This window comes from Rhizorhapis suberifaciens, assembly GCF_014200045.1.
GTDB classification, from domain to species: Bacteria; Pseudomonadota; Alphaproteobacteria; order Sphingomonadales; family Sphingomonadaceae; genus Rhizorhapis; species Rhizorhapis suberifaciens.
The window spans coordinates 1-52,680 of the sequence record NZ_JACHOV010000014.1; the positions used below are offsets into that span (position 1 = coordinate 1).

The 52,680-nt window shown below is 60.1% G+C and carries 59 protein-coding genes; 26 read left to right on the top strand and 33 right to left on the bottom strand.

Annotated features, from left to right (window positions below; translation table 11 throughout):
- The 6 genes from HNQ99_RS14895 to HNQ99_RS14920 form a co-directional block, all read right to left on the bottom strand.
- Nucleotides 1–216 (bottom strand): hypothetical protein (locus HNQ99_RS14895; protein WP_184477075.1); only part of this gene is annotated, 216 nt, incomplete at its 3' end.
- Nucleotides 213–887 carry a ParA family protein gene (locus HNQ99_RS14900; protein ID WP_184477077.1) on the bottom strand — a complete coding sequence of 225 codons (675 nt, stop codon included), beginning with the start codon at nt 885–887 and terminating at the stop codon, nt 213–215. The genes HNQ99_RS14900 and HNQ99_RS14895, both read right to left, overlap by 4 nt.
- Nucleotides 888–1,078: 191 nt before the next feature.
- The gene (locus tag HNQ99_RS14905) at nt 1,079–1,270 is read right to left on the bottom strand and encodes a hypothetical protein (protein WP_184477079.1); all 192 of its coding nucleotides are present in this window, start codon (nt 1,268–1,270) and stop codon (nt 1,079–1,081) included.
- A gap of 68 nt (nt 1,271–1,338) precedes the next feature.
- The gene (locus tag HNQ99_RS14910; protein WP_184477081.1) at nt 1,339–1,677 is read right to left on the bottom strand and encodes a single-stranded DNA-binding protein; all 339 of its coding nucleotides are present in this window, start codon (nt 1,675–1,677) and stop codon (nt 1,339–1,341) included.
- A 302-nt stretch (nt 1,678–1,979) separates the two neighbouring features.
- Nucleotides 1,980–2,561: a recombinase family protein gene (locus tag HNQ99_RS14915; RefSeq protein ID WP_184477083.1), complete on the bottom strand. Its 582-nt coding sequence runs from the start codon at nt 2,559–2,561 to the stop codon at nt 1,980–1,982.
- A 111-nt stretch (nt 2,562–2,672) separates the two neighbouring features.
- Nucleotides 2,673–3,338: a recombinase family protein gene (locus tag HNQ99_RS14920; RefSeq protein ID WP_184477085.1), complete on the bottom strand. Its 666-nt coding sequence runs from the start codon at nt 3,336–3,338 to the stop codon at nt 2,673–2,675.
- Nucleotides 3,339–3,604: 266 nt separating this feature from the next.
- Between HNQ99_RS14920 and HNQ99_RS14925 the strand changes: the two genes are divergently transcribed.
- From HNQ99_RS14925 to HNQ99_RS14940, 4 genes are all read left to right on the top strand, one after another.
- Nucleotides 3,605–4,042: a hypothetical protein gene (locus tag HNQ99_RS14925; RefSeq protein WP_246415032.1), complete on the top strand. Its 438-nt coding sequence runs from the start codon at nt 3,605–3,607 to the stop codon at nt 4,040–4,042.
- Nucleotides 4,043–4,222: 180 nt separating this feature from the next.
- Complete coding sequence (locus HNQ99_RS14930) at nt 4,223–4,411, top strand: hypothetical protein (protein WP_184477087.1); 189 nt, start codon at nt 4,223–4,225, stop codon at nt 4,409–4,411.
- Nucleotides 4,412–4,553: 142 nt separating this feature from the next.
- Nucleotides 4,554–7,334 carry an N-6 DNA methylase gene (locus HNQ99_RS14935; protein ID WP_221232718.1) on the top strand — a complete coding sequence of 927 codons (2,781 nt, stop codon included), beginning with the start codon at nt 4,554–4,556 and terminating at the stop codon, nt 7,332–7,334.
- Between the two features lie 2 nt (nt 7,335–7,336).
- A complete protein-coding gene (locus HNQ99_RS14940) occupies nt 7,337–8,053 on the top strand; it encodes a hypothetical protein (protein ID WP_184477091.1) in 717 nt (238 codons plus the stop codon).
- A gap of 56 nt (nt 8,054–8,109) precedes the next feature.
- Here HNQ99_RS14940 and HNQ99_RS14945 read toward each other — a convergent pair whose 3' ends face one another.
- The 14 genes from HNQ99_RS14945 to HNQ99_RS15010 form a co-directional block, all read right to left on the bottom strand.
- Nucleotides 8,110–9,009, bottom strand: coding sequence for a zeta toxin family protein (locus tag HNQ99_RS14945; RefSeq protein ID WP_184477093.1), 900 nt, complete (start codon nt 9,007–9,009; stop codon nt 8,110–8,112).
- A gap of 8 nt (nt 9,010–9,017) precedes the next feature.
- Nucleotides 9,018–9,314, bottom strand: a complete 297-nt coding sequence (locus HNQ99_RS14950) for a hypothetical protein (protein WP_246415033.1) — start codon at nt 9,312–9,314, stop codon at nt 9,018–9,020.
- Between the two features lie 151 nt (nt 9,315–9,465).
- Complete coding sequence (locus HNQ99_RS14955) at nt 9,466–10,089, bottom strand: DUF6884 domain-containing protein (protein ID WP_184477095.1); 624 nt, start codon at nt 10,087–10,089, stop codon at nt 9,466–9,468.
- Between the two features lie 56 nt (nt 10,090–10,145).
- Nucleotides 10,146–12,296 (bottom strand): ParB/RepB/Spo0J family partition protein, encoded by a 2,151-nt coding sequence (locus HNQ99_RS14960; RefSeq protein WP_184477097.1) that lies wholly within the window; start codon nt 12,294–12,296, stop codon nt 10,146–10,148.
- A 413-nt stretch (nt 12,297–12,709) separates the two neighbouring features.
- Nucleotides 12,710–16,006, bottom strand: coding sequence for a DUF499 domain-containing protein (locus tag HNQ99_RS14965; protein ID WP_184477099.1), 3,297 nt, complete (start codon nt 16,004–16,006; stop codon nt 12,710–12,712).
- Between the two features lie 14 nt (nt 16,007–16,020).
- Nucleotides 16,021–18,804: a DUF1156 domain-containing protein gene (locus HNQ99_RS14970; RefSeq protein WP_322790384.1), complete on the bottom strand. Its 2,784-nt coding sequence runs from the start codon at nt 18,802–18,804 to the stop codon at nt 16,021–16,023.
- Nucleotides 18,805–18,806: 2 nt separating this feature from the next.
- Entirely contained in the window at nt 18,807–19,253 is a 447-nt protein-coding gene (locus HNQ99_RS14975) for a hypothetical protein (protein WP_184477101.1), read from the bottom strand.
- Nucleotides 19,250–22,768, bottom strand: coding sequence for a protein NO VEIN domain-containing protein (locus HNQ99_RS14980; RefSeq protein WP_184477103.1), 3,519 nt, complete (start codon nt 22,766–22,768; stop codon nt 19,250–19,252). The genes HNQ99_RS14975 and HNQ99_RS14980 overlap by 4 nt, the downstream gene beginning before the upstream one ends.
- A 30-nt stretch (nt 22,769–22,798) precedes the next feature.
- Nucleotides 22,799–23,683 carry a helix-turn-helix transcriptional regulator gene (locus HNQ99_RS14985; protein WP_184477105.1) on the bottom strand — a complete coding sequence of 295 codons (885 nt, stop codon included), beginning with the start codon at nt 23,681–23,683 and terminating at the stop codon, nt 22,799–22,801.
- Nucleotides 23,684–23,795: 112 nt separating this feature from the next.
- Nucleotides 23,796–25,058, bottom strand: coding sequence for a Y-family DNA polymerase (locus HNQ99_RS14990; RefSeq protein ID WP_184477107.1), 1,263 nt, complete (start codon nt 25,056–25,058; stop codon nt 23,796–23,798).
- 1 nt (nt 25,059) lies between these two features.
- Nucleotides 25,060–25,494 (bottom strand): LexA family protein, encoded by a 435-nt coding sequence (locus HNQ99_RS14995; protein WP_184477109.1) that lies wholly within the window; start codon nt 25,492–25,494, stop codon nt 25,060–25,062.
- A gap of 56 nt (nt 25,495–25,550) precedes the next feature.
- Nucleotides 25,551–25,997 carry a hypothetical protein gene (locus HNQ99_RS15000; protein ID WP_184477111.1) on the bottom strand — a complete coding sequence of 149 codons (447 nt, stop codon included), beginning with the start codon at nt 25,995–25,997 and terminating at the stop codon, nt 25,551–25,553.
- Nucleotides 25,998–26,059: 62 nt separating this feature from the next.
- Nucleotides 26,060–26,254, bottom strand: a complete 195-nt coding sequence (locus HNQ99_RS15005; RefSeq protein WP_246415034.1) for a hypothetical protein — start codon at nt 26,252–26,254, stop codon at nt 26,060–26,062.
- Nucleotides 26,241–26,606 carry a hypothetical protein gene (locus tag HNQ99_RS15010; RefSeq protein WP_184477114.1) on the bottom strand — a complete coding sequence of 122 codons (366 nt, stop codon included), beginning with the start codon at nt 26,604–26,606 and terminating at the stop codon, nt 26,241–26,243. The genes HNQ99_RS15005 and HNQ99_RS15010 overlap by 14 nt, the downstream gene beginning before the upstream one ends.
- Here HNQ99_RS15010 and HNQ99_RS15015 point away from each other — a divergent pair.
- Nucleotides 26,606–26,998: a hypothetical protein gene (locus HNQ99_RS15015; protein WP_184477116.1), complete on the top strand. Its 393-nt coding sequence runs from the start codon at nt 26,606–26,608 to the stop codon at nt 26,996–26,998. The genes HNQ99_RS15010 and HNQ99_RS15015 overlap by 1 nt on opposite strands.
- Here the strand turns inward: HNQ99_RS15015 and HNQ99_RS15020 are convergent.
- From HNQ99_RS15020 to HNQ99_RS15045, 6 genes are all read right to left on the bottom strand, one after another.
- On the bottom strand, nt 26,951–27,895 hold the full coding sequence (locus tag HNQ99_RS15020; RefSeq protein WP_184477117.1) for an ArdC family protein: 945 nt from the start codon (nt 27,893–27,895) through the stop codon (nt 26,951–26,953). The two genes, HNQ99_RS15015 and HNQ99_RS15020, sit on opposite strands and share 48 nt — an antisense overlap.
- A gap of 486 nt (nt 27,896–28,381) precedes the next feature.
- Nucleotides 28,382–28,702, bottom strand: a complete 321-nt coding sequence (locus HNQ99_RS15025; protein ID WP_184477119.1) for a single-stranded DNA-binding protein — start codon at nt 28,700–28,702, stop codon at nt 28,382–28,384.
- A 5-nt stretch (nt 28,703–28,707) separates the two neighbouring features.
- A complete protein-coding gene (locus HNQ99_RS15030) occupies nt 28,708–29,502 on the bottom strand; it encodes a hypothetical protein (protein ID WP_184477121.1) in 795 nt (264 codons plus the stop codon).
- The gene (locus HNQ99_RS15035) at nt 29,499–30,350 is read right to left on the bottom strand and encodes a DUF7146 domain-containing protein (RefSeq protein ID WP_184477123.1); all 852 of its coding nucleotides are present in this window, start codon (nt 30,348–30,350) and stop codon (nt 29,499–29,501) included. Before HNQ99_RS15035 ends, HNQ99_RS15030 begins: the two co-directional genes overlap by 4 nt.
- An 891-nt stretch (nt 30,351–31,241) precedes the next feature.
- A complete protein-coding gene (locus HNQ99_RS15040; RefSeq protein ID WP_221232719.1) occupies nt 31,242–32,207 on the bottom strand; it encodes a replication protein RepA in 966 nt (321 codons plus the stop codon).
- Nucleotides 32,208–32,286: 79 nt separating this feature from the next.
- Entirely contained in the window at nt 32,287–32,682 is a 396-nt protein-coding gene (locus HNQ99_RS15045) for a hypothetical protein (RefSeq protein ID WP_246415035.1), read from the bottom strand.
- Between the two features lie 191 nt (nt 32,683–32,873).
- Between HNQ99_RS15045 and HNQ99_RS15050 the strand changes: the two genes are divergently transcribed.
- Nucleotides 32,874–33,125, top strand: a complete 252-nt coding sequence (locus HNQ99_RS15050; RefSeq protein ID WP_184477127.1) for a helix-turn-helix domain-containing protein — start codon at nt 32,874–32,876, stop codon at nt 33,123–33,125.
- A 91-nt stretch (nt 33,126–33,216) separates the two neighbouring features.
- A complete protein-coding gene (locus tag HNQ99_RS15055; RefSeq protein WP_184477129.1) occupies nt 33,217–33,453 on the top strand; it encodes a helix-turn-helix domain-containing protein in 237 nt (78 codons plus the stop codon).
- Here HNQ99_RS15055 and HNQ99_RS15060 read toward each other — a convergent pair.
- On the bottom strand, nt 33,448–34,005 hold the full coding sequence (locus HNQ99_RS15060) for a helix-turn-helix domain-containing protein (protein ID WP_246415036.1): 558 nt from the start codon (nt 34,003–34,005) through the stop codon (nt 33,448–33,450). The two genes, HNQ99_RS15055 and HNQ99_RS15060, sit on opposite strands and share 6 nt — an antisense overlap.
- 227 nt (nt 34,006–34,232) lie before the next feature.
- Between HNQ99_RS15060 and HNQ99_RS15065 the strand changes: the two genes are divergently transcribed.
- The 17 genes from HNQ99_RS15065 to HNQ99_RS15145 are packed head-to-tail and all read left to right on the top strand — an operon-like array spanning nt 34,233 to nt 47,981.
- Nucleotides 34,233–35,252, top strand: a complete 1,020-nt coding sequence (locus HNQ99_RS15065; RefSeq protein WP_184477131.1) for a transglycosylase SLT domain-containing protein — start codon at nt 34,233–34,235, stop codon at nt 35,250–35,252.
- Entirely contained in the window at nt 35,252–35,503 is a 252-nt protein-coding gene (locus HNQ99_RS15070; protein WP_184477133.1) for a TrbC/VirB2 family protein, read from the top strand. The genes HNQ99_RS15065 and HNQ99_RS15070 overlap by 1 nt, the downstream gene beginning before the upstream one ends.
- Complete coding sequence (locus tag HNQ99_RS15075; RefSeq protein ID WP_184477135.1) at nt 35,503–35,814, top strand: TrbC/VirB2 family protein; 312 nt, start codon at nt 35,503–35,505, stop codon at nt 35,812–35,814. Before HNQ99_RS15070 ends, HNQ99_RS15075 begins: the two co-directional genes overlap by 1 nt.
- Nucleotides 35,815–36,081, top strand: a complete 267-nt coding sequence (locus HNQ99_RS15080; RefSeq protein ID WP_184477137.1) for a hypothetical protein — start codon at nt 35,815–35,817, stop codon at nt 36,079–36,081.
- A gap of 31 nt (nt 36,082–36,112) precedes the next feature.
- The gene (locus HNQ99_RS15085) at nt 36,113–36,451 is read left to right on the top strand and encodes a type IV secretion system protein VirB3 (RefSeq protein ID WP_184477139.1); all 339 of its coding nucleotides are present in this window, start codon (nt 36,113–36,115) and stop codon (nt 36,449–36,451) included.
- A complete protein-coding gene (locus HNQ99_RS15090) occupies nt 36,444–38,828 on the top strand; it encodes a VirB4 family type IV secretion/conjugal transfer ATPase (RefSeq protein WP_322790386.1) in 2,385 nt (794 codons plus the stop codon). The genes HNQ99_RS15085 and HNQ99_RS15090 overlap by 8 nt, the downstream gene beginning before the upstream one ends.
- Before the next feature lies 1 nt (nt 38,829).
- Nucleotides 38,830–39,543: a type IV secretion system protein gene (locus HNQ99_RS15095; RefSeq protein ID WP_184477141.1), complete on the top strand. Its 714-nt coding sequence runs from the start codon at nt 38,830–38,832 to the stop codon at nt 39,541–39,543.
- Between the two features lie 13 nt (nt 39,544–39,556).
- The gene (locus HNQ99_RS15100) at nt 39,557–39,829 is read left to right on the top strand and encodes an EexN family lipoprotein (RefSeq protein ID WP_184477143.1); all 273 of its coding nucleotides are present in this window, start codon (nt 39,557–39,559) and stop codon (nt 39,827–39,829) included.
- Nucleotides 39,830–39,836: 7 nt separating this feature from the next.
- Nucleotides 39,837–40,880, top strand: a complete 1,044-nt coding sequence (locus HNQ99_RS15105; RefSeq protein WP_184477144.1) for a type IV secretion system protein — start codon at nt 39,837–39,839, stop codon at nt 40,878–40,880.
- An 11-nt stretch (nt 40,881–40,891) separates the two neighbouring features.
- Nucleotides 40,892–41,287: a hypothetical protein gene (locus HNQ99_RS15110; protein WP_184477146.1), complete on the top strand. Its 396-nt coding sequence runs from the start codon at nt 40,892–40,894 to the stop codon at nt 41,285–41,287.
- A 2-nt stretch (nt 41,288–41,289) separates the two neighbouring features.
- Entirely contained in the window at nt 41,290–41,979 is a 690-nt protein-coding gene (locus tag HNQ99_RS15115) for a virB8 family protein (protein ID WP_184477148.1), read from the top strand.
- Complete coding sequence (virB9, locus tag HNQ99_RS15120; protein WP_184477150.1) at nt 41,976–42,845, top strand: P-type conjugative transfer protein VirB9; 870 nt, start codon at nt 41,976–41,978, stop codon at nt 42,843–42,845. Before HNQ99_RS15115 ends, virB9 begins: the two co-directional genes overlap by 4 nt.
- A complete protein-coding gene (gene virB10, locus HNQ99_RS15125) occupies nt 42,842–44,164 on the top strand; it encodes a type IV secretion system protein VirB10 (RefSeq protein WP_184477152.1) in 1,323 nt (440 codons plus the stop codon). Before virB9 ends, virB10 begins: the two co-directional genes overlap by 4 nt.
- Nucleotides 44,164–45,159: a P-type DNA transfer ATPase VirB11 gene (gene virB11, locus HNQ99_RS15130; protein WP_184477154.1), complete on the top strand. Its 996-nt coding sequence runs from the start codon at nt 44,164–44,166 to the stop codon at nt 45,157–45,159. Before virB10 ends, virB11 begins: the two co-directional genes overlap by 1 nt.
- Before the next feature lie 9 nt (nt 45,160–45,168).
- A complete protein-coding gene (locus HNQ99_RS15135; protein WP_184477156.1) occupies nt 45,169–47,217 on the top strand; it encodes a type IV secretory system conjugative DNA transfer family protein in 2,049 nt (682 codons plus the stop codon).
- Complete coding sequence (locus HNQ99_RS15140) at nt 47,217–47,606, top strand: hypothetical protein (RefSeq protein ID WP_184477158.1); 390 nt, start codon at nt 47,217–47,219, stop codon at nt 47,604–47,606. Before HNQ99_RS15135 ends, HNQ99_RS15140 begins: the two co-directional genes overlap by 1 nt.
- Before the next feature lie 54 nt (nt 47,607–47,660).
- On the top strand, nt 47,661–47,981 hold the full coding sequence (locus tag HNQ99_RS15145) for a hypothetical protein (RefSeq protein WP_184477160.1): 321 nt from the start codon (nt 47,661–47,663) through the stop codon (nt 47,979–47,981).
- Nucleotides 47,982–47,985: 4 nt separating this feature from the next.
- Here HNQ99_RS15145 and HNQ99_RS15150 read toward each other — a convergent pair whose 3' ends face one another.
- The 3 genes from HNQ99_RS15150 to HNQ99_RS15160 are packed head-to-tail and all read right to left on the bottom strand — an operon-like array spanning nt 47,986 to nt 50,548.
- Nucleotides 47,986–48,492 carry a hypothetical protein gene (locus HNQ99_RS15150; RefSeq protein ID WP_184477162.1) on the bottom strand — a complete coding sequence of 169 codons (507 nt, stop codon included), beginning with the start codon at nt 48,490–48,492 and terminating at the stop codon, nt 47,986–47,988.
- Nucleotides 48,489–49,964 carry a relaxase/mobilization nuclease domain-containing protein gene (locus HNQ99_RS15155; protein WP_184477164.1) on the bottom strand — a complete coding sequence of 492 codons (1,476 nt, stop codon included), beginning with the start codon at nt 49,962–49,964 and terminating at the stop codon, nt 48,489–48,491. The genes HNQ99_RS15150 and HNQ99_RS15155 overlap by 4 nt, the downstream gene beginning before the upstream one ends.
- On the bottom strand, nt 49,961–50,548 hold the full coding sequence (locus tag HNQ99_RS15160) for a ribbon-helix-helix domain-containing protein (RefSeq protein WP_184477166.1): 588 nt from the start codon (nt 50,546–50,548) through the stop codon (nt 49,961–49,963). The genes HNQ99_RS15155 and HNQ99_RS15160 overlap by 4 nt, the downstream gene beginning before the upstream one ends.
- A 293-nt stretch (nt 50,549–50,841) precedes the next feature.
- On the opposite strand from HNQ99_RS15160, the gene HNQ99_RS15165 reads away from it, so the two are divergent.
- Both HNQ99_RS15165 and HNQ99_RS15170 read left to right on the top strand, forming a co-directional pair.
- A complete protein-coding gene (locus HNQ99_RS15165; RefSeq protein WP_184477168.1) occupies nt 50,842–51,093 on the top strand; it encodes a hypothetical protein in 252 nt (83 codons plus the stop codon).
- Between the two features lie 87 nt (nt 51,094–51,180).
- Nucleotides 51,181–51,438, top strand: a complete 258-nt coding sequence (locus tag HNQ99_RS15170) for a hypothetical protein (RefSeq protein WP_184477170.1) — start codon at nt 51,181–51,183, stop codon at nt 51,436–51,438.
- Here the strand turns inward: HNQ99_RS15170 and HNQ99_RS15175 are convergent.
- The 3 genes from HNQ99_RS15175 to HNQ99_RS15185 all read right to left on the bottom strand — a co-directional run.
- On the bottom strand, nt 51,435–51,770 hold the full coding sequence (locus tag HNQ99_RS15175; RefSeq protein WP_184477172.1) for a hypothetical protein: 336 nt from the start codon (nt 51,768–51,770) through the stop codon (nt 51,435–51,437). The genes HNQ99_RS15170 and HNQ99_RS15175 overlap by 4 nt on opposite strands.
- Before the next feature lie 198 nt (nt 51,771–51,968).
- Nucleotides 51,969–52,325: a hypothetical protein gene (locus HNQ99_RS15180; RefSeq protein WP_184477174.1), complete on the bottom strand. Its 357-nt coding sequence runs from the start codon at nt 52,323–52,325 to the stop codon at nt 51,969–51,971.
- Between the two features lie 128 nt (nt 52,326–52,453).
- Nucleotides 52,454–52,680 (bottom strand): hypothetical protein (locus tag HNQ99_RS15185; protein ID WP_184477176.1); only part of this gene is annotated, 227 nt, incomplete at its 5' end.

The following is a 52,680-nucleotide window of genomic DNA, read 5'->3' on the forward strand; positions in this document are numbered from 1 at the left end:
CCGCCCTGCCCCACGCTTCCGGCGCGGTGGCTCGCTTGCCTGATTGGCCCTCAAACGGTCCACCTCGCTTGCCGGGATGGGCACGTTGTCGAACCCGTGCCGCTGCGCCGTCTCCTTGGCGCTGTCGTGGCCTGTGGAAGCGTCAGGCTCCACGCTCCGCACCGATGCTAGGGGAAGGCTGAGATTGCGCCTCTGTGGCTTCTGTGGCTCGCTCATGCGGCTTTCTCCTGATCGGCCAGGATTGCGTCGGCTACCGCATTCGCCAGCGCCGTCCCTTCCGCCCTCGCCTTCTCGGTGCCTGGCACTTCGTCACGGGGGAGCTGGTCAAGCGTGGTGCAGTAGGAAAACAAACTCTTGTAAGCCGTGCGCTCCACAAGCTGGCCGATGACCGGCACGCCAGCCTCGGCCAGTTGTCCTGCCAATGCTGCAAACTCGCGCGACTGGAACCCAGTCGAAACGCGGGTCCAAAGCAACCCGTGTGGAACGCTGCGCCCGTGCCTGCTCGGCGTGTCCAGAACGACGCGCACGGTCGCTATGGCGTCCTCTACGTCCGCCGCCGATGGGTTGGCCGGAATGATGACAAAATTGGCGTGGGCGATGGCGAGTGGGACGACCATGTTCGCGCTTCCCTCCACGTCTACGATCACGATCTGCGCTTCGCTCTCGGCTGCGCGGATTGTCGAGACGATCGTATCGGCCTTCGCGCTGACAACGCCGATCCGCGGGCCGGTCTGCCCTGCCTCGCCCCATCGCATGACGCGCTGGCGAGGATCCGCGTCTATGATCCGGACGGTATAACCCTGCTCGGCATACGCGCCGGCTAGGGCGATCGCCGTCGTGGACTTGCCGCAACCTCCTTTCGGGGATGCTAGGGCGATAACTGCCATTTGCTTTCCTTTGCATGTCTCAACATCCCTTTAGCTGCATTTAGGCGGCACAGGGCATACATTGAACATACTTGAACAGGAAAGCCATGGGAAGCCATTTCATACACATCAAAGCTATTTGCAGGCCTGTAAATGCAATGCTATGTTTTTACATGTATTTTGAAGGCATATAAATTACATGTAATCTAAAGCTAGGGCTGGGCCTTGGTGTGGCTCTTACCCTTGATTCCCGCGCGAACCGAACGAATGGCTTTCTCCAAGTCGCCGGCGAACGCGGCCCCTAGAAGACCCTCACTTTCGGCCAGACACATCGCCCGATTGACTAGGGCAACCGCGGCCTCGATCCGCTCCTGTCGTCCAGTTCCGTTCACATGATCCGGCACAAGCGCCTCCTAAGTTCCCGTTTGCCCGTGGAAGGTAAGGGCGGCGCGCAGCGCCGCCCCCCTTGGCTTCAATCCTCGTCGCGATCGTCGTCAGCAGGGCGGTCGTTCTTTGCGATCACTGCCATGCGATCAACGATCAGGTCGACGCTGTAAACGGTTTGGCCGTCGCGATCATAGCGGGACTGCCGAACGCGGCCAGTGATGTGCACCAGGTCGCCCTTAGCCATCTTGGCGGCGCGCTCGATATTCTTGCCGAAACAGGTGACGCGGTTCCAGTGGGTGTCATCCTCCCAATCGTTGCCAACCTTGCGGCCGTAGTTCGCTGCAACGTCCAGCGTTGCCACCTTCTCCTTGATCTCCGTGCTGCCGATGCGGCCGATGATGCGAAATTCAGCGATGTTCTGCATGTCCGTTCCTTCGTGCTGTCGTTGCTGACGCACTTTGGAGGGGCGGCCCTCCTGACGCGGGCAAGCTGAAAAACGGAGGGTCCGCTTGCGGAAGCCGTAGACGCGCAGCGGCGGTTTTCTGCTTGGGGTCGAAGGCCCAAACCCGCATGAGGCAGGGGGAGCCGCCCAGGTGCGTCAATCAGCAGCGACGGCACGAAGGGGACATGCTCGCTCGCATTACCATAAACGCCCAGGCCAACAGGTAGGAAGCTGGCGTCCTGGGTGTAGCACTTTGAGGTCGGGGGCAGGGGAGGGGGCCCCCATCAAACATTCACAGGTTCGGCCACCTTCTCCGCGCTCAACCGCTTGTAGATGGCTTGGCGAGTGACGTTCAGGAGCTCCGCAATCGCCACCACGCTCATCTTGTGCGGCTCGGCCAGCAGCGACTTGGCCTGCTTCCATTGATCGTCGGTGATCGACACAGGGCGGCCCAGCTTCTTGCCGGCGCGCCGCGCAGATTGAAGCCCGGCGTTGGTGCGCTCGCGGATCACGTCTCGCTCAAATTGCGCGAACGCCCCAACCATGTGGAAGAACAATCGGCCTGCCGGTGTCACCGTCTCGATCTGCTCGGTGAGGGAGCTGAAACCTAAGCCTAGGCTTCCCAACATTTCCAGTTCGATGATTAAGCTAGGGAGGGAGCGGCCAAGACGATCAAGGCGCCAAACCATGATCTCATCTCCGGCTCGAGCATGGCGGAGCATGTCTCCATATGCTGGCTTGAACACGATCGAGCCGCTGACGCCCTGGTCCTCGAAAATCCGTTCTGCGCCAGCGGCGCGAAGGGCTTCGATCTGCAGGGCCAAGTTTTGCTCACCGGTGCTGACACGGGCATATCCGAGCTTCATGTGCCGTTCTCCATTTGTACCGGATGAACGCTAGAGTGAGGCGGGCGAGTGTCAACTTAATGCGAAGATAAATTAAATTAGTTGTCAGATCGGAGGTTGGTCCGCTTTCTGCTACGTCTCCCGCTTTCCAACGAGGGGCAGGGGGCCTTGATCCTTGCCTTTCTCGCCATTTCGTAACTCGCGAGCGATCTTGGCTAACAGCGTCCGGCTACATCCAGTTGCATCCATCACCTCTCGCCAAGTGCGTCCATCACCAAGCATGGACGCTATAGCGACGTTACGCGCTTTGTTCTCAGGCCGCCCCTTATATAGTCCCGCAGCCTTGGCACGTGCCGTCCCTTCGGACTGGCGGCGGCGGCGATCCTCATAGTCCTTTCGTGCAACCGCCGCGAGCACGTCGAGCATCATGTTGTTGATCGCAGAGAACATGCGTGCGGTAAAATCGTCGCCAGGAGTTGCGAGGCTCCATGAAGTCGGCAAATCCAAGGCGACGATCCGCACCTGTTTAGCGTCGATCTCCGATCGCAGCTTTATCCAATCTGGAGAGGTGAGGCGCGAAAGCCTATCAACCTGTTCGACCAAAAGAATGTCGCCAGGTTCGCAATCTGCCAACAAGCGGAACAACTCGGGCCGATCAAGCTTCGCGCCACTCTCGTTCTCCATATAACGGGCAGCTATTCGCAAACCTCGCCCGGCCGCGAAGGCGTCAAGGGCACCTCGCGCGCGCGAAGCATCCTGTTGAGCGGTTGAAGCACGTAGATAGGCACGGACAAACATGAATGGTCTCTTTTGGTCAGTCCTTTTTAGCGCGGTCCTTTTTACGTTGTCAAACGGCTATAATCAGACCGGCCTATGGTCAGTCCTATAAAGGTATACCCAAAACACACCATCAACAAAGGGATAAGGAGGGAAGAGCTCAAACACCAATGACGCACCCCGTAGCATTGGTGGACAGAGTTTTGCGCCGCTTTATGGAGAGGCGGATCGCGCCTCCGGGCCGCAGTTTGAAAACCCTACCAAGAAAGCGGGGATCGTTGCCCGGCATGACAGCGACCTTTGGAGAAATGACCATGTTCGGATCACCCTCAAAAATGACTCCTCAGGCGGAAGCGGCCTATCTGATCAAGGAGATCCAGGATACCCGCACCGCCTACGACAATGCGACCGTCGACAAATGGCGTGCGCAACATCTCAGTACAATCGGTCTGCGTCTTAGCGCCCTGATCCGCGCCGCTCGTAAGGCAATCGACACCGGTCTTGCTTCGAGCCGAACCACACAGGACTCCGACCTGTGTGACAACCTCGAAGCCCGGGCTGGCCAATATCTCAACACAGCCGCCCGTGTCTCTGCAATGCTCGAGCACGAATGGCCCCGCGACATCCAACAAGAGATTGATACACAAACTGACGAGCTCATCGCAGCCGCTGACGTGATGCTCTCTGAGCTAGGTGCAGTCGTTGCGCGATACCCGGCGCTCTAATCCGATTTGGCGATTTGCCAGACAACGCCAAGCTCCAATGGATCTGTCGAGTTGAGCAGTTTAATCCAGAATTCGTTCTTTCTGGCTTTCCCGATTTCCGGCTTGCCAGAAAAGCGGAAATTGGTATCCATCATACCCGTCACGCGAATGGTTTGATGGCGCGTTGCTAGGGAATGTCAGATGGCAAATAGTGAGAGCGAGGGTCTTGCCCCAGATGGCGCCGTAGACAGCGAAAACAAATCACTAAATTTCAAGGTAAGCCTCGAATTCAAAAAAGAGTTCAAAGGGTTCGCTGGTTCGGAGGGGATCACGATGACCGATCTCCTAAAAGAAGGATTCCTGCTGTCGAAAAAGAAACGGCAGAAATAATGGGTTTCTCACATCAGTTAACAGCCATCAGCAATGTCAGGTGGCAACGATGACGGTTCACGCATCGCCCCATTCTTTCGAGGGCGCTGAGTGGCTTTTTGCCATTGGCACAAGTACCGCTCTGCCTTCGGTGGACGGTCTTGTGGCGGTGAAGGATTTCGATCCGAACGGCCAATCGCCCGATGTTGTCTCCGTAATTGAGCGGGCGGATAGCTACGGTGCTCGCGCCGTGTTTTTCGAAGCACCGCGTCAGGGACGCGCGCCGGTTGCTCAGGCCTTCATCTTTGATGCGAAAGATCACGCCGACGACGCAAGCTTCGCTGCGCTCCACAAGCGCTTGTGGAGCTGGGGCGGCGTACCGTTGCTCTACCGCGTCGGGCCTGGCTTTATTCAACTGTTCCGATGCGTTCATGAGCCGGACTTTGTCGGGTCTGACGAAGTTCCGATATGCAATCCCATTCGGACCTTGAAGCTTGGCGCAGAGATCTCCGAGGCCGACATCTGGTGGGATGCACAGCGGATCCGCAACGGCGCGATTTGGGATGATCCTGAGGCCTGCGACCTCATGCTCTCGGCTACGAAGTCGGCGCACCGCAAGCTGGTCGCAGGCGTCAGAGCGCTTGCCCATCAATTAACTGAAAGTCACCTACTCAACGCGCGCTTGCGCCGCAGACTCCTAATATTGTCCTTACTGATCGCCTATCTAGAAGAGCGCTCGGTACTGTTGCCCGATGATTTCGATCGAGCTTTGCCTGGTGCCACCCGTTTCTTCGAGGTGTTGGGGAATGGCCCAGCGTTGGTTTCTCTCCTTGAAGCGCTCGAAGAGCGTTTTAACGGTCATGTATTCACACTAGAGAATGGCGAACGCGATGCTCTGTCGTTGAGTACCGAGCTTGATCGATACGCACGTCTCGTTCAGGGTTATGAAGATGAAGGGGGGCAGATTAGTTTCTGGCGCCTCTACTCCTTCCGCGATTTGCCAGTGGAGCTGATCAGCAACATCTACCAGCTCTTCGTCAAGGATGCAGCCAGCTCGATTTACACGCCTCCGGCCCTTGTTCGCCTGATGCTAGAGGAGACGCTTAGCTGGGATCGCATCGCGAGCCTCATGGCAAGCGATGGCGTCATCCTCGATCCGGCCTGTGGGTCGGGCGTCTTCCTAGTCGAAGCCTATAAAAGGCTCGTTTTACATTGGCGTGCGAACAACAAGTGGGAACGTCCGGGAGTTGAGGTACTTCGCGAACTCCTCCTACGTGTACACGGCGTCGATCTTGAGGATGGAGCCGTAGAACTAGCGGCTTTTAGTCTCTGCCTTAGCCTTTGTGACGCGTTGGAGCCTGAAGATATCCGTGCGAGCGTCAAGCTCTTCCCTCGGCTTGCCGGCGAGACGCTGCACGGGAGCTGTTTCTTTGCGGCTAAAGCCGCAGGTCTAATCAGCGCGAATGTAGCGATTATCGTGGGAAATCCTCCATTTGAATCCAAGCTTACAACGGATGGGGCGCGAAAGGGCGCCGCAGCGTTCTCTAAAGTCCATGGCAAGCTGCCCGACAACCAGCTTGCCTATCTCTTTCTGCACGATGCAATGGACTTGCTGGTGCCTGGCGGCCTCTTGGCGATGGTCGAGCCGGCAGGCTTCCTTTACAATCAGAACGTCTCTGCATTCCGGCGCGGCTTTTTTAAGCGCTGGCGAGCGCGCGAAATCCTCGACTTTGTTTCTGTCCGCGGCCTTTTCAAAAAGGGTGAAGCAGACCCAAAGGTTGTGGTTGTTCTTATCGAAGCGTCTGAGCCTGCGGAGCAGAATACTATACTCCATGCTGTTTTCCGCCGGAATGGTCGCGCGATTGCCGAGCAAGGCTTTGATATAGACTATTACGATCTTTATTGGTTGCACCAACCCGACATTATGGCGTCTCAGGATATTTGGCGGGCCAATCTGTTGGGCGGAGCGCGGCCGCGCGCGCTAATTGAACGGCTGAGAAGCTATCCAACGCTGCGTGACCTCGCCAAAGCTCGAGGATGGGACGCCGGCGAAGGTTACATCGCGGGAAAAAAGAAAATTTCTCGGCCTGCCAGCCATCTCATTGGCAAACACGTGCTCCCAACGGAAGCGCTGTCAGAGACTGGAATTGACGCGAACGCCATCAAGACAATTCCCGATCAGCCAATCAAAGATGTTAAGAGCGCGAAGCGCTTCACGCCACCGTTCCTCCTCATCAAGGAAAATGATGAGCTTCATCACGGCCTCTGGGAAGGCCATTACTTAGCTTACAAACACCGCATCGTTGGCTTAGCAGCGGATCGAAAGGATCTCCCGCTTCTGAAGGCGGTGGAAGCTTGGCTCACTACAGAGCGGATTGTTCTGCAAGCCTATGTCGCTGGGGTCAGTCCCAGCATGTTCGTGCAACGAGCAACGGCAATCCTGAGCGCAGACATTCTGGCGTTGCCATATCCCGAAGGTGAAAATCTCGATCTCAGCGCCAATGAACGTATCGTTGCACAGGACATTGTCGACTATCAGCGCGACTTTATTCGTCGCGGTGCTGACTCAAATGTCATGAAGCGCGTACCAGAGGAGGCCCTCGGCACCTTTGACGAGGTGCTGATCGATCAAATCAACCTTGTATATGGCCGCAACCCCCTACGTGTGCTCCAGGCACATGAATGGGCGGGAGCAATCTGCAAAGCCTACGCTTTTGGTGAGGGCAACGTCGACTGGTCAGGCGCTGGGGAGCTTCGCCAAAAACTCGATGCCTTGCTGCATGAGCGCCGCCAGTCAGGTCTTATGATCACGCGTATCACGCGGCTTTACGATCAGAATTTCATCTTTCTACTTAAGCCGGACCGACACCGGTTTTGGACCCGCTCGATCGCGCTTCGAGATGCTGATGACGTCTTGGCTGATCTGCGCGCGCAGGGCTTCTAAAGATGATTGCTGAAGAAAGTGGGGGCGCGGGATACTCTGGTTCACTAAGCCCTGGCGTTCATCAAGCGGGCGAATGGCTATCTTCATTAATCGGCTTCATCGGGAGCACTTTGCCTGAGTGGCGAGATGATCCAGCGCGCCCTTTCGAAACAGGGGAAGATATCCTTACTACCCAGCTTTGTGGGCGCCTAAATAGCCTGACGCGCCACTCCAAAGGCTGGGACATCCTTCAGTTTCGCCGTGAAGAGCCTGATGACGGCAATCGCTCACGCACACTTGATCTAGTAGCAGCGCCCAACGGTACGGTCATTTGGATCTCAGGGCGAGAATATACTGAATACCAGTTCCTCTTGCCGATAGAATGCAAGCGCCTCCCAACGCCATCAGGCGCCAAGCGCGACGAACGAGAATATCTGTTTAGCCAATTTAGTTCTACAGGCGGAATCCAGCGTTTCAAAGTCGGCCACCATGGATCGAAGCACCTTCGAGCCGCCATGATCGCCTACGTGCAGGACAAAGACGTTATTCACTGGCAGAACCAAATCGATAGTTGGGTGGACGGCATTGTCGGCGAACCCGTTGCGGGATGGTCACCCTTGGATAAGTTCAAACTCGTCACTCATGATAAAGCAAAAAGAGTCGCGGCGTTTGAATCGAACCATGTTCGGCAGGCAGGTCTCGAACCGATCCGCATCGATCACCTATGGATTGAGATGTAGGAGGTGTTTCGGTTCTGAAGTAGCTCGAGTCCGAAGGCTTGGGCGGCCCGCAGACTCTATCGCTCGCGATCGTCGTCGCGACGGGGAGGGGAAGGGGTCCTATCCTTGCCCTGCGACAGCTCGGCATTGCGCTGCGGATCTCGGGCCGGGATGACGCCATGCTTCTGCAGGACCGGGGTCAGCCGCTCGATCTCACGCTGCTTATATTGGGCCTCCTGCGGCGACAGGGGCCGGCTGCGCTCGCGCTCCACCAGCTCGCGAGCGCGAGGCTCGCCCCCGCGCGCTGGGCCGGTGAGGTCAAAGCTATGAATTACCTCGGCCCCGCGCCGGTAGATCGTGAGCTTGTCGGCAAGTCGCCCATCCTGAATCCGGTCCAGAGTATCGAGCATCCCGCGCAGCGCGTTATTGTGGGCTTCGGTCGTGGTCATCCGCCCGATGCCTCGGCTCTCCTTTTGGGCCGCATATCGCTGCAATACACCAAGGCTCGACATTTCGGGACTGACGGCCAGAGCGCGCGCATCGGTGCGAAACCCGGCGTCCCTGAATTGCTGCAAGGTCGCTGCGACCGTCTCGGGGTTGCGCATCGTGCCTTCCACGAGAACATTGACGCGCCGCTGCGCGGCCTCGGCAATGGCCTTCTCGACCAATCGGCCAGAATCGCGGTCGGTATAGAAGGCCGCGGTTTTGTCGTCCGCGCGCTGTAAGCTCTTATAGTGAGGCAAAAAGGCGCGAAGATCGTCACCGATGATCTTCACCATTCCGCCGCTGCCCGCAAATTCGCGGGTAGCGTGGTTCTGCATCGGGGTTTTGCCGGAGCCGGGTTGCCCTCCTAGAACTATGGCGGTGGGCTGCTCGACGCTCTCCGCGCCTCGGAAGAGACGGGGAGAGACGCGGGTTTCATAGATTTTCTGTAGGGCGTCGGGTGACAGGCTATGCCGTTCGGGGTCGCGGTCCATGCTGCCTCTTAGGCAGCGATGGGGACGGCCTCGGCGGCGTCACGCGCGCGAACGATGGCGCTATACTCGGAAAGCACTTGCCGGACATTTTCGGTGTCCGTCACATTGAGCGAGTGCATGATTGCGGTCGCCTGATCGGTCCGCATTTCAAGCCACTCGATCCGGGCCGCGCTGGGAGCTGCCCGCTCCTGCTCAAGCGCGATCTGTTCGCTATAACCAGCGATTACATCATTGATGGCCTCAAGCGCCGCCTCATAGGCAACCGCCTGATCTTGGGTCCACATCGGGCCTGTGTCGCCGCTCATCGTCATGCCCTTCCTATACCATCAAGTCTTGAACGAATAAAGAACGGCATCGATCCTGCGAAGGGGGCCGGTGGAGCGGGAAGCTCCACCGGCCAGCACGACGAACAACAGAGGAGATTTCGCCTTCGTCCTCGGTCGCTCGGAAACTCATCTAGTTGCCGGAGGGGTGCGACAGCCAAGCCAACTGCTCACCGATTGCCAAGCCCTCCATGGGTGCGATCGCGCGAGGCGCGATGCTAGACCAGATAGGATCACGATAGCGGCGGCCTGCAAGAACGATCAGCGGCGCGGCGACGTCCACAGCCCGGGCCAGCTTATCCAGCACGCGAGCGCCCCATACGCGACGTGCAGGGGCGCCCATCGCGCTAAGGGTCGCATCATAGGGTTCGATAATAGCACCGGGGGCTAGCAAGCCATGCTTCGCCGAAAGGATCAGCCAGGGCGAGCCGGTGCGCTCGACATAGGCGCGCGCCTTGCGAAACCATGGGGAAATATAGAGGTCGCGCGCCTCGGCCGCGTGATCCAGCTTCGCCGCAACGCAAGCAACGAGATAGACGGGGAGGGGGGCCGGCGGTTCCTCGAGAACGGTTTCGCCGTCTACATCGCCAAGCCAAGGCGCGACGGCCCATTTCGTGATCGCGCGCAGCCCCTTCGCCCCTACGGGCTTCCGCTCCGCCGCATGGCTGATCGTAGGGCCTCCGAACAAGTCGGGCTGCTCGCCAATGACGTGGACGGGAGGGATATAGCGCGGTTCGCGGATGCACTGACGGGCCATGACCGTGCCTCTCTTTGCGTAGGAAGGTGCGGGGGGCCAGAACCCCCCGCCATGGATCAAGCGGCCTCGTCCATCTGGTCGTGATCGTCGTCCTGATCCTCGTCCAGCTCGTCGTCCTCGTCGATTTCCGGTTCCTCCTTCGCTGGGAGCGGTTCAACGGTGCCGCTCTCCATGAAGTCGGGAAGCCAGTTCACCGCCTCGGCCACATCGTCGGGGTGAAGGCCAAGCAACTTGGCGTCCTCTTCATCGCAATTGGCGATGCGGGCGCAGAAAGCGGCAGTTTCGTTGCCCTTCATGCCCTTAGCGCGATCCGCCAGACCCCATGTTTCGAGAAGGCCAAGCCGGGCCTTGTTAGAGAAGGTGCCGAAAAACGCCTCGTTCAGTTCGACCGTATCGCGCCAGCGTCCGAAACCGGGCTCGGCCTCGATGCAGTTGGCAAGCTCCCGAACCATGCGCGGGGTGCGACCGTCGGAATAGACCGCAGTCGTCGCCATGAGCATGTGACCGGCGATCATCGCCGCGATCTTGTTCTTTTCGGTATCGGGGAGATTGCGAAACAGCGCGAAACCCTCAATCGGATCGCGGGTCGTCATCCACTCACCCGACGCCAAGCCCTCCTTGGTTGCGAGCCATGCGGCGCGCTCGGGGCGGCTCCCGACAAGATCGTGAATCTTTGTGGTGCCATCCTCGTCGTGCGGAAGGTCGTTGATGCCCTGATGCTCGCCATGGAAATAAACGGTGTTTCCGTAGCCCTGCGTCGGGGTCAGGATCGTGCGGGCCTGCGTGAACAGCATGAAGTCGAGCGCGAGCGACGAACCGGCACAAGCGGACTGCATTAGCTCGGCCCGGATCATATCGCGGCGGATCAGCATCATGACCTGCATGTTGTCCTTGGACAGCCCGAAACGGGCGCGCTCGGCCTCCGCTGGTGTCGGCGCTGGCTTGGAACCACGCTGCTCGGTCGCCCCCTTGGGCAGTTCCGCGCCCTTCGCCGCCCGATCTGCATACCAAAGCTCAACGTCAAAGGTGCCATCATTCTCGATCGATGCGACCGCGACGACTGCGCCCTTCTTGGGCAGGATGATAGTGCGCTGCGCGTCCAGCTCGGCAATCTCGGCCGCCAGCTTTTCGTAAGCCTCTTCCTGATCGGGAAACGGTTCGTCATCCTCTCCGATCATCGCAGCAAGGCGCGTTTCCATCGACGCATAGACTTTCGCTAGGTCTTTGGAGAGGTCGCCACGCTTCAAGTTGCGAATGCGAAGCTCATGGTCGGTCGAAAGATAGCCGTACTGTTTGATCTGCGGAGGGGTCGCCACCCACGAAAATTCAAGGTCAGCAAGGCTCCACTTCTCGCCAAGAACACGGCCATTCCGCGAGATATTATGCTCGAACCGATCCTTATCCTCGGCCAGTCGCTGCTCGACTAGCTGGTGCAGCACGTCGGGATTCTGGACAATGCCAGCGCCATCCTGCGCGAACAAATCGGCCTCAAATTCGCCTCCTGCTGCGCGGTAGGCTTCAACGCCGACATAGCACATTAGCTTGGTCAGTTCGTGATTGCCCGAGTTCATCGCCTTGCGAATGGCGCTCGCATTCTTCTCGTGCGGGCGGGTCGCCTCCTTCTCCAACTGGCGATAGACCGCGATCTGTAGCGAACGATCTTCCGTCGCCGCGTAAGCCTGTGCCTGGGCGTCATCAATCTCGCCCGCGCTGTAGAGGTCCATGATCTCGGGATGAAGGTTCGCAATCCGCATGATGCGAGCGGTGCGGGCCACATCGTAGCCGAACATCGCGCCCAACTCTTCTAGGGTCGCCTCGGGGCGTTCGGCCCGAATTGCTGCGAAACCCATGTACACATCGGGCAGGGCCATCGCTTCGCGCGCGCGGTTTTCGGCCATGCTGATTTCCGTGACCTTGCTCAAGTCATCGACCTTCATGCACGGGAAGGTCATTGCCTTCCGGCTTGGCTCGGCCTCGGACAGCGCCGTCAGGAGGCGGCGGCGGCGATCACCGGCGATTACCTCATATCCCCCTGCCTCGCGCGGAATGACGACCATGGGCTGAATGAGACCCACAGACAGTAGCGAAGCGGAGATTTCGGCATCACTGGCGGCACTCGACGGCTTCTTGCGCACGTTCTGGTCGCTGCGGTGAAGCTGATCAACGGTCAGATGCAGGATGGTGGGCTTGGTGGTGGTCTTAGCCATGTGCTGTTTCCCTTCTGAAAATGGAGCCGAAGGCGATGGCCCCATCGACTTCTGCCAAGTGGCGAACTGGGTCGGGGAATGGCGCAAATATGGGCTGATCGGGGGGGAGGGGGATCACCCGGCCTGCACGGAGCGAAGCGGAGGAAGGACGGGGAAACCGCCGCGATCACCAAGCGGAGCCGCGCAGCGGCGCAGACGGCCTGGCCCTTGCGCCAGGGGGCCGGAACAGGCCCCTAACTCGCACGTAAAAGTGGCGGTTAACCGCCTCAAACTTCAGGGATGTGTGGATTTTAGTTAGCGGCGTCAGGCAATTCGCCAGCTGAATATGAAGCGAACAGAGGGACATGGACGCTGACAAGTCACCGGCGTCCATGTCCTCTTGCATTCATTCTCCCAGCAGAGGGAGGGTCGTCCTATCGAATATCTTTATCGATAAATCCCAGGGTATTGGCGTTCTCGATCAGCGTGCGAACCTTCCCCTTGTCCAATCCCGATGGCACCTCTGCATCGATTTCCAGCTTCAGTGAAACTTCGCTGCCCGGAATGGTTGTCAGCTGTTCGACGATGGCCTCGACAATTTGATGAATCTCACGAGCTGGCCGCTCAGCCGAAATCATCACCGTCCCGAGGAAACGGGTCGGGTTCCGCTCTGCCGGCGGAACGTCGGGGTTGCCCTCAGGCGGCGAGGTAGTGGTTGGCTCTCCGCCAAGTGGATGCGAGCTCCCATCGGCGATTGTTTCAGGCTGTGAGGGAGCTGGACGATGAGCTTCGGCCACGTCCGGCTTGATGATGATACTTTCGCCATCGATGACAACCGCAGCGTTGACGGCCCGTTCGACTGCGAGACCATGATAGGTATCGGTTTTCTCGTCCCACCCTTCGGCATAGGCGAAGGGGCCAGGCAGCATCCCGCCAACTGCTGCCTGAACGGCCTTCACCAAGACACCCTGGTTCTTGACCCGAGGCAAATAAGTATAGCGGTTCAGATACTCCCAGAGATCCTTTAGCGAGAGATGGGCCTTGCCGTTCCAAATGTATTTTTGAAGGTCGCGATCAAGACGCGTCGGCCCTAACTCTGGGAGGAGCCCTTCCTCGCCGACCAGCTTCTTGCTAGCCCGCGCCAACAGGCCATCCTGCGCTGGCACCTTCCCTGAGACCCATTCGAGTTCTGCCTGTGCGCTCTCTTGAACCGGATAATGGAGATAACACCAGGCTTCTCTCAGGCGGGTTTTTACCGTCTCATTCGCTTCAACCAGCTTGGCTCGCGCCAAAGCATCGTCACTCTGTGTGAGGTTGAGCCGATCCTTCTCTTTGACAATCTCGCCCCACGCTAAAGCGGAACGAACGGCGTCTTTCAGGTTATCGAGCTGGCGCGCCTCGGCGGCGATGAAGACCAGCATATTGCGATAAACACGCGGCGTGCTGCCGCGTTGTAGCAAAATCTCCTTCGCCTCAACCAAGGCCTCCGAGCCATCACGCCCATGATGTGGGTGAGCTACGCCCAGAACGACCGCGCGCACCCCGCCCGCTTCGTCGGGCACTTCTGCAGAGGAAATTGGTGCCACTTGCACTGCATCGAAGTGACCACGATCGGCCAGAGCGTTGATATATTTTGCCAGTTCGCGATCGATCTCCATTAGGACCAACTGCTCGTCTAGTTGGCCCGCTTTATCGGCCGCGATCCGGTTGAGGCTCGCTGACATCGAGTACCAGTACCGGCCAAGATCGGAATGCATAAATTTGGCCTGGTTCGTCAGGCGCCGGAGGGCATCGCCGAAGATTGCCGGCTTTTCTCCGGGTTGAACGACGCCAAGATTGATCTGCTTGTCATCAAGGCCGGTATTTTGCTGGGCATGCGTTGGGGCGGTGCCCATGAAAATCGCCCGTGCGATCCGCCGCGTTGCCGAATAGCGGTTCAAATTGGGCGCCGCCTGATCAACCTTGTATGGCGTCGCCGCCGTGCCATCGACGTCGGCCGCGATGATCGACTGCCAACTAACGTCGAGGTAGTGAAGCAGCTCAGGTTCCACACGAGGAGAGCTGACCGACACGCTCCCAGGCATAATCATTACCGACGGATCGGCGTTCATCCAAAGCTCGTGAATGACCTGCGCCATGAGGCGCAAAACGCCACGCGTTCGCTGAAATTTTTCCAGCGATCCCCAGCTTGTGTAAAGCTGATCGAACAGCTCAGGGTGGATCGGATAAGCTTTTTCGAGCTTGCGACGATAGTCCTCGTCCGCGCAGCCTTGCGGGAAATCGTTCGAATTCTCGCGGTATAGCTTGGCAAACTGCTTCAGCGTGTTGTCGCGGTGATGGAACCTGTCGCCTGGGATTTCCTTGAAGAGGCGACGTCGAACGATCTCGTAGCTTTCCTCCTGTGAGGCGGGTCGCCAGGAGGATTCAACGCGGCTGAAGGTTTGTTTCAAGCGCGCAAGCGCTTCCTGCCCTCCTTCGCCCCCAACCTCAATTTGCGATGCCGGCAGCGATGCGACCAACAACGTTCCCGGGCTCGCCTTCACCGCCTCGGTCAGCGACTGGACGAAGGAGAGGTTCGCGTCGAAGGAGCCGGACGGCAATCCCTCCACGCGATAGATTTGACGGAGGTACGCTACCCACTCGTCGATCAGAATTAGGCAGGGAGAATACTTCCTAAAGATCGCTTCCAGCAGGTTCGAGCCCGGGGCGATGCCCTTGGCGTCGTTTTCGGCGATCATATCGAACGCCTCTTCGCCGCCAAGCTGCCAAGCTAATTCGCCCCACGTCGTCCGTATCTTTCGATCCCCCGTGGCGTTCAGCACATCCTGAGGCCCACGGGACGTGCCGACGAGTACCGCTCGATTGATTTTGGCAGGCACGGTAAGTCCGCTCTTCTCGAGCAGTTGATCCAGGCCCGACAGATCCTGCGCCGGCGTGCCACCAGCCATGTGATAAAGTGCCAACATGGAGTGGGTTTTTCCCCCGCCGAAGTTGGTCTGTAGTTCCACGACCGGGTCGCCACCTGTCCCTGACAGCCGTTTCGCCGCGCCTACAAGGAGGGTGCTGAGGCCCTCGGTCAGATATGTGCGGCTGAAAAACTGTTGCGGGTCTCGGTACTCGGCAGGCGCACTGCCGGCGTGAACCTTGCCGAGGTCCGCCGCAAATTCGGCCTGCTGAAACTCGCCGGTTGCAACATCCTGGTGCGGCTCGACGACCTCACGCCATGGGAGGAGACCGGCGACCGTCTCGACCGAAATCTCAAGCCGCTGCGTTTTCCGGCGCTCTTCATTGCGCTGAAGCTCGGAAAACTTCGTGCGCAGGATCGTGTCGCGCATCTTGCCGAGCTGATCGGCGGCCTCGCCAGCGCTGATGGACTCCATCAGTCGGCGCATGGAATCCAGTGCTCGTTCGGCGTCGTCGTAGGTAAAAGTTTCGTTGTGTGAGAGCTTGTTCCGAACATCCAAGAGTTCGGAGACATAGGAACGCTCTGGATGGCCCAGCACCGTGCTGAACGCCTCTTTCCAGAAGGCCATCATGGTCTTGAGCAGCCCCTGTTGATCCCAGCCCACTTCCCCCGTGGAGTTAGGCTTCAAACCTTGGACGCGTTGGACGACTTCGATCTGCCAGTGCCCCTTGAGGGAGTTTTCCAGTCTTTTTTCCACGAACGGGACCAAGGCATCGGGCAGCAGCTCCATGCCTTCGAACACATACTGGCGCGTACTTTTAGCCATTAATCGCCTCCCCCTCAGAGATCCAAGCGGGTCTGACGATCCCCACCCACGTCGTGTATTGCCGCGGCCTGGCGAGTCAGCTCAGTCCAGACAGCGATGAGTGCATTGTAAGAAGTGGCTTCCTTGGCGTCAGAACGCTTTTCACAGATGCCGTACAAGCAATACGCCAGATCCTTAACGGCCTCTGCCATCTCCGATCCGAGCTTCTTCAACAGCAACGCTGCGCTTGCCTCGCCTTCGTTTTCGAGTACGCGAACCAAGTGCTGGCAGGCCTCCCAGACCGTCAGATGACCGTCTGCTGCAGGGTCCCAAGTTTCGTCTAGTTCATCGCGCGCGAGGATGCGAACCTTGCCAGCTTGGCCTTCGACAATCCCCGCATGGCGGACACTTTCGACAGACACGCCACGGGCTTGAGCAATAGAGTTGGCGGTGCCGTAGTCACCTGCCTTCAAACCGTTCTGCTCGAACCATGTGATTGCGAAGCGAGTGTCGGGATCAAATTCACCTTGAATACCGCCAAGGTATTCATCGAGCTCACGGTTAATAAGCTGCAAGGCCGCTTTGACGGTCATCGGTGTATCGTCCGATTCCAGAACGGCGCCATAGCGGGAGAAGATACCCATACCGGGGCCGATCGCCGACTGCGGCATGTCCGCAGGTGCGATGCTCACAGATTGTAATTCCGATATTGCGGGCGGCAGCTCCCTCTTTAGCGCGCGGATGAATTCGGCTCGCGTGATCGCCTCCGCAGCGATATCTCTCTTACGGCAGACCAGCACTACCGAGTTAGCGAGGGCGTTGGTCCCGACGGCTATCATGCGCCCCGGTTTCTCGGTGCGAAGCGGCCATGTTCCAACCACTGCGTATCCCGCCTCAACGATAGACTGAATGAACGTGGCCCAACCAGTCGAGCTGATGCCTTCCTGCTCTACCTCACTTTGTTTGAAGGCATAATAGATGGTCGTAGGGAAATCAGCCGACGTGTGCTGAGCCATAGTGGTGATGGCCCGCCGCATTCCCTCTAAAAAGAACGCGTCAGCGGCCTCGCGACCCCCATGACGATACGGCGTAGCTACAAGCTCATCAGCTTTTGGTGTAACAAGAAGCCCGAAAAGGTCCGGATACACTTCCTTCAGGGAAGGCTTCATCCAACAAAAAAAGAAGTCCGACAGGTCCGCATACGCGATATTATCGTAGTAGGGCGGATCGGTGGAGACTACTGTTCCAGGATTGTAAGACAAGCTCTGTGCATCTGCCTGTATAACTGACGCTCTCTCCACTCCTGCACCTATGGCCTCAAAGCCTTTCACCATACGGCTGAAGAGGCTGTGATAGCTGCCGCTTGAAGTGCTGAACACGTTCACTTCGGCGAAATCCCACGTCATCGGGATAGCCTGTCGGGCGAAGGTCGAGCGCATCTGTTGATTAGGCGCGTTCCATCCGCAGATTGTGGAGCAATGATTGGCAAGTTGGCCGGTAAGGAAGCCTAGGTAAACAGCAACCGCCTCCGCATATGCTTTGGCGCCTTTACCGCTGTCGGCGAGACGCACTTGGTCATCAGGCATTCCCGACGCCAAGGCATCCTTCTCAATAATCGCCCGTAGATCATGAACCAGATCACTAAAGGTCGTCAGCGCCACAAGTTGGCGATCGGTAAACAGATCGCCGAATGTTGTTAGACCATAATCCACCGTCCAAAAATTCCGTGGATCATTAGGAAGACTGGTTGTGGGCTTCCACTCGGGTTTGCCCGCAAAGGCGGCATTTTCCTGCTCAGGCGTTGGCGCTGCATAAGCGCGACCATTTCGACCTTCCGCGACAATCGCCATCAGCACCTGACCCATTCGGCCAGCACGTCCCATGCTTTTCACATAATCGGGCGTGATGGCTGTATCGGAGAGCAAGCAACGGAAATTGGCGCCACGTCCCGCCTTCGTACCCTCCTTAGCCTTGGCCCATTCCGCCTTGGTTCCTCCTTGCCGGATCTCATAGGAGATGGTCGCCGACCCCTTATCTACAACAGGCTGAATCCAGACCTCCTTGCCGGGCTTCGCGCTTAGGAGAAACGAAGAGGCAATAGGAACCTGGGCGCCGGAGAAAGCGGGGTCAGGACTTGGGACAGTTCGGGACCATATCCAAGCGATCGGAACGGCCTCGCCACCCCCATATTCAGCCGGCAACGCGACGTTGGGATAGAGATGCCCGATGCGTTGCAAAGCAAGGTCCCGCAGCCGCTCACCGTAGTACCGCACGTCCTCCGCCAAGCCTTCAGAGTTGCGGTAATGGATGCGGTCATGTGGTCCGGGATGGATCGGTCCGTTACCCTGATAGAGCGAGGGCAGCTCAACTAGCGCCTTCCCGATCATCACGGCGACTGGATTGAGATCAGAACCTTGTGCCGGGAGACCGAGCCGTTGCGCCTCGAGCGTGATCGAGCCGCCCCCAGAGAAAGGATCGTAAATTTGCGGGAGGTTGCCGCCACAGCTCCGCCGAATCTCTATCCTGGCTCGTTCAAGCACTTCTTCGTTGGCCGAGTTTTCCCATACAACGAGATCCTCCATGATCCCGAATAGCCGTGCGCGCTCCGCGTCGACCGCGGTTTCCGTCGTAAAAACCTCAGGGTGGCTCGACGGATCGTCGACCAACTGTGCGAACAGCACCGCCCGACAAGCCGCCAGGGGGCGCCGCGCCCACCACAGGTGCAATGTGGAGGGATGGCCGTGGCGTATCGATTTTTCGCGAGCCGACGCAGCATTGATCGCTTCGAGAGGCAGCGCCACTTCGATCAGCTTCTTCACGCTCAACGCCCCATCTCCATCAACATCTCCTCATCCTCCGCACTAATATTTTGGAAGTTTTGAGGGGGCGAGAAGACCATCCTACTTGAAATCTCATCCGCCTGAACAGGTTTATCAAAAAATATGAAATCTTCCATGTGAATGGCACCAACTGAATCTCTATCAGCGAGATATTTAGCTAGTTCGTCTTCGGAAATGCAGCCCCTAGGCGCAAGAGAAAGAGCTTGGTCCGCACTCACACGTTCAATTTTCGATATCTTCGCACTCCCAACAACTGCCATGACCGGTGCCCCAATGTAGAAATAGACCCGAACAGGCGATTTTGATGGAAAGCGCTTTCTGAAGAAGACGTGGACCTTTCCCGATCGCAGTGGAGCTTCCCACTTATTAAAAAAGGAATACACGACGGAATGCCCGCGCTGCTTCTGGGCTACGTTTTCTTCACTCATGCGGGTATTCCTGATCGGGCGAGCAACTTTGCTAGGTTGAACTGTACGGCGGTTGTTTCAAACGATGGCTCATGATCCGATAAGGGGCCATGCAGATAGCGAGGTGTCGTCGCACTCCCTTGCTCGACCTGCACAATGGCGAGGATATATTTGTCCGGCTCGTGCAGCGAGGTGATGATCTCCTGTCGGGTAATCATCACGCTGTCGGCGCCGTCGGCACGGCCTTTCACCTCAATGAAACGTAGATGCTTCGTCGCCGGATCGTACGACATAATGTCATAGCCCACCTTCTGCGCCGATACGTCGGTGGGGACATTCCCAAGGTTCCGCTCAGTCGCGATCACGGCATCCATAGCAGCCAGCTCGATAGCGCGCCGCGCAGCGGCATCGGCCGCGAAACCTTGCGGTGCCCCGCCCAACGGGCCTGCGCCTGACGATGCCTGAGAGTCCAACAGGCCGCGAGGGATCACGACCATACCACCGCGCACTCGCGGCGGTTGCGATGAGATGAAGCGTTCCTGCTCCAACTGCCCCATGCGGCGCTTTTGTCGCTCGGCTAGGTCCTCGGCGCGACGCTGGGCATTCTGCCAGTTTAGGCGCGTTCTCTTACCAGCTTTCTCCTCCTCCTTCAGCTCGAAGGCGCGAGAATCCCAGTAGTTAATCTCCTTCTTGAGACGCGCTCGGACTTCATGCTCGACCTTCTCGATCTCAGGAAGACGTCGACCGCGGACCTCGGCGATATGCGCCTGCGCCAGCTCCACAGTCGCGAACTGGACAGCCGCTTTCTCAAGCTCCGTCGTCAGCCAATCCTCCTCCAAGAATGGGCGAACGCTGGCGATTTCGTCAGGTGTGGCGGGCCGCAGATTGAGATGTGGGGCGATGCCCGCGTTCACGGCGCGACCCGTCTTGTCGATCGCGGCGAACTGGAGGCGTTCGGATACGACGTGCGGTTTGCCGGCGCTGTTTGTCCTGCCATCCTGAATGCTGTGCTCGAGGAGGAACACGGCCGACAACGCAGTGCCGGAATCCAGATCGTCGACCAAGATCGCTCCCTGGCGCATAATCTGCTCATATTGCTCGCGAACGACGCTGATTACGGCCTCCAGCAAAGGATGCCCCGGGCATACGAAAGTCGCGACGGGCTGCTGGTTGATCTGGTTCTTCTCGAAGCAAATCCGCTCATATTTTTTCTGGATCGGAGCGCCTGTGCCGATCTGACGATCGCGCTCGCGGATGCGAACCGGCACGTGAGTGATTTCCCAGCGGCCTTCTTCGCGTCGCTTCATGCGGCCACCAAGGTGCTGAAACGCCTCGACGAAGAAGCTCTGGACGTGGTGCGGCTGAAGGCGCTGCGCCTCAGCGCGCTCCATCTCTAGGCGAAGCTCCTGCACCTTCGCCTCGGGCATCGTGTCGTTGGTGAGCGCCCGCCGTTGCAGCAACTCCAGTAGGTGACCCTGATCGACGGCGCCATCGACTTGCCGGAAGAGGCGCGCTTTGACATCCTCTTGTTCGCCATACTGGATCGCCTGAAACAGGAGGTCCTTCAGCGCCGTGCCTTCAAAAAGCTCACCAAGAACGTCATAGACGCGGCCACCCAACGCCTCGCGCGCGGCCTCAAGCTTCTCGAGCAATCGCGCATAGACCTCGCCTTCCCGAGTGTCCGCCGCGACGATGTTCCACAGATGGCAGACTTCAGTCTGACCGATCCGATGGATGCGCCCAAACCGTTGCTCGATCTTGTTCGGATTCCATGGCAGGTCATAGTTGACCATCAGGTGGCCGCGCTGAAGGTTCACACCCTCGCCGGCGGCATCATTCGCGATCAGCACCAGCATGTCGCGGTCCTGCATGAAGCGTTCTACGACCTTGCGTCGTTCTTCCCGCGATACGCCGCCGTGGATCACGTCAACCGCATCAGGGTTACCGATCCGGGCTCGAACTTTGTCGACGAGGTAGTGCAGCGTGTCCTTCGGCTCTGTGAAGATGATCAACTTCCGCCGATTGCCATCGGCATCGACCATCAGATCATCATCCAGAATGCTGTTGAGCTGGGACCACTTGGCATCGAGGCCGGACCGCAGGACGCCCAGCGCCATCGTCTCAAGGCCCTTGAGAGTTTCCACTTCTAGGGCGAGCTGCTCGACCGTTTCGGCGGTCGTGGCTCCGGTAGCAATCAAATCCTCAAGATCGTCAATTTCGTCCTGGCCGTACTCGTCCATGTTCCTGAGCACGTCGGCGTTGACGTCCGGCGCAGCAAATCCGACCCTACGGCCCGCTGTTGCCAACCGTGCTTCGCCCAACTCATTCTCCAAGCGCTCGCGGCGTCGCTTCAAAGATTGGTAGATCGCTGCCGGAGACGAGGCGAGACGACGCTGCAGGATCTGTAGCGCGAAGCCGACATTGTTGCGCTTCTTGCCATCCCCTTCTGCGAACCGCTGGACGCGGTTCATCTCCGTGCGAACATACTCGCTGACAGCGGTGTAGAGTGCCGCTTCCAGTTCGGAGAGCTGATATTTGACGGTGTAGGCGCGACGCTCAGGGAACAGCGGCCGCCCGTCGAAGCGAAGCAACTCCTCTTTGGTGAGGCGGCGCATCATGTCCGCGGTGTCGGCATAATGCACGCCGTCGCGGAAGCGGCCCTCGAAGCGATCGCCGTCGAGAAGCGCCATAAAAAGCTGGAAGTCCTCCTCCTTGCCGTTGTGCGGCGTGGCCGACATCAGCAGGAGGTGACGGCAGGCTTCACCGAGCTTCTGCCCCACCTGATAGCGCTTCGTATATTTGACGTCCCCGCCGAAGTAGGTTGCCGACATGCGATGCGCTTCATCGCAGATGATCAGGTCCCATTCCCGCGCGCTCGACAGCTTGCTCTGCAGATCCTCGTTCCGGGCCAGAACATCGAGCCGAACGATGAGCCGATGGCGGTCCTCAAATGGGTTCCCCGATCGCGACGTCTCGATCATGTCGCGGGTCAGAATGTCGAACTCGAGATTGAACTTCTGGCCCAACTCATCCTGCCATTGCTCGACCAGGCTGCCCGGTGCCACAATGAGGCAGCGTTCAAGGTCGCTGCGAGCGATCAACTCTTTGATCAAGAGGCCAGCCATAATCGTCTTGCCGGCGCCGGGATCATCGGCAAGCAAGAAGCGAAGCGGCTGACGTGGCAGCATCTCACCATAGACTGCCGAGATCTGATGCGGCAGCGGATCGACCAAGCTGGTATGGATCGCCAGATATGGATCGAAATAGTGGGCAAGCTTGATCCGATTTGCCTCGGTCACAAGGCGGAGCAGCGCGCCATCACCGTCAAATGACCAAGGCCGACCGTTTTCCTCGACATGGAGACGATGCTCGTCATCTCGATAAAGCACAGCTTCGGCGACGGCACCGTTCGTATCGCGAAAAACGACGTTGATCGCTTGATCGCCGATCCAGTCTACGGAAACGATCTGCGCTGCCTGCGACGAGGCAATACCGCGCACGGATGCACCGTTCCGAATCTCTTCGAGCTTAGCCACCCCAACCCCCTGCCGACTCTGTGAACCTCCTCACGCTGCGTACTCCGCTTTTTGCAACGCAGCGTCGGTTTCATTCCCATTGATGACAACGATGTGCTGACTTCGCGCGGGACGCTTCGTCGCGTCGCCGAGCAATCCCAACCGCTTCAGAACATAGAACAGCATGGCGTAGCGCACCGTTAGGACGGCAGACCCGCGTTCCATGCTGTAATCCTTAGCAACGACCGCTTTTTGGCTGACAGTTAGGTCGGGATGCGGCCCGATCTCCACGCCAAAACGCTCCTGCCACAGCACGTCTTCAAGTGGGTCAAAGCCACCTTCCCCCATGTCACCTACATCCAGTATTCGCGGCAGAAGGAAGTCTTTGAATCTGTTGGTCACGTGGCAATACGCCCGAACGTGCCACCGAAAGCCGTCATAACCGAAGGCATGGGGAGTGACGCGTCGCCAAGCTGGATCGGGCCACTCCTTGCTCATCGACTGATAATGAACATCGATCGACTTATTATCACGGACAGCGCTCAGGACCGCTCTAAGCACATTTGGATCAATGTCTCTGCGCGGCGTGAGGGCAACATCGGTATCGGGAACCTGCGTAATCCAAGAGGCCGATACATCAACCAAGCCCTCGGCTACTGATCGCAGGCGAGAGAGATAGCTGCTGGGATCAGGCGTGAGGAACCGCGGTACAAACTTTTCGCTTGCGACATAGCGCTTAGCGCTCTTGTCATAGAGGGCATTATGTGGCGCATGTTCCTGATAGAGCGTCAGATCTTTAGAGGCTTGCGGAACGGACACATCGAACATGTTGATGATGTCAGATCGGTTGACGCCCCCTTCCCAAAAAAGGCGAAACTCGATGAACTCAAGGCGTCGTTCGACGCCCCACTTCAACACGGTCCCTCCTTCAATCATGGCCCCTCCTGATCGCCCCACTAGAAAATAGATGGAAACACATTAGCGACACAGATAGTTTTTAGACGGATAGGCAAATTGATGTCAAGCGGTCTGGGTGCGTTTGTCAGCGTTATCGAGCGACTGGGATCTCGGTGATCCTCGTCGTCCAAGCTGGGCTTTTCTGGCTGCGCTTGGTGTCGAAAGCCTTTGCGCCGTGGCCTTGGGCCGCGAGCGTGATGGTGTTTCGGCCGAACCGACTATTCAAACCGTCCATGGCGGCCAGCAATGCCGGGGCGCGAGGATCGGGCGCAGCGAACAGGTCGGCCTGGCCAGCACCTGCCGGGGTCAGATCGTCCAATAGCACGCCGCATTTCGTATAAACGCCTCCCGGCTGAAACATGGCCTCCGTCATTTGCCCGACGATCCGCAAAATTATGCGGGGGTCGTTGGTTGGTGGCGACAGACGCGCCGATCGCGAAGCGGACGGCGGGTTCGGCCGATAACGTGAGCCGTGAGCGAAGGCGATCAGTCGGCTCGCGACGAGGCCTTGGGCGCGTATCTTCTCGGCGGCGCGCGCAGCGCGCCGCGCCATCGCCTCGCGCAGCTCGTCCAGAGTTTTGACCGGCTCTCCGAATTGGCGAGTGACGGCGGTTGCCTTCAGGGCGTCGGGCTCAACCTTGAAGTCCGCGCACTCGATCCCCCCCAGCTCGCGGACGAGACGTTCCAGCACAACCGTTCCCACGTCGCGCGCGACCGCCGGCGGCATCGCGGCCAGGTCGGCGGTTGTTCGGATGCCGAGAGGGCGAAGCCGCGCCTCGAGTGCGCTTCCAATCCCCCATACCTCCCCGATAGGCCATTTCTCAAACAGCCGCCGGCGTAGCTCGGCGTCGTGAAGATCCACCACGCCGCCCCAGACCTTTTCAGTTGCCTTGGCGAGCGCGTTAGCAACTTTCGATAAGGTGCGGGTCGGGCCAAGGCCGATCCGGATCGGGAGTCCAACCTGCCGCATCACGTCCTCGCGCAGCCTATGCGCCGCGTCCACGTCGCCAAGCCCGTTCGGCAAGGTCGGAGCGCGATAGAAACTCTCATCTATCGAGTAGATCTCGACGGTATCGCTATGCTCGGCAATGACGGCGTTGAACCGCCGATTTAGGTCGGCATAGAGTTCGTAATTGCTTGATCGAAGCTGGATGCCGTGCCGCTTGATCCGATCGCGAATTTTGAAAACTGGCTCGCCCATGCGGATATGAAGCGCCTTGGCTTCCTCGCTGCGGGCGACCGCGCAACCGTCATTGTTCGAGAGGACGATGACGGGGACACCGCGCAAGGTCGGATCAAATAGCCGTTCTGCTGAGACGTAGAAGTTGGCGACGTCCGCGATCCCGTGCGTCATTTCAGCGCCGAAAATCGCGCACGCTGGTTCGCACGACGCCCCATATCTCGATACCTTCGGCGGGAGTGGGCTCGTAGTGCTGGCGGCTGTTTCGGGCCTCAAGATATACGCCGCCATGGCGGCGCGCGAGCTGGCGGCAGACAAAGCCGCCATCCACGATGGCGATGACAATATGGCCGTCCACGGCCCGCGTGTCGCGGTCGACCACGACAACATCGTTATCGTAGATTCCTGCGTCGATCATGCTGTTGCCGCTGATACGGAAGACAAAGCTGGCGGCTCTGTCGAGCCGTAGAAGCTCGATCAAGCAAATGGCGTCTTCCTGCCAATCCTGGCTTGGGGACGGAAAGCCGGCTCCTGCTGCCCCGATGATAAAGGGAATTAGCCCCTCTGGCACCTCGGCGAGCGGGACCGGCTGCATCGGTGGCAGCAACATGATGATTCCCTTTCGCCCCCTTCTAACGCACCAAGGAACGAAATGGGAACATCGGTTTATCGTCTTTGTGGGGACGGGCAGACAATATCGCGTCGCCAGTAGCGGTCCCATCGCGCCACGGTGTCGGTCGCGAGCAAGGCGCAATTGAGAATGCGCCGGTCCGCCATTTGGCAGAATGCGGCGGTGCGGTTCCCCTTTCCATTGCCAGCGGAAAGGCAACGCATTGTCGGCGCGCTGACACGAACATGGTCGTAGCGCGCGCCGGGAAAGCGCGTTCGTCCGCGCGATCCACCTAGCAGCGCGACCAGGGCGTCCATGGCCGCTTGTGCGGATGCTCTCGGGCAGGGGTGGCCGGGCCTACAGCTATTGTCGCGCTCGCGTGCGGCGATCCCTCCAAGGCGAATACGCGGGCCTTCGGCGCACCAAACCGGCCCGTCCCCGTCTGCAACGAGGGTCGGGGTGCAGGCGAACATAAGCCCTGCGGCAATAATGGTAGCGGCCATGTCGGGTCTTTCTAGCAAGGTGGAAGGGGCGCGGGCCGAGGAGGTCCGCGCCCCGAAATTTCTCAGGCCTCGGCCTCTGGCGGGGTCGAGTAAGGGGCCAGGCCGCGCGCCTCGCCGGCACCGTCGCGGAACTGGCGAACGACGTTGCCGCCGTCCCAATCGCCGCGCAGGATGCCTTTGCGATTGATCCCGCCCACAGGGCGGGTTCGGGCCGCTAGCAGGCGTGCGCGGCGCGTGTCCCGGTTAAGATTGCGCATTGGCGTCATGATCCATCCTCTCTGCCTTGCGGCGCGCGCGCCGCTTTTCGATGACGCGGCGGGCCGCATGTGTCGATGCAAGATCGGGATGGCCCTCTGCGATCTGCTCAAGCGTAGCGCGTGGCGGTGCCGCGACGGTGCCCGCCTCTATTGCCGCGCCATAGGCGCGGGTGGTTTGGTCAGCTTCAGCCAGCAAGCGGCACGTCTCGGCCTCATACCATCGCCGAAATCGCTTCGTGGGCGGCGCGCAGCGCAAGCCCGCGTGAATATGGCCCCGCGCTTCCGCCATCGTCACCAAGCCTAGCGCCTTCGCAAAGGCGGCGAGGCTCTGCACGGGTGGGGCTTCGCTCATTGGGGCACCGGCGCGCGCACGTCGCCCCGCTCGATCTGGAAACCAGCGCGATCCAGTTCCTCGCATATGGCCCGTTGGCGCTCCTCGCCTGTGCCGCGCGTGGCGATGTAGCTGCACCGGCCATCGTGAAACTTGAAACCCGCGCGCTTCACGCATCCTCTAAAACGCTGACGAGTTCGCTCGCTCCAATGGGCACTGCCAGCATCGTTACGAAAGGCGGCAACGGCGCAGACCGATCCGCAATTCTCATCACGCCAGCTAAGTTCAACCTTGGGAAGTTTGGGCATCGTTCAATCCTTCGGAATGACGGGGTCGGGGCGGCGCTGGTGGCCGCCCTCGCCGGATCAGGCGGCGCGCGACAGTACGGGCGCGGCCATGTGGGACAGGATTAGTTCGCTTCCCGCCTGCGCGGCGCTCGCAGCGCGGAAGATCGCGCGCTTGTCGTCGCGAAGGGCCTTGAGCCACGACGCCAGATAGGCCGCGTGGTCCTCGCGTTCGGTCGGCTCCATGCCAAGCTGAGCGCAAAGCATGGCAGCGCCAATCTCGGCAATCAGTTCCTCGGCTGCGCGGATTTCCTTGCTTTTGCCGTACTCGTAGAGCGTTTCGCGATTGAGCCGCGAACTATGGCCGGTGGAGTGGATGGCCTCATGCGCAAGGGTCGCATAGAAGGCGTTCCCGCTCACAAAGTCGCCAAAGGCGGGCATGGCGATGCTATCTGCGACGGGGTGATAATAGGCGCTGTTGCCGCCCTCACGGTAGGGGACCGGATAGCGCGCAAAGGCCGCATCGAGCTCGGGGTCGCGCTGGTCGCGGTTCTTGATCTCGACAAACGGGGCAGGAAACTTGCTCATGTCCAAGCCGTCGATCTGCTCGACGTTGAACACGACATAGCGTTTCAGATAGGCCCGGCTCGTTTCCTCGCCCTCGCTGTCGCTGATCGGCTCGCCCGTCTCGCCGTCCTTTGGGGTGAAGGTTCCGGCATGAACGACAAGATTGCCCTTCTCGCCCTTCCTGACCTGTCCGCCCAGCTCGTTCGCCTGCCGGTAGGTCATCCAATGCGGGTTGGTGTAGCCGTGTGCCATGGCTGCGGACCACAACAGCAGGATATTGATGCCGCGATAGGCGGTGCCCTCATGGCGAAGCGGAAGCGATGCCGCGCCCGAGGCCCAACGGGGCGACCAAGGCCGGGTGCCTGCCTCTAGTAGCGCAACAATCTGGTTGGTGACTTCCTCGTAAACGTCGACGCGCGCAGCGGTGGTCTTGCGGGTCTTGGCGGTGTTCCGTGGCATGTGCTTTTCCCTTCCTAAACTGGAGCCGAAGGCGATGGCGTCCATCGACTTCTGCCCGCTGGCGAAGTGGGTCGGGGAATGGCGCAGTGAGGACCGATCATGGGGGAGGGGGATCGCCCGTCCTGCACAGAGCGGAGCGGAGGAAGGGCGGGGAAACCCCCATGATCGCCAAGCGAGGGCGCGCAGCGGCCGAGACGGTCCAGTCCTTGCGCCAGGGGGCCGGAACAGGCCCCGAAACTTATCGAATGACATGGCGGCGCTGCCGCCTCGATCTCGATCGCGCGGCCGATTGCCGCGCCGCTACGGAAAATGCCGCGAAAATCCGCTTTGCGGATCCTCGCGACTTTCTCATGCGAGGATCGTCACCCGCATGGGACGAAACCGCTTGCGGGTTCGGTCGGAGCGGAGCGGAGATAGAGCCGTGCCGAAGGCCGCACAGCCACCTATCTTCCCCTCTGACCAGGCCCAGCCTCATAGAAATTCAAATCAATCGCCAGAAGATGCCCGCGAAAGCACCGAAAAGCTGTCTGCGATAAGGTCTGTGCCGTAGATCGTTGATCCATCACGTTCATATTGAGACTGTTTAACGCGCCCCGTTACATGAACCATGTCGCCTTTTCCGGCATTAGATGCGTACTCTGCACACTTTGCAAAACACGTTACTCGGTTCCAAAGCGTTTCCTCCTGCCACTCACCATCAACCTGCCGGTTATAATTTGATGCGACGTTGACGAACGTAACCTTTTCCTTTTGATCGATCCCGCCAACCTGTCCGATCAGTCGAAATTCTGCGATATTGCGTGGCATCACGTTCACTCCATCTGTTGAGAATTACGGCCATCGACCGGAATCGCCGGCACCTCGTAGGGCTGACTGTCCGCCTCGATCTGAGCGTCCAACACGATTGGTCCGCTCTCGCCTTGCGGCTCGGACACAAGCTCGGGCTGAATATCTTGCGGTTTCGCGCCCCATTGCTGGGGCAATTTGTAGCGCGTGAGGTTTTGGACCGTCATTGCGCGCCGGTACGTGTCGAGCCAGTTCACGGCGACGGCCTCTTGAGCGGCGGCGAGCGATAGCTGGCCGGTGCAAACCATGCGATTCAGCAGGGTTTCTAGGCCGTCCTTCTTCTCTGCATTTTCTTGGCCTGCCCAGGACTGCAACCACAGGTTGCGATAGTCCTTCGGCGCGCCGCCAAGGGAGATCGGTACGAGCTGATCCAGCACTAAAGAGCCAGGATCTAGCTCCGGCAATTGGGCTGCGGCGATGCGGCGCGTTGCCGCCGCCGTCCATGACGGTGGCGGCTTGCGGGCGGCGACGAATTTTGGATTGCAGATGGTCGCGGCGATATTGTCTTGGGTAATCGTCGGATCATAAGCGCCAGGTGTTCGGCGCGGATCGGGCAGCGCCGGCGCCGGCGCTGCTTTCGGCAAGCGGTTCTGGCGAAGATCGTTCAATGCGAGCGCCGCGCGGCAATCGGATTGGTTGGCGAGCTGGTCGCACGCCTCGCGCGCGCTCTGCGGTGGATTGGCGATAAAATCGGGGTGCGTCTCGCCAAACAGTGCGGCAAGTATCACGCCGCCAACTGCAAAAACCGCGAGCCGCGTCATTGCTGCGCCCGCCAAGCATCATTCCAGTCGCCCCCGGGCGGCGGTAGCTCGACCTGCAGGGCGCGGCCGCCTTGTCTCAGATGGCTCTCGGCCTTCTCGAGCCCGGCCGTCGCAGCCTTCCCGTGCTGCGAATAGACCGTAATCGAACGGATATGATCGGGGATATGGATGCGAGCATAAAGCTCAGTGCCATTTACGGACCAACAGCCGGGCAAACCGAATTTGGCGATGACCGATTCCGCCTCCTCGAAACCTTCGGCCAGGTTCAGATGGTCGCCCTCGATCGCTCCGATCTGCACGGCGCCGCCGCGCGGATCTGCCAGGGTGCGCTTGGGGTCGGCAAGCCGCGGGTGCTTGTTGCCGTCCCCGTCCACGAAAACGCGGGCGAGGGCGACAAGCTGCCGGCGCTCGACGATGGGGAGGAGCAGGGCGGGAAGGCGAAGCCGCTTGCCGCCCTCGTAGGTCATTGCTGCCGGGTCATAGCGGCCGATCGTGGAATGGCCGATGCCGCGGCGCTCAAGGTAGCGCTGAGCAGGTGTGCCGGCGAGCGCACGAGCCTTGCTCCAAAGGTCGCGCGCCAACGGGCCAAGATCGCGCCGCTCTGGCGGCGCGGTGTCTCGTTCGGTCGGGCGGACGTAGCCGCCATTTGCAGCGAGGGCAGCAATGATCTCGGATTGACTGCACCCGGCGAAGCAATGGAACAGCACGGCGTTGCGGCCAGGCGTGATCGAAAGCGACGGGCTGCTATCATCGTGCGCGGGACAGCGCGCCTTGCCATAAGATCCGTGCCACGTCCCTCTAAGACGTTTCACGGCTTCCTTGGCGGCAGCGGTGACGGTCAACTTCATAGTCCGAGAATATCTTTTAAGACAAATCCGGCAATAGTTTTCGCGCGGGCAAATCTGATTGTGCGATCAATGCACCGCCACCCGCGTTGATTGCCCGACGGCGAGACTGAATCCGTGTGATGCAGCACAGCGTTTTATTGGAATTTTCATCGCGCGCAGCTATATGTGGGACAAGGACTTTCACTCACTCCTGCGAGCGAGCTGAAACGAGGGCTCGGAGCGTTGCCGCGTTCCGAGCCCATTCCATATCAGCGCCAGGTCGGGACAGCATTCCCTCGATCTCGTCGCGCTAAACCTCCCAAATCGCTATCCGCAAGCACCGAGGCCACCATTTGAGCGCCGCCAAAGCCGCCTGCGCCCCCTGGGGAGCATTCGCAGCGGCGAAGCCGCTGCGTCCTACCTATCCTTGTGCGCGTCGTTTCGTTTGTTGAGTGGAGCGTTCGTCCTCATCCCCCAATAGAAAATGCGTCGGCCGAAGGCCGTCCTTTTGGGGGATGCCGGGTGGGAGGTCATGCAACGCATGACCGGGCGAGCGAAGCGAGGAGCCGGCGGGGGCGAAGCCCCCAAGAGGCGGTGCTTTCTTTCGTCGTCGTTGTTCGATTGTCGGCCGAGGTTGTCCACAGGGCGCGCGCTATAGGTAAAGGGTTATAGGGATTCTATAGGTTAGGGGGGTCCGATTAACACCGAAATCGCGAGTCGGAACGGGTCCGATTAACACCGTTTCGGGGGTCTGATTAACACTCCAAATGGGTCCGATTAACACCAGTTCGACGGTTGGGCTGGGGGGTCCGATTAACACCGGTTTGATGCGCGGATAGGGGGTCCGATTAACACCGGTTGGCGGCACGCAAACGGGTCCGATTAACACCGCTTAAGTTGCTGAAATTGCGCCTATACGCGAGTAAGGCGCTTGGCTTCCTTGGGGTCGACCGCGGGGCGTGAACTAAACAGCTTCAATCCGCCTCGGACGATTTCAACCTTCGCCTCGGGATAGACAGCCAGCGCTTGTCCGAGCGCCTTTTTGAACTTCTTCTTGAAGTCGCCCAGCGCGTCGGCGCTGACATATTCCTGGCCGAACTGATCTTTGAGCATCCACCATGTGAGCGCAACGGGTCGTCCAATCCGGTGGAGGCGTTGAACCAGGTACAAGTAGACGTCCATCGCCATTGCCGATCCCCGGAGCGAGGACAGGGCGCGGAGATCCACAGGCACCGCATGTTCCAACAGTGTCTCGTAGAAACGGCGGCCGAGGACCATGCTCGCCGGCCATAGGCTGCGCTGGCCCTCTTGGCCCGGTAGCCATGCTTCGAACTGTTCAACGGGGCTCCCGTTGAAGGTGTAGGCTTTGTCGCCCGCCGTAAAGCCGATCGTCATGCTGCAAGCGGCCAGTGCGGAGACCTGAGTGCGGAACATTCGGTAGGCAGGTCCGCCCTTGTCGATGCCTAGCACGCGCAAGGCATCGTTCGCGCTCTCCCCGAATGGTATTTCGGGGGTCCGCTCACGGACGGCGTAGGTCGACACGTAAGCCAGGATCAGGCGTGGAATAGGCCCATAAGGGATTGGCTGCGTCACCATGTCGGTGCCGTTCCATATGCTTCCCGCCCGAATTTCTAAGGCAGCGTGGCCGTTCTTCCGCTCGAACCGTTCGCCGGCGACCTTGGACCGAGGGAGGCTGATTTGGCACAGGATCGAGTGCATGAACGAAACATCGTCGCCCTCGGGACGCAACTCAGCGATCTCGAGACCGCGATCGATCAAAGTCAGCTCGCGCTTGGTCTTTCGATTGCGCTGCTTCTCGATCGAAGAGAATAGGTCAGCGGTCGCCGCCCCGATTGATGTCCACTCTTGCTCTTTCACTCTACCCGCCTCCTGCTTGCGGTATCGACTGCGTTAGGGTTGCCGCCCCGACGCCATCGTGTGCTTTGTCGCGCCGGCCTTAGCCGCTCGCGGTGTCCTCATTCTCGATCAATGCCAACTGGACCGGTGCTGGGGTCAAATCCTTGACGTAGGCGCCTACTGTTTCAAGCGCGGTTCCAAGGGTGACGCCCCTGTTTCGATGCGCAACAGCCTCAAGAAAGGCGTGATGTTCGCGCGGAATATGGATGGCGATCTGTTTGAGGTTCATATGATCCTCAGGCGGTGGGGGGGCGACGAGGTCGTCAGGCGAATAATTCGCCTCAACCTTTCGGATCATTGCCGACACCACGTTATCGAGCCCGCGCATCTTGTGGGCGGCTTTCAACTCCTTCAGCCGCTCCCCGAAGCTGACAGGGATCTGCACCTTACATTGAACAAAATCCGCTTCATAAAGCGCCTGCCGCTTACGCCTCATGCAAGCAGCGGGTGTCACGACTCGTTTTTGGACAGCGCGTTGGGCCATGTGCCTTGGCTATGGCGTCCGCGAACGATTGTCAAACGTGAACCCTCGCGAGGTAGTTAATCAGATAATGTCGCCAATCGTTGCGGCTTTGCATATAGCTCCATTTTCGAGTTAACCAACGATAAGGCATACGGGATCGCACAATGCCGCAGTACCTGAAACTTGATGAAGCGGCTTCCGAACTGGCTAAAAAGCTGGGAGAAAACTGCCGCGAACGCCGCGCAAAGCTCAAAATGTCGCAAGCTGAACTCTCCGAGCGGAGCGGCATCGCTGCATCGCACTTGTCGTATATTGAGCACGGGAAGGCGAATCCGACCCTTGAGGTTCTAGAGCATTTGGCAGATGGGCTGGGCTGCACGGTTCTGGACCTGCTCGGCGCAGGATCGAAAAAGTAACCATCCTGCTATTGAGAATTATTATCTGGACAGGAGGGCGGCTAAAGTTAGGTTAGCCAGCTCCTGAAACAGCAGAGGCCAGATAATGACTATGCACGACAGGATTGACAAAAGTGCCGCCGTGTATGGCACTTTCGTTGAACAAGTCAGCAAGGCCATAGAAGCGCGCGGAATATCGAGACCCGCATTGTCGACTAACAGCGGTATCGCGGAGGAAAGATTGCTCTCAATCCTCGGCGGCCATCCCCGCGAAGTTACTTTGCGGGAATTGGCAGGTCTTTCGCTTGCCCTGGGCGTTTCTGTAGCTGCATTGCTCGCAGAATCATGATTGCAAGACGGGCGCATCTCTGTGCCGTTGCAAGAAGTCAAAGAGGGTGGTTCGGCCAACACCTAGCGTCTTCGCCACGCTCGCTACGGTCGCGCCGCTAACCTCCAGCATTTCGCGAATGTCTGACAACTGGTCGTCGGTGATACGAGGCTTGCGGCCAGGCTTTGAATCGCTGGAATGAGTTTTCATGCCGTGAACACGGCGCCAATGATTATCCAGCGCGGCCACTAGCCGAAACATGTCACTCCCATCGTCGGGCTCGATAACGATCTTAGGCGCGCAGAACTCGATCGCGATGCCCCGCCGAAGCACCTTCACCATCATGCGGACGAGGGTCATTGTGTTGAGCGGCAGACAGGTGAAATCGTAAATCTTGATCCTGTCGCCACGCATAAGCTCGTGGCCTTCCTTTGCTAGTTTGCGGGGCAGATCGACAAAGCTGACTTGCCCTGCATCGACGATCAAATCGCCCTCAGCCTCACACAACGCTCTCTGCTCCGAAATGGATGGAGATTGGTTCGTTTCGGCAAGAAATAGAACATTGGTCGGCAAGGCGTTCCGCTCTGGCTGGTGTGAATGCTGAACAGATATTCAGCTCAAAACTGCGCTCAAGGCTAAGCCATAGACCGCATTTCCAGCAAGAGCGATCCGGATAGGCCCTGTCTGAAAAGGCGACCAACGGTTCGTCGCGTTGCGGAATCCACGCGTGCGAAAGCGTGTTGCTGGCGTGTCGGTTTTGTATTACCGCTGATAACCGGACTCATCGAAAGGGGCTCTCAATGCCTTTGAGTACTACGGTTTTGGCGACTTTGCTCAGCTCCTGCGCACCAAATGTCGCGCCGGCGACGATGACCGCGATCATCCAAGTTGAATCAGAGCGTGATCCCTATCGGATCGGGGTCAATTCGGGTGGATCGCTCCTGCGCAAGCCCGGCAATGCGGCCGACGCCGTTGCCACGGCCCGCAGTCTGATGCGTAAGGGCGCGAACTTTGATGCTGGATTGATGCAGATCAACAGCGCGAATTTTGCGCGGCTTGGCGTCACCCCTGAAACGGTTTTCGATCCCTGCACCAATTTGCGCGCTGGAGCGCGCCTGTTGGCCGATAACTATGGGAGGGCGCGGGTAGCAGGCCACGCTGATCCGCTGCGAGCTGCGCTGAGCGAGTATAATACCGGATCCCGGTCGCGCGGCCTGATGAACGGCTATGTAGGCAAGGTCTATGCTGCTGCTAGCGGCGGCTCTGTCGTGCGGCCTTTGGTAGCCCGCAGCACGTCCGGTTTCATCACGCCCGATAGGGTCGGCGGCATTCTGGTGTCTGCCTTTGGCGGGCGAATTACCGACACGCTGCGCCCGATGAATGCCCGCTACGGCGCGCAGAACAGCTTTCACAAGTATGGGCAGGCTGTCGACTTCGTGCCGAATGGCGGAATGAGCGTAATCAACCGCGCGCAAATTCGCGCGGTGTTGGCGGCCAATGGCATCCAGATAATCGAGCTGCTTGGCCCCGGCGATCGGAACCATTCAAATCACTGGCACATCGCGTTCGCCAACGGCCAGGGCGCTCCCGTCGTGCCTCCCTATAGCACAGAGGGCGCTCCCTGGACGGTCGCCGCTCTTGCCCCCGCAATCGATGCTGAGGGCGGCGACGCTTATCTGGCAACGGCGCAGCTCGCGTCAGCGGATTTGAACTCGGGCAGCGCAGCCATGGCCGAACCAGCTCCCCCCTCTTGGGACGTTTTCGCGCAAGCGGCGTGGCGTCAGCGCCTCTCGGCTCCCGCTGCGACGGGCGGGCTCTGATGCGCGCCTATAAGCTAATCACGAAATTGTCGGTCGCGCTTACGCTCGGCCTGGCAGTCACGCCCGCACATGCGGACGTGGGGTCCATCGCAAACTCAGTCCTTCAGGAACTGACGGCGTTGGTGGCCCCGGCAATAGGGCTCGGTGTTGTTTGGCTGGGCTTTCTCATCATGACGGGACGAGGGACGCTAATCACGTTCCTTACTTTCGTCGTCGGAGCAGTAATCTTGCTAAGCGGAGGTTTTTTCTGATGAAACTCACTCGTTACGTAAAGGATCGGTGGACGCATAGCTTTGCGTTCGCCGGCGCCGCCCTGGCCCTGATCCCCGTCCCCGCATGGGCGCAGGCGGCCAACCAGACCGAAGTCGAGTCCATGGTCGATGCCATCTTGGGCCTGCTGACCGGCCCGATCGCGAAGGGCCTTGCTGCTATCGCCCTCGTGATCGCCGGCTTCATGTTCTTCTTCGGTGCAGGCAACAAGGGCCTGCTCGGCTCGATCATCGTCGGATGCTTCATCGTCTTCGGCGCGGGTTGGGTCGTCGATACGATCTCCGGGACGTAAATGCGCCGGAGTCTCCCAATAATAGCCGCGCTGGTCGCAGCGGCATGGTCCGTGCCGGGGGCGACGCAAGTCGCCTCCGCCTCGGCAAAAGCCAGCGAGATAACCGGCAAAATGGTGGCGGCGGGCGCCGCGTTCGGAACGCTCGCCCTCGTCATCATCGGCTATTTTTTCATGGCCGGTCACGGCGACAGGCAGACCTTGGCGCTGTGGGCCGCTGGCCTCGCGGTCGTGCTGTGCGCTGGGTCGATCACCGCATTGCTCACGTAGAAGGCCGCCTAGCGGCAAAGAGAGGTTTTGAGTGTCGGAGCCAGAGTATCTTACCGAAGATCCATTGTTCCTTGCGCTGACGCGCCCGACGCTCTGGTTCGGCGTGCCGGTAGAGGCGACACTAGCGATCGGCATGGCCTCAGTGTTCGTCCTGATGGTCGTCGGCAACCCGATCTGGGCGCTGGCGATCGGCGGCGGCCTGCTGGGCGCGGCCAGGCTCATCGTTCGCACCGACTACAATATGTTCAAAATCATCTTCCTGTTCGGACGCACCAAGGCTCCGGCACCGAACAAGATGATTTGGGGCGGTTCCAGCTATTCGCCGCTCCCGGTGGCTGGCGTTAAGCGGAAAGGATTCAACCGTGTTTAACCGCAAGCCAGCTATCAAGCAGGAGCGCGACGCTTCGCAATATCTGCCCTTTGCGCGCCATGTGAACGAGCATGTCGTTGCTTTAGATAACGGCGAATATATGGCGGTTTTCGCGCTTGAGGGCATGTCCTTCGAGACAGCCGACATTGCAACCATCAACGACTGGCATGAAAAGCTGAACACGGCTTGGCGCACTGTGGCGCATGAGCGTGTCGCGGTCATGGTGCATACGGTGCGACGCATCGAGAGAGGCTATCCGGACGGAGAGTTCACCTCGACTTTCGCCCGCGATCTCGATGCCGCCTACCGCAGCCGCATTCTTTCAAAGCGTCTGTTCGTGAACGAGCTTTATCTGACGGTGATCTATCGGCCTGCGGTGGGTGTGGCCGATAAGGCCGCATCGTCGGTGTTCTCGATGTTCTCCAAATCGTCGGCCGCTGAGGCCGAAGAGGACATTCTCGAAACCTTCAACGACATTCTGCGTGACGTAAAAAAGCTTATGGCCCGCGTCGGCCCTCGGGTGCTCGGCATTTATGAGTGGAATGGGCTGCAATTCAGCGAGCCCATGGAATTGATGCAGCGGATCATGACGGCCGATAAGCGCCGCGTTCCGCTGGTGCGCGGACATCTAGGCCGCGCGATCTATTCGGATCGGGTCATTTTCGGGCAAGAGCTGTTTGAGGTCAGAGAGCCGGGCGGTTCCCGCTTCGGCGGTGTCCTCGCGGTGCGGGAACATGCTGCGCGCACGTTCCCGGGTCAGCTCAACGCGCTGCTCGATTCCAAATTCGAGTTCGTGCTTGGACAGGGCTTCGCCTTCCTCGGGAAGCAGATGGGCATGGAAACGGCGCGGCGGAAGCGCGCGCAGCTCAGCGCCACCGACGATGTGGCTTTCAGCCAGCAGGAACAGCTTAGCGAGGCGATGGACGATTTGCAGTCGAACCGCTTTGTCCTGGGCGAACACCATTTGGCGCTGTCGGTCTTCGGTGAGACGCCGAAGATCCTCGCGGAAAACATGAGCGTCGCGCGCGCGGCGCTATCGGAAAGCGGCATCGTCGCGGCCCGTGAGGATCTGGCGCTAGAGGCCGCCTATTGGTCGATGCTGCCCGGCAACTTCGCATGGCGGACGCGGCCTGCGGCCCTCACGTCGCGCAACTTCGGCGCGCTGGCTCCGATCCACACCTATCCGGTCGGGCAGGCCGAGGGCAACCATTGGGGCAAAGCAGTCGCGCTGCTCAAGACGACGGCCAATTCGCCCTACTACTTCAATTTCCATTACGGCGATGTGGGTCATACACTGATCCTTGGCCCCTCTGGCGGCGGTAAGACCGTCATCCAGAACTTCATGCTGTCGCAGGCTGAAAAGCTGGGTGCGCGCATGGCCTTCATCGACAAGGACCGCGGTGCGGAAATCTTCGTTCGCGCTGCCGGGGGAACGTATCTCGCCCTGCGCAACGGTCAGCCATCGGGCTTCGCCCCATTGAAGGCGCTGGACGATAACCCGCGAAATCGGGACTTCCTAAAATCGTGGCTGCGCCAGCTCGTCGCCCCCGAAAGCGGCGAGTTGTCGCCGCAAGAGCTGTATCAGGTCAGCCAAGCGCTCGAAGCTGTCTTCCGCTTGCCAAAGGCACTGCGGTCGCTCGCAGCGATCAGGTCGCAACTCGATCAAACCAGCGAAACCGGCGTGGGCGCCCGCTTGGATCGGTGGACGAGGAACGGCGAATTTGGGTGGGTCTTCGATAACGAGGACGACACGCTGCGCCTCGATGCCCGGTTGATGGGCTTCGATATGACGGACTTCCTCGAGAACGACGCGATCCGCCCGCCGCTCATGTCCTACCTGTTCCACCGGCTCGATGACATCGTGGACGGGGGACCGGTCATCATCGACATTGACGAATTCTGGAAGGCGCTCGGAGATCCCGCCTTCCGCCAATTCGCTCGGGACGGTTTGAAAACCTACCGTAAGCGCAATGCGATCATGATGTTCGGCACGCAGTCGCCGGCTGACGCGCTTCGCTCTGACATTGCCGAAACCATCATCGAGCAATGCCCGACGAAAATCCTTCTTCCGAACCCGAATGCTCAGGCTCGCGACTACATAGACGGCTTGAACCTCACCGAAGCCGAGTTCCGGCTTATCAAGGTCGATCTGTCGCCGGAAAGCCGGCGCTTCCTCATCAAACAGGGCCATGACTCTGTGGTGGTCGAATTGGACCTCAACGGCATGGATGACGAACTGGCGGTCCTTTCGGGCCGGCAAGGAACTGTCGCGTTGCTCGACAAGCTGCGCGCAGAGTTCGGGGATGATCCCGAACATTGGCTGCCCGAGTTCAAGCGCCAGTGGCGCTCTGCAGGGCGTAGGGAATGGAGTAACTGATATGAGAAAGCAGATTATCAGGGCGGCGCTCCTTGCGGCCGCCACGTTCGGATTGACCGGGACGGCGCACGCGCAAATGGCCGTCGTCGACGTGAAGTCGGTCGCGCAGGCCCTACAGACTGCCCGGAACACGTTGCAGCAGCTTCAAGAGGCCAAGCAGCTTTACGCCTCGCTCAACAGCGTCACGCAAATCAACAGCGTCAGCGATTTGCTAAACAACGAAATCTTGAGCGAGGCCCTGCCCTCCGGAATGCAGGAGTCGGTTTCGCTGATCTCCGGCGATCTGCGTGAGCTGGGCGCGATCGGCAATCGGGCAGAGTCGCTTATGAGCGGTTCCGACTTCACGCTTTCCGGCATCGATTCCGGTTTCGGTGATGCGCAAGGCATTCTCAACCGGGCGGCGACAGCCGGCGCCCGCGATCAAGCCTACGGCGAATACATGCTGGAAGCGACCGAAGCGACCGGCAAGGGCCTGAAGCAGCTCAATAGCGGGCTCTCGGCATCGACGACCATGCGCCAGTCGCAGGACATTGCGGCTCGTGCTGCCATCGAGAACGCGCAGGTTACGAACCGCCTCCTGCAGATGCAGGCGGCGCAGGAAGCCGCACGCGGCGCGGCGGCGCTACGTTCCTCGTCTGACTTCGCGGCTTCGCAACGCCGCACCCAGCAGAACATCGAGGACGGGTCTCTCTGGCCCACTTGGAGCGGCCAGTAAGGAGGGCAGGTCAGTGCGGAAGTGTCTCATAATAGTGATGTGTGCGGCGCTTCCGCTGGCCGCCTGCGGCGAGGAAGCCAAGTCGGTCGAATACTACAAAGAGCATTTGACCGAAGCGCGCGAGAAGGCCGCTCGCTGCCAGAGCAACGGGGACGCGGGAGATAACTGCGGGAATGCCGCCGTGGCGATCCAGCAGGCCGCGCGCGAGCAGTTCGATCGCGACCGGGCCAGGACAGAGAAGAACCTCAAATCCGGTGCGATGTGGCCGACCTGGAACGGGAAGTAGGTGATCCATGCTCGATGCAATCTACACCATGCTAGAAGGCCAGATTACCGGCACCCTTGCCGGTAAGTACGCCGCTGTTGTGGGCATGGTGTCCGCGCCGCTGCAAACAGCCATGGCAATCAATCTGGTGATCGTGGGCTTTGCCGTGATGCGCGGTGTGTCCAACGAACCGTTCGGCAACTACCTCGGCACTTGGCTGAAATGCTATCTCGTCATTCTGGCGGCAACGTCGTCCATCGCGGCAGACATTGCCGCATCGGCGCAGGCCGCGCCCGATCAGCTCGCCTCGGCCCTAGGCGGCGGCGCTCTGTCGGCATCCTTTGACGCATTCGTGAAGAATGCCGTCGAGCCGGCGCTGACGATCCATAATTCGATGGAGCCTTGGGTAGAGGCGAGCACCTTTTTCCCTGTCACGATCCCGAACCTGGCCACGGGTCTGATGGTCATTCTCATCATGCTGCTGGCCTACATCATCGCGGCAATCGCGATGACGATCGTGCTGTTCATCAAATTTGGCCTGTTCGTGACGATCGCGACGATGCCGATTTTCGTCGGCACGCTCATCTTCCCGGCCTCGTCCGGCCTGTTCTTTAGCTGGCTTGGCGCGGTGCTGAACTACGCCATTCAAACCGCGGCCGTGGCGATCGCGCTCCTGTTTGTCGTCGCGCTGGTCAACGCCATCCCCAATTCGGTCGGCGCCGGCGACGGTGGCGATACGTGGACTGCCCTGGCCGCGATGATGCTCCAACTCGTGGCGGTCCTCGTCGGCGGCTTCATCATCATGCAAGCGCAGTCGATCGGTTCGTTTGCTGGCGGCGGCGGATCTTCGGGCGCGGGCTTCCTGTCCGCGATCTACCCGGCGACGCTGCAACGCAGAATCATGAACTCGTCGATCGGCGCTCCACGTCGTGCAGCAGGCGCGGTCGGCAATGCGGCGCGGTGGAGCCTCAATCGCCAGACGGCGGCTCGGACAAATCTCGCTTCTCAAGCTCAAGCATCTTCCGGTCGAACCTCGATGCCCGGTGCATCGTCCAGACCGGGCAATCGATAGGAGGAAAGCTCATGGTGAAGTCTCATCACGGCGCGCCGTCCGCGCGCCGATGGGGAAGGATTCTCTTCGTTGGGGTGGCAAGCTGCGCTTTGGCGGCCTGTGCCACGACCTCGGAAGGCGGGAACCCTCCCAAGCATTGCAATCGCGGAAGCGCGCGAAATGCCAACCCTTACGGCTCGATCTTCACGCAAGCCGATGTGAGCGCAGCGCCAGCGGCGCGCGAGGGCGCCCACGCTGAGGTGATGGTGTTCGGCAAGGATGCCGAACCGGCACCCGAAGCCGTGCCGGTGCCCGATCTGACAGCTCCACCGCCAGCGCCTCGCAATGGCGCGCCTGCGCCGGTCGGTCGGCCGATCTCGATGGGGCTCGATCCGATCTCCCCGCAAACTGCGTTTAGGAGCTGCTGACCATGAGCCTCGGAGTCAAAAAGAAGAGCGACCTCGACAAGTATTTCTCGGACGCAAAAGGCTGGGATTTCGATCGGGTAAGCGAGGCCAACAAGCAAAAGCGGTTGGCCTATATCGTCGGCGCCAGCGGCGTTGCCTTCGGGCTCGCCATGCTGGCATGGCATGTCGCGATGCCGCTGCGGTCGGTCGAACCGTATGTGATCCGCGTCGATCGCCAGACTGGCGGCATCGATGTAGTGACGCGGCTTACCAACACGCGGAACATCACCGCCGACGAGGCGGTGAACAAGTTCTTCCTCTCGGAGTACGTTCGCAACCGTGAGGGCTGGGCCGAAGTCTCGGCGCGTGAGACGCAAGCCCGTGTCTATGCGCTCTCGATCCCGCAAGAGCAGGAGAAGTTCGCCGGCCAGCGTCGGCCAACCAATCCGAACAGCCCGATCGTGAATTACCAGAACGGCGAGGTAATCTCGGCGGCTGTCAGGGGTATTACCTTCATCAACGACCGGGTCGCGCAAGTGCGCTTCACCAAGTCCGTGATGAGGCCCGGCAACGCGCCCGACGAGCTGAGCCATTGGGTCGCGACCATCAATTTCAAATACGTGGACAAGCCGACGACTGAAGCGGGGCGGCTCAACAACCCGCTCGGTTTTCAGGTCATCAGCTACCGCGCAGACCCGGAGATTGCGTCATGATCGGGGTTCGCAGCATTCTAGTCGGCGGCGTTCTCGCCGCCATCATGGCCGGAAATCCGGTGTTCGCAGAGGAAATCCCGCGCGCCGGCAATCAGGACAGCCGCATTCGCTACATCAACTATGATGCGGACGAGGTTGTGCGGGTCAATGGCGTGTTCCGCGCAGCGTCTCAAATCGTGTTCGGCACGGGCGAGACGATTTCGAGCGTCGCCCTGGGCGACACGGTGAGTTGGGAAGTCGCACCGGCTGAGAACATTCTGTTCATCAAGCCGCGCGAGCGTGCGCCAGCCACCAATCTGATCGTCGTCACGCGCCGGGGCGGCATGGTCCGCACCTACACATTTGCGCTCTCGGCGCGCAGCGGTGCAATCGCGCCAGGGACCGATGCTCAATTCGTGGTGCGCTTCCGCTACCCGGCAGAGGAAGCGGCGGCGGCGCAGCAAGCGAAGGTGCAGCAGGTCCAATTGCAAATGCTCATGGTCGAGGCGGGCGGCGTCAAAGTGGCGTTGGAGGCCGCTGCGGTCCAGGGCAGGCGCAATCTTGCCTATCAGATTGCCGGTTCGTCGGATCTCGCCCCTTCGGAGATTTCCGACAACGGCCAGTTCACCATCATGCGGTTTCCCCGAAACCAGCAGCTTCCGGCGATCTTCACCGTCCTGCCGGACGGTTCGGAAGCGGTCGTTCCTTATGATGTTCGCGGCGAATTTCTCGTTGTGCATCAGGTCGCACGCGAGTTCCGTTTGCGACGCGGCAAGTCGCTGAGCTGCATCTGGAACGATGCCTACGACCGCTATGGACCTGACAATTCATCTGGAACCGCCTCGCCAGAGGTCGAACGCAGCGTGGAGGGGAGCCAGTCACGATGAGCGATATCAAGAGCAACGCCGACGATGGCGGCGAAAAGAACCTTACCTTCGAGGAAGCCAAGGGCCGTCTGACCTACGACGAAAGCGACGTGTCTGACGACACGCTGAAGGACGCCAACAGCACAACCCCTGACTTTGATCGCAAGGCATTCAATCCCCGTGGCCGCCTGCAGTCGATGGGCAAGGGTGCGATGGGTGCCGCTGCGGTCGGCGCGGCTTTCGTCGGTTTCATGGTCTATTCCATGGCAACGCAGTCTGAGAAGGCCAACAAGACGCCCTCCGATAGTACGTTCCGGCTCGATGATGAGTCGGCCGAGAAGTCGGCGCGCGAGGCCGCTGCGGTCGTGGTGCGCAGCGATAAGCCTGCACAGCAAGTCGGTGTCGACCCGTTCGGCAATCCGATCATGGGCGGCCAGGACCTGTCGACGGGCGGCGTAACCGTCCCCGCTCCCGGCCAAGGACAAGCGGCGGCCGATCCCACGGCGGAACGGCTTGAAAAGATGCGCCAGGAGCGCATGGCCGCGATCGCAAGGGAGCAGGCGCGACAGGACGCTATGCGGCGAGCGCCGATCATGGCGGTGAGCGCCAGCGCTGGGCCTCTTGGGGCCGTAACCGGCAACAATGGGCCGTTCAGCAACCTTCGGGTCGGTGGCAATGGCGAGGGCGGCGGCGAAGGCGGGCCTAACGCGAAAGAGCCGAACAATCTGGCGCGCCAGTTGAACGGCATGGACATTGAGCGGGTCGATGCTGGTCGGCTGTCCAACCGTAATTTCCTCATCACGGCAGGAATGCAGATCCCGTGCGTCCTGCAAACGGCAATGGATTCCACTCAGCCGGGTCTAGCGAGCTGCCTCGTACCGCAAGACATATGGTCGATGAATGGCAGCGTGATCCTGATGGAAAAGGGAACGCGCGTGCTGGGCGAGTATCAGGGCGGCTTTTCCAGGGGCCAAAACCGAATTTTCGTTCTCTGGAATCGGGCCATCACGCCGTCAGGTGTGTCGGTCAGCCTTGGTTCGCCTGCGGCCGATCAGCTCGGCCGCGCCGGCATGGGCGGGAAGGTCGATAACTTCTTCTGGCAGAGGTTCGGTGCGGCCTTGCTGCTGTCCATCGTTGGCGATGCCGGCGATGCGATCAGCAATGAGGTCTCGGGGGCCGATCAGGTCTTCAACACGCCGAACCAGGCAGCGGGTGTCGCGGTGCAGGATGCCGCACGGATCAGGCCTCGCCTCCGCGCCGCGCAAGGCAAGGAAATGACGATCATGGTCGCGCGCGACGTGGATTTCAGCAAGGTCTATTCACTGAGGCTGCGCCGCTGATGTTCGATCAGGCAATCTTGGTCCACCATCTGGAACCGCTTCGCGCCTTGCTCGATGCCGACGACGTTACGGAAGTCGTCATCAACAAGCCTTTCGAAATCGGCGTCGAGGGGCGCGGCGGTTGGCAGTGGGTTCGCGACGAAAATCTCTCGCTGGGGTGGCTTGAGACGCTTGCAACGTCGATGGCGAACTACACAAAGCAAAAGGTCGGGCAGACAACCCCAATCTGCTCGACAAGCCTTCCCACGGGCGAGCGTGTGCAGATTGTCGCACCACCGGCCTGCGACCTCGGCCTCTATTCCATCACGATCCGAAAGCCGTCGACCAAGACGTTCGGATTGGACGAGCTGCACGCGGGCGGCTTGTTCGCTGAAACCAAGATCGCGCGCGGGCGCAGCTCGGCCGCTGATGCTGAGCTGGTGGCGCTCAAGACCAAAGGCGACTGGCCCGGGTTTCTGGAATTGGCGGTGAAGTCGCGCAAGAACATCATGATCTCCGGCGCGACGGGATCGGGCAAGACGACGCTATCGAAGGCGCTGATTAAGCTCATCCCCAAAGAAGAGCGGTTGCTGACGATCGAGGACACACGCGAGCTGATCGTTCCCCATCGTAACGCGGTGCATCTGCTCTACTCCAAGGACGGCCAGGGCCAGGCACAGGTCGGTGCAAAGCACCTTCTCGAGGCGGCATTGCGAATGCGGCCTGACCGCATTCTCTTGCAGGAGCTGCGCGACGGGACCGCCTTTTTCTATCTGCGGAATGTAAATAGCGGCCATCCCGGCTCGATTACGACAGTTCACGCGGACTCGGCCGCGCTGGCGTTTCAGCAATTGTCATTGCTGGTCAAAGAATCGGAAGGCGGACGCGACCTATCGCGAGCGGACATCCTCGATCTTCTGCACATGCTGGTCGACGTAGTTGTCCAGTGCAAGAAGGTCGACGGCAATTTCCGCGTCACTGAAATCCATTTCGAGCCGGAATTAGCCGGCATGTAGGGAGCGGACATGAACCGGCGTAATATAGCTGTCTACGGTGTGTTTGCGCTCATCGTGATCTTCGTCCTCGGCGGCCTGGTGGCGATCATCGGCATGGGGCAATTCCGGACTGACCTGAATATCGCCAGGATGCCGGAATATTTCTGGTTCTACCGCCACAATCCGTTTGTCATGGGCTGGCTCTTGAAAGGCGTCGGCGGTGTCGCGGCGATCGGCGCGCTCGCCGCCGCCTTCATCTACATCAACAAGCGGCAGACGCTCCATGGAGCGGCACGCTGGGCCAAGCGAGACGAGGCCAAAAGCGCAGGCCTGCTCGACGGGGAAGGCCTGCTGCTGGGAACGCGCAAGAAGGGCGTGTTCGGCACAGAGTTTATCCAGTTCAGCGGCACGGAGCATGTCTTGCTCGAAGCGCCCACACGCGCCGGCAAGGGCGTCGGTGTCGTCATTCCGAACCTGCTGGCGTGGTCTGATTCCGTCGTTGTCCTCGATGTGAAGCAGGAGAATTGGGAGAAATCGGCGGGATGGCGCAAGAGCCTGGGTCATCAAGTGCTGATGTTCGACCCGCTCGACTCCCAAGGCCGAACGGCGCGCTATAATCCCTTCGCCCACATCAAGCGCACTGACCCGGTGGAGGTCATTGACGAGCTGCAGAAGATCGCGGCGATGCTCTGGCCGCCGCCAGCCAATGGCGAAAGCTTCTGGATGGACAGCGCGCGCACCGCGTTCATCGGCGTTGCAGCGTATATCGCGGCAACCCCTGCCCTCCCCTTCACCATGGGCGAGGTCTATCGCAATTTCAGCGCCGGCGATGCGAAAGAGCGTTTTCCGAAGATCATCAAGGACAGGCAGGCGTCGGGCGATCCCTTGTCGGAAGCCTGCATATCAGCGCTGAATGATTGGATCTCCAGCTCGGCCAACACCTTCACCGGCATCCGCCAGTCCGTGTCGGCCAAAATCAATCTCTGGATCAATCCCTATGTCGACGCGGCTACGTCGGAATCGGATTTCGACCTGCGCGAGTTCCGCTCGCGGCCGATCTCGCTCTACCTCGGCGTCTCGCCCGACAACATCGAGCGCGTTTCGGACATTTACAATCTGCTGTTCCAACAGCTCATCGATCTGAATGTGCGTGAGCTGCCGGACCCTAAAACCGGCAAGCACCCGCTCAAGCTCCTGCTGCTGCTCGATGAGTTTGCCCGTCTCGGCCGTGCGAGTGTGATCGCCTCGGGTTTCAGCTACGTCGCCGGCTACGGCATTCGCCTGCTGCCGGTAATTCAGGCCCGCGCGCAATTGCGCGATGTGTACGGCCCCGATGTAACGAGCGAGATAGTTCAAAACTGCGGCGTCGAGTTGGTCTTTACGCCAAAGCACGTCGATGTGGCGAAGGAGCTATCCGAACGCCTCGGCAATTACACCTACGAGGCCAAATCGCGCTCCAAGCGGGTATGGGATGCCTTTGAGGGGTCGGTGTCCACCTCGGACCAGCGCCGCCCCCTCATGTTGCCGCAAGAGCTGCTTTTGCTTTCCCAAGAGGAAGTGATTGTCCTGCGCGCCGGCATTCCCCCGCTGAAAGGCGGGAAAATTCGATACTACAAGGACAGGTGGATGGCGAAAGCGTCGAGCATGGCGCCGCCGCCGATCGTACCGCGGCCGCTCGATCCCTCGATTGCAAGGCGCTCGCTGGCGCTGATCGAAAGCATCGAGTCTCCTGAAATGTCCGATGCTGAGGCGGAAAGTGGCGTCGATTTCGCGCGCCTGGTTGGCTTCCCCTTCGACGAGCTGCCCGCTGATGGCGATCCGCATAAGGCGGCGGCCTTCTTCGCGGCGCTCGGCTTGTCGGCCGACTTCGCCGGCATGGACTTTGACGATCTGGCGGCGCGGGAAGCGTCCGCCTCCGAAACGGCGAGGAACGCCGCTGCGAGCGCGAACAGCGCGAACACCAACGTGGACGGGGCGGAAGCCGCTGCAAGCCCGGAAAACGCATCTACGGCCCATGAGGGCGACAACAGCGGTGACGACAGCGAGGCTTTGGCCTTTTTGAAAGGAGCTAAGGGATAATGGCTGACGACAGGACGGAACAGGCTGCGGGAAGCAAGCCTAGCGAACGATCGAACGGAACGCGCGATTTGGCGCGCCAGGATCGTGACCGCCAAGTGGCGGCGGACTTCAGGCAGATGACGCAAGCGGAGCGCCTGCAGGACAAAAGCACGAACCCCGGCGCCAAACAGGTCGCCGCGATGGAAGCGGCGATAGACAAGAAATATGGTCACGCGACGCCTGAGGCGGCCCGCATGAAAGTTGCGGCTCGAGAAGCGGTTGCGCAGACCCTAGAGCGTGGCGGCGAAGTGCGAGCGCCGCGCGTCCGCGAGGTCGAGCAGCGGCGAGACGAAACGCGCGATCAGAATCGCGCAGCGGCCGAGAAAACGTCGCGGGATCTGGATCGGTGATGCGCGTCACGGCCCTACCCTTGCGAGCGACAGTCTGAGACGGGAGGAAAGTCGATGAAAGGTGTTTGCGGAGCGGCCCTCATGGCGCTGGCTATGTTGACCGGATGCGGCGGCCAGGCCGGCGACGAATATGTCGGCAAATGGGTCAGTACGATAAACGAGAAACGATCACTGACGATCGAACGAAACGGCGAGAGTTTCCTGATCCGCGAGACAGCCCCAAGCATGATGGGCAAAATCCGCACCAGAAACCTACCCGCCACGTTGCAGGACGGCCTTCTGCAAGCGCCTACCGGAGTCGGATATGTGTCCGTCGTGATCGACAAGGCGACGGGCCATCTGACAGCCAGCGGGGACGAATACAAACGAGAGTGATCGCTTAACGATCTGCCTCACGTGTGGGCGCGCCGGTGACGGCGCGCCCTTTTTCTATGGCCTCAAGGTCGCCATATCTCTCGCGCGCAATGCGCTCGATCTGCCTGTTGCGGATACGCTCGATCATCGTCAGATGCGTTTGCCGCTCAAGGTCGCGGAAGCCCGCTGCAAGCCGCGCCGGCTCAACCTGATCCAGTTGCGCCAGGTGCTCGGCCATTACGGCCTTGCCTGTGATCGGAGGCCCATCAAGCGGATAATTTTCTAGGAACGATGCGAAAGCACGATCCTCCAACACGTCAATCGGAAGAGGCGTTTCCGTGCCAGTGGCAAGATAGGTCATGCCGATGGCGACGCCGATCGCGGCCAAGCTCTTTGCCTGGGCCTCCTGCTCGGCGGCCTGTGCGTCCAGCTTCGCCGCAAGCGATTGCTGGTTCTCCATGACCGCCTGCACGCCCTCCGCAAGCGTCCCGATCTGGTCGAGCAACGCGCTCAATAGTTCGTCGTCGCTCACCGCGCCGGCCCTCCCCTATCGGGCTCGCGGCTGCGGTCCTGGGAACGGTCGCGGTCCTTGATCTGCTCGCGGTCCTTGATGGTCTTATCCAACTTCCGCTGCATGGCTTGTAGCCGCTCGGTGGCCCCGGCAAGCCCTCGATCGGGCGCAAGATCGGGCGGCGCGCTCCCGCCCTTCAGCTCGGCCGACTTCGCGCGAATGCGATCGAAGATGGTCGGTTCGCCCTCCCCTGCCCCAGCCTTCTTGTCGCCGGCCATCAGCTCGGCCGAGACAGATTTGATCCTTCCAGTTGCCCGCTCGATCCGGTCGAGCGCAGCGCTCCGCTGGTCGGCCTCGCGCTGCTGCACGCGTGCTTTCAGCTTCTCAAGCTCACGATCCTGCGCATATTCCTTGGGCAGTGCGTTGCCCGTTTTCAGACGCTCGATGATCTCTGCGCGAGCGTTCGCAGGCGCCGGCATCGCTTCCACGAAAGCACGGAGCGCCTTCGCCCGATCAACCTCGGCCGCTCCGCCACGGGCCTCCAACTCTGACGCTGCGCGCATGTAAATCTCGCGCACGGCAGCATGGTTCGAGACGGTCTTGCTACGCTCGCGCTCCCGGTCCCCAAGGCGTTTCTCGGCATCGGGCGATTGCCCTCCGATAACAGCGGCACGGCCTTTATCGGCCTCGGGCTCTGCGCCTCGCTCGCGCATCTTGAGGACGGGGGTCGGGTCTTGCTTTGGCGGGTAGCCGCGTGCGATCCGCATGGACGCATCTGCCTCCACACCGCGATCCCGAAGGTTCTCCGCAAACCGCTCGCGGCACTGCTGAAGGAACTCACGGTTCGGATTGAATCGGCGTCCATCGTTGTCTCGCCCCGCAATGATAAGATGGACGTGCGGGTGCGCCTCATCGGTATGCAGAGCCATAACCCAGCGCCGGTTCGACAAGTCAGTTTCCGCGAAGTCACGGACCGCCTCACGCACCGTTTCAGGTTCGGTTCCGGGAGGCATTGAGAACACCATTGCGATCGCAGTCGCACCATTTCTGCGCGCCTCGTCCGCCGTTTCCCACTGCTGCCATTCGCGCGCCAGGAGCATCATGTCGTGGGCGCTCATCAGCTCCTTGCCCTCGCTCGTCTCAAGTCCGATGGGCTCCTGATCGGACATGCCAATGCGACCGGCGTAGGTGAAGGCGCCGACGGTGCTGGCCGCCCCGTGAATGCGACTTGTGATCTTCACCACCACTTGAGGCGCGCGCTTCGCTGTCCGGCCAAGCTGTTCGAATGCACGGGCGCTGCGCTCGCCCCGCGACTGAGATCCGTAGCGGCCAGCGCCGGAACCAGGCCGTACCGGCACTTGCATCATAGTGCCAAGATCACGGGCCAAAGCACGATTGCCGCGATGGTCGACCTTGCCCCGCCCTGCCCCGCGCGCACCTTGAACGCGCTCCAAATCCTCAAGGGTCTGATCGGAAAACTCGAACGCGTTCATGACCCGCTCTCGCTGGCAACAGACGCTGCGCGATCTTTCCCGGTCCAATAATTGACCTCGCCCGACACGATCGCGGTGAGTGTAGAGTTCGCCTCTCTGATCGTTTCGGAAAGCCGGCCCTCCATGGCGATGACATGGGGCGCAACCTGCTCGATCAAGAGCGGGCTTTCAGGACGGTTGGCAGCGTTCATCGCCTTCACTGCCTGATTGAGCGAGTAGCCAATAGCTCGGACCTGGGCGACGATCTTCATGATGGAACGGTAGCTGCTCGGCACAAGGCGAAGCTCGCCGGCGCGTGTCCAGAGTTGCCAGCGAAGCGTCCGCTTGACCCACTGCGAGCGGGTCATCCCGGCCTTGGCAGCCACCAAATCAATCGCGTCCATTTCCGCGGCCGGAAGCCTAAGGGCCAGCGTTTTTGATGCACCTCCACTCGCTGGAAGGTCGCGGACCTCATCAGGTCTGCGGCCAAGAGCATCTTTGATAGCACGAGCGACCCATGCGCTCCGCGTCATGCCTGCGGCCTTCGCCAGCACGTCGACTAGCTCGGTAACGTCGTCCTCAAGGCGCAGCGTAATTCTAGACATTTCAGCCCCGTGCAGCGGTGCCCATATGATGGCATTGTGTCAGACAATGCGATCAGTCGGGCTATCCTGCGAACTTCATTTCTTAGTCCATACCTATCACTCGACTTATCTCCCCTCAAGCGAAACCGAAGAAGACGTGGACGGGAGGGAAGGCATTGCCAGGGGCATCCAACCGGACAGGCTCGAACGGCGCGGGTGCTGGATCGGTTGCGCCAAAAGGAGCGGCTTCGCCGCGCGCTTTTCGGTTTTTAGGATTTTTCGATCCTACGCATTTCAAGCCGTCTGGACATTCCATGCCACAAGCATACAACAATCCGGCTTTGTCTTTTGCAGAAGGTGGACGCATGCACATTCTTGCGGGAGTCTTCGTTGTCGTCGCGGTCTATTGCCGATGGGTCGTCAACCGGGACAACGCCTCGATCCACGCCTCAACTGAACAGGCAGCGATCGCGCGGCTCGCCAGCATCAGTCGGTGGCAACGGCGCGCCGCTGCCCTCTCGTTGCTCGGTTTCCTAATCGCCGTCGCGTCTTTGATCTTTGGCTAAACCGGCAATCCGTGAACCCGTCGCTCTGGTTCGGCTCGGCTCCCCCACTCGACTAATCTCACTCACTGAACGGAAGGAACAACACTCATGGCAAAGACCCCTGCCCTCGACGCCATCAAGCAAGAGCGGATCAAGGCTGAGGCAGCTCTAGCGGCGATTGTTCAGCGCGAGAAGGAAGCGGAGGAAGCGTTGCGCGATGCGGGCCGTCCGGTCCTTATCGCGGCATTGGAGCGTGTGAAAATCCCCGACATGGATCGCACCGAAGCTCGCACGATCGCCGCCGCCATTGCGAAGCACGGCGGGGCGAAAGTGGCTGGAGCGATTGCCAGTCTCTCCGGGGACTAGAAGCGGCTTTCACGGTCGCGGCGATGATACTCGCCGGCAAGGCGGGCCTGCTCGGCAGCATAGTCGTAGCCTCCCGTAGAAGCCCCGGTGTCCATGCCGCCGCGGCCGCCAAACACGCCGCTCACGAGTGCCAGGAACCCGTAAAGAACCCCGCCCATGATTACGGCGAGAAGAGGCTGGGCTTCCCCGGCATTCCAAGTTCCAATCAGGCAAAGCGCCGCGAATGCGATCGACATGGGGCCACGGAAGCGGACGGCCAGGACGAGCGCGATCAGCCCAGCCACAACGATGAAGCCGGTAGGAATGTCGGCAATGATGCTCGATGCGGTCATGTTCCTCTCCGTCAGTCCGCGCCCTCACCACAGACGGGCGCTGTGATGACGGGGAAGGATCAGCGGCCCGAAAGTCGCTGGCACGCCTGACGATCATGATCCTTTCGAGCGGTGGGTGCAACAGCACCAGACTATGCCCGCCCGCTTGTAGGTCCACCGGAGAAACGGGGCCAGCGCACCGCACTGGCCGCTACCCCCTCAATGGAGCCGATAAGGCAACAACCTTTCGTCGCCGTGGTCGATCCCGATCAATCCCAACACGTCGCTCAAAAGGATCTCGGCAAGGTTCGGGTAGAGCTGTCCGAGGTTCACCAAATTGTCGGCGGCCCTGATCTTCTGCCCGATCTGTACGGCGTGGGTTGCCGGCGTCCCGATGAGGGCAACGGCAGCAAAGGCGTGTGCATCGGCAGCGGCTTGGTCAATGTCCTCACCGGTCGCAGCGGCACGCGCGACCTCGGCATGAAACCGTGAAGCTGCGGCCCGGTAATCACCAAGGGCATTTGCCCAAGCTGCATCGCTCGCCGGGGCCGGATTCGGTAGGGTGTTGTCAGTCATGATTCGCAAAGCTCCAATTTGCGGTTGTGGTTAGGGCGGGGCCGCTGGTTCCAGCCAACAGCCTCGCCCGCCTTGTCAGAGGGACGCCCTGCCCTCCCCGTCCATGCGGACCTCCTTTGGCCGCCGCGTCACTTCGCGGCCGCCCGATGTGCGTCAACAAGTTCCTCGATCACCTGGGCCAATGGAATGTCGCGCGAGTTCGCCACCTCGTAGATATATTCCATCGTGGCGGGTGCGAGCTTCACAGAGAACGGCATGGACCGCCCTGCCCCACGCTTCCGGCGCGGTGGCTCGCTTGCCTGATTGGCCCTCAAACGGTCCACCTCGCTTGCCGGGATGGGCACGTTGTCGAACC

Coding starts and splice junctions, on each gene's coding strand:
- HNQ99_RS14900 (WP_184477077.1), bottom strand. CDS start 887: ATGGCAGTTATCGCCCTAGCATCCCCGAAAGGAGGTTGCGGCAAGTCC.
- HNQ99_RS14910 (WP_184477081.1), bottom strand. CDS start 1,677: ATGCAGAACATCGCTGAATTTCGCATCATCGGCCGCATCGGCAGCACG.
- HNQ99_RS14915 (WP_184477083.1), bottom strand. CDS start 2,561: ATGAAGCTCGGATATGCCCGTGTCAGCACCGGTGAGCAAAACTTGGCC.
- HNQ99_RS14920 (WP_184477085.1), bottom strand. CDS start 3,338: ATGTTTGTCCGTGCCTATCTACGTGCTTCAACCGCTCAACAGGATGCT.
- HNQ99_RS14925 (WP_246415032.1), top strand. CDS start 3,605: ATGACAGCGACCTTTGGAGAAATGACCATGTTCGGATCACCCTCAAAA.
- HNQ99_RS14930 (WP_184477087.1), top strand. CDS start 4,223: ATGGCAAATAGTGAGAGCGAGGGTCTTGCCCCAGATGGCGCCGTAGAC.
- HNQ99_RS14940 (WP_184477091.1), top strand. CDS start 7,337: ATGATTGCTGAAGAAAGTGGGGGCGCGGGATACTCTGGTTCACTAAGC.
- HNQ99_RS14945 (WP_184477093.1), bottom strand. CDS start 9,009: ATGGACCGCGACCCCGAACGGCATAGCCTGTCACCCGACGCCCTACAG.
- HNQ99_RS14950 (WP_246415033.1), bottom strand. CDS start 9,314: ATGAGCGGCGACACAGGCCCGATGTGGACCCAAGATCAGGCGGTTGCC.
- HNQ99_RS14955 (WP_184477095.1), bottom strand. CDS start 10,089: ATGGCCCGTCAGTGCATCCGCGAACCGCGCTATATCCCTCCCGTCCAC.
- HNQ99_RS14960 (WP_184477097.1), bottom strand. CDS start 12,296: ATGGCTAAGACCACCACCAAGCCCACCATCCTGCATCTGACCGTTGAT.
- HNQ99_RS14965 (WP_184477099.1), bottom strand. CDS start 16,006: ATGGCTAAAAGTACGCGCCAGTATGTGTTCGAAGGCATGGAGCTGCTG.
- HNQ99_RS14975 (WP_184477101.1), bottom strand. CDS start 19,253: ATGAGTGAAGAAAACGTAGCCCAGAAGCAGCGCGGGCATTCCGTCGTG.
- HNQ99_RS14985 (WP_184477105.1), bottom strand. CDS start 23,683: ATGATTGAAGGAGGGACCGTGTTGAAGTGGGGCGTCGAACGACGCCTT.
- HNQ99_RS14990 (WP_184477107.1), bottom strand. CDS start 25,058: ATGACGCACGGGATCGCGGACGTCGCCAACTTCTACGTCTCAGCAGAA.
- HNQ99_RS14995 (WP_184477109.1), bottom strand. CDS start 25,494: ATGTTGCTGCCACCGATGCAGCCGGTCCCGCTCGCCGAGGTGCCAGAG.
- HNQ99_RS15000 (WP_184477111.1), bottom strand. CDS start 25,997: ATGGCCGCTACCATTATTGCCGCAGGGCTTATGTTCGCCTGCACCCCG.
- HNQ99_RS15005 (WP_246415034.1), bottom strand. CDS start 26,254: ATGCGCAATCTTAACCGGGACACGCGCCGCGCACGCCTGCTAGCGGCC.
- HNQ99_RS15010 (WP_184477114.1), bottom strand. CDS start 26,606: ATGAGCGAAGCCCCACCCGTGCAGAGCCTCGCCGCCTTTGCGAAGGCG.
- HNQ99_RS15020 (WP_184477117.1), bottom strand. CDS start 27,895: ATGCCACGGAACACCGCCAAGACCCGCAAGACCACCGCTGCGCGCGTC.
- HNQ99_RS15025 (WP_184477119.1), bottom strand. CDS start 28,702: ATGCCACGCAATATCGCAGAATTTCGACTGATCGGACAGGTTGGCGGG.
- HNQ99_RS15030 (WP_184477121.1), bottom strand. CDS start 29,502: ATGACGCGGCTCGCGGTTTTTGCAGTTGGCGGCGTGATACTTGCCGCA.
- HNQ99_RS15035 (WP_184477123.1), bottom strand. CDS start 30,350: ATGAAGTTGACCGTCACCGCTGCCGCCAAGGAAGCCGTGAAACGTCTT.
- HNQ99_RS15045 (WP_246415035.1), bottom strand. CDS start 32,682: ATGAGGCGTAAGCGGCAGGCGCTTTATGAAGCGGATTTTGTTCAATGT.
- HNQ99_RS15050 (WP_184477127.1), top strand. CDS start 32,874: ATGCCGCAGTACCTGAAACTTGATGAAGCGGCTTCCGAACTGGCTAAA.
- HNQ99_RS15055 (WP_184477129.1), top strand. CDS start 33,217: ATGCACGACAGGATTGACAAAAGTGCCGCCGTGTATGGCACTTTCGTT.
- HNQ99_RS15065 (WP_184477131.1), top strand. CDS start 34,233: ATGCCTTTGAGTACTACGGTTTTGGCGACTTTGCTCAGCTCCTGCGCA.
- HNQ99_RS15070 (WP_184477133.1), top strand. CDS start 35,252: ATGCGCGCCTATAAGCTAATCACGAAATTGTCGGTCGCGCTTACGCTC.
- HNQ99_RS15075 (WP_184477135.1), top strand. CDS start 35,503: ATGAAACTCACTCGTTACGTAAAGGATCGGTGGACGCATAGCTTTGCG.
- HNQ99_RS15080 (WP_184477137.1), top strand. CDS start 35,815: ATGCGCCGGAGTCTCCCAATAATAGCCGCGCTGGTCGCAGCGGCATGG.
- HNQ99_RS15095 (WP_184477141.1), top strand. CDS start 38,830: ATGAGAAAGCAGATTATCAGGGCGGCGCTCCTTGCGGCCGCCACGTTC.
- HNQ99_RS15105 (WP_184477144.1), top strand. CDS start 39,837: ATGCTCGATGCAATCTACACCATGCTAGAAGGCCAGATTACCGGCACC.
- HNQ99_RS15110 (WP_184477146.1), top strand. CDS start 40,892: ATGGTGAAGTCTCATCACGGCGCGCCGTCCGCGCGCCGATGGGGAAGG.
- HNQ99_RS15115 (WP_184477148.1), top strand. CDS start 41,290: ATGAGCCTCGGAGTCAAAAAGAAGAGCGACCTCGACAAGTATTTCTCG.
- virB9 (WP_184477150.1), top strand. CDS start 41,976: ATGATCGGGGTTCGCAGCATTCTAGTCGGCGGCGTTCTCGCCGCCATC.
- virB10 (WP_184477152.1), top strand. CDS start 42,842: ATGAGCGATATCAAGAGCAACGCCGACGATGGCGGCGAAAAGAACCTT.
- virB11 (WP_184477154.1), top strand. CDS start 44,164: ATGTTCGATCAGGCAATCTTGGTCCACCATCTGGAACCGCTTCGCGCC.
- HNQ99_RS15135 (WP_184477156.1), top strand. CDS start 45,169: ATGAACCGGCGTAATATAGCTGTCTACGGTGTGTTTGCGCTCATCGTG.
- HNQ99_RS15140 (WP_184477158.1), top strand. CDS start 47,217: ATGGCTGACGACAGGACGGAACAGGCTGCGGGAAGCAAGCCTAGCGAA.
- HNQ99_RS15145 (WP_184477160.1), top strand. CDS start 47,661: ATGAAAGGTGTTTGCGGAGCGGCCCTCATGGCGCTGGCTATGTTGACC.
- HNQ99_RS15155 (WP_184477164.1), bottom strand. CDS start 49,964: ATGAACGCGTTCGAGTTTTCCGATCAGACCCTTGAGGATTTGGAGCGC.
- HNQ99_RS15160 (WP_184477166.1), bottom strand. CDS start 50,548: ATGTCTAGAATTACGCTGCGCCTTGAGGACGACGTTACCGAGCTAGTC.
- HNQ99_RS15165 (WP_184477168.1), top strand. CDS start 50,842: ATGCCACAAGCATACAACAATCCGGCTTTGTCTTTTGCAGAAGGTGGA.
- HNQ99_RS15170 (WP_184477170.1), top strand. CDS start 51,181: ATGGCAAAGACCCCTGCCCTCGACGCCATCAAGCAAGAGCGGATCAAG.
- HNQ99_RS15175 (WP_184477172.1), bottom strand. CDS start 51,770: ATGACCGCATCGAGCATCATTGCCGACATTCCTACCGGCTTCATCGTT.
- HNQ99_RS15180 (WP_184477174.1), bottom strand. CDS start 52,325: ATGACTGACAACACCCTACCGAATCCGGCCCCGGCGAGCGATGCAGCT.